This window comes from Streptomyces sp. NPDC094032 (assembly GCF_040303965.1).
Classification (GTDB): Bacteria; Actinomycetota; Actinomycetes; order Streptomycetales; family Streptomycetaceae; genus Streptomyces.
On sequence record NZ_JBEOUE010000006.1, the window covers coordinates 56,451 to 111,886 of the forward strand.

General features: G+C 72.2%; 54 protein-coding genes, 1 tRNA gene and 1 pseudogene (2 of these 56 cut by a window edge). 30 read left to right on the forward strand and 26 right to left on the reverse strand.

Annotated elements, in window-relative coordinates; all coding sequences use genetic code 11:
* On the forward strand, positions 1–1,759 hold the 3' portion of the coding sequence (locus ABTZ54_RS11325; protein WP_351660111.1) for a hypothetical protein. It extends 1,313 nt beyond the left edge of the window; the window shows 1,759 of its 3,072 coding nt (coding positions 1,314–3,072); its start codon lies off the left edge, out of view; it ends in the stop codon at positions 1,757–1,759.
* Between the two features lie 41 nt (positions 1,760–1,800).
* Here ABTZ54_RS11325 and ABTZ54_RS11330 read toward each other — a convergent pair whose 3' ends face one another.
* Entirely contained in the window at positions 1,801–2,451 is a 651-nt protein-coding gene (locus ABTZ54_RS11330) for a DedA family protein (RefSeq protein WP_351660114.1), read from the reverse strand.
* The gene (locus ABTZ54_RS11335; RefSeq protein WP_351660116.1) at positions 2,448–3,227 is read right to left on the reverse strand and encodes an MBL fold metallo-hydrolase; all 780 of its coding nucleotides are present in this window, start codon (positions 3,225–3,227) and stop codon (positions 2,448–2,450) included. The genes ABTZ54_RS11330 and ABTZ54_RS11335 overlap by 4 nt, the downstream gene beginning before the upstream one ends.
* A gap of 168 nt (positions 3,228–3,395) precedes the next feature.
* On the opposite strand from ABTZ54_RS11335, the gene ABTZ54_RS11340 reads away from it, so the two are divergent.
* The 5 genes from ABTZ54_RS11340 (at position 3,396) to ABTZ54_RS11360 (ending at position 8,274) form a co-directional block, all read left to right on the forward strand.
* Positions 3,396–3,800 carry a recombinase family protein gene (locus ABTZ54_RS11340; RefSeq protein ID WP_351660119.1) on the forward strand — a complete coding sequence of 135 codons (405 nt, stop codon included), beginning with the start codon at positions 3,396–3,398 and terminating at the stop codon, positions 3,798–3,800.
* 153 nt (positions 3,801–3,953) lie between these two features.
* Entirely contained in the window at positions 3,954–6,074 is a 2,121-nt protein-coding gene (locus ABTZ54_RS11345) for a phage holin family protein (protein ID WP_351660834.1), read from the forward strand.
* A gap of 66 nt (positions 6,075–6,140) precedes the next feature.
* Complete coding sequence (locus ABTZ54_RS11350) at positions 6,141–7,568, forward strand: amino acid permease (RefSeq protein ID WP_351660122.1); 1,428 nt, start codon at positions 6,141–6,143, stop codon at positions 7,566–7,568.
* A 161-nt stretch (positions 7,569–7,729) separates the two neighbouring features.
* Positions 7,730–8,062, forward strand: coding sequence for a hypothetical protein (locus ABTZ54_RS11355; RefSeq protein WP_351660124.1), 333 nt, complete (start codon positions 7,730–7,732; stop codon positions 8,060–8,062).
* A 50-nt stretch (positions 8,063–8,112) separates the two neighbouring features.
* Complete coding sequence (locus tag ABTZ54_RS11360; RefSeq protein ID WP_351660127.1) at positions 8,113–8,274, forward strand: hypothetical protein; 162 nt, start codon at positions 8,113–8,115, stop codon at positions 8,272–8,274.
* 53 nt (positions 8,275–8,327) lie between these two features.
* On the opposite strand, the gene ABTZ54_RS11365 is transcribed toward ABTZ54_RS11360, so the two are convergent.
* A complete protein-coding gene (locus tag ABTZ54_RS11365) occupies positions 8,328–9,140 on the reverse strand; it encodes an IclR family transcriptional regulator (RefSeq protein WP_351660130.1) in 813 nt (270 codons plus the stop codon).
* Positions 9,141–9,308: 168 nt separating this feature from the next.
* Positions 9,309–10,502, reverse strand: a complete 1,194-nt coding sequence (locus ABTZ54_RS11370; RefSeq protein WP_351660133.1) for a low temperature requirement protein A — start codon at positions 10,500–10,502, stop codon at positions 9,309–9,311.
* Between the two features lie 193 nt (positions 10,503–10,695).
* Between ABTZ54_RS11370 and ABTZ54_RS11375 the strand changes: the two genes are divergently transcribed.
* Positions 10,696–11,115 carry a hypothetical protein gene (locus ABTZ54_RS11375; protein WP_351660136.1) on the forward strand — a complete coding sequence of 140 codons (420 nt, stop codon included), beginning with the start codon at positions 10,696–10,698 and terminating at the stop codon, positions 11,113–11,115.
* On the opposite strand, the gene ABTZ54_RS11380 is transcribed toward ABTZ54_RS11375, so the two are convergent.
* A complete protein-coding gene (locus ABTZ54_RS11380) occupies positions 11,105–11,923 on the reverse strand; it encodes a helix-turn-helix domain-containing protein (RefSeq protein ID WP_351660138.1) in 819 nt (272 codons plus the stop codon). The two genes, ABTZ54_RS11375 and ABTZ54_RS11380, sit on opposite strands and share 11 nt — an antisense overlap.
* An 88-nt stretch (positions 11,924–12,011) precedes the next feature.
* Here ABTZ54_RS11380 and ABTZ54_RS11385 point away from each other — a divergent pair, with 88 nt between their 5' ends.
* Positions 12,012–12,314 (forward strand): 4a-hydroxytetrahydrobiopterin dehydratase, encoded by a 303-nt coding sequence (locus tag ABTZ54_RS11385; RefSeq protein ID WP_351660141.1) that lies wholly within the window; start codon positions 12,012–12,014, stop codon positions 12,312–12,314.
* A gap of 43 nt (positions 12,315–12,357) precedes the next feature.
* Positions 12,358–13,194 carry a class I SAM-dependent methyltransferase gene (locus ABTZ54_RS11390; RefSeq protein ID WP_351660837.1) on the forward strand — a complete coding sequence of 279 codons (837 nt, stop codon included), beginning with the start codon at positions 12,358–12,360 and terminating at the stop codon, positions 13,192–13,194.
* On the opposite strand, the gene ABTZ54_RS11395 is transcribed toward ABTZ54_RS11390, so the two are convergent.
* Positions 13,154–14,002, reverse strand: coding sequence for a Rossmann-fold NAD(P)-binding domain-containing protein (locus ABTZ54_RS11395; protein WP_351660144.1), 849 nt, complete (start codon positions 14,000–14,002; stop codon positions 13,154–13,156). The two genes, ABTZ54_RS11390 and ABTZ54_RS11395, sit on opposite strands and share 41 nt — an antisense overlap.
* Positions 14,003–14,083: 81 nt before the next feature.
* Here ABTZ54_RS11395 and ABTZ54_RS11400 point away from each other — a divergent pair, with 81 nt between their 5' ends.
* The gene (locus ABTZ54_RS11400; protein ID WP_351660147.1) at positions 14,084–15,019 is read left to right on the forward strand and encodes an AraC family transcriptional regulator; all 936 of its coding nucleotides are present in this window, start codon (positions 14,084–14,086) and stop codon (positions 15,017–15,019) included.
* Between the two features lie 77 nt (positions 15,020–15,096).
* Entirely contained in the window at positions 15,097–16,044 is a 948-nt protein-coding gene (locus ABTZ54_RS11405; protein WP_351660149.1) for a class I SAM-dependent methyltransferase, read from the forward strand.
* Positions 16,045–16,047: 3 nt separating this feature from the next.
* Here ABTZ54_RS11405 and ABTZ54_RS11410 read toward each other — a convergent pair whose 3' ends face one another.
* The 7 genes from ABTZ54_RS11410 to ABTZ54_RS11440 all read right to left on the reverse strand — a co-directional run bounded on the left by ABTZ54_RS11410 (position 16,048) and on the right by ABTZ54_RS11440 (position 25,451).
* Positions 16,048–16,500 (reverse strand): RICIN domain-containing protein, encoded by a 453-nt coding sequence (locus tag ABTZ54_RS11410; protein WP_351660152.1) that lies wholly within the window; start codon positions 16,498–16,500, stop codon positions 16,048–16,050.
* Between the two features lie 3 nt (positions 16,501–16,503).
* Positions 16,504–17,298 carry an aldo/keto reductase gene (locus ABTZ54_RS11415; RefSeq protein WP_351660840.1) on the reverse strand — a complete coding sequence of 265 codons (795 nt, stop codon included), beginning with the start codon at positions 17,296–17,298 and terminating at the stop codon, positions 16,504–16,506.
* Between the two features lie 151 nt (positions 17,299–17,449).
* Complete coding sequence (locus tag ABTZ54_RS11420; RefSeq protein ID WP_502997229.1) at positions 17,450–18,226, reverse strand: ABC transporter ATP-binding protein; 777 nt, start codon at positions 18,224–18,226, stop codon at positions 17,450–17,452.
* Positions 18,223–20,901 carry an ABC transporter permease subunit gene (locus ABTZ54_RS11425; RefSeq protein WP_351660155.1) on the reverse strand — a complete coding sequence of 893 codons (2,679 nt, stop codon included), beginning with the start codon at positions 20,899–20,901 and terminating at the stop codon, positions 18,223–18,225. The genes ABTZ54_RS11420 and ABTZ54_RS11425 overlap by 4 nt, the downstream gene beginning before the upstream one ends.
* 12 nt (positions 20,902–20,913) lie before the next feature.
* Entirely contained in the window at positions 20,914–22,182 is a 1,269-nt protein-coding gene (locus ABTZ54_RS11430) for an ABC transporter substrate-binding protein (protein ID WP_351660158.1), read from the reverse strand.
* Between the two features lie 138 nt (positions 22,183–22,320).
* Complete coding sequence (locus ABTZ54_RS11435) at positions 22,321–24,150, reverse strand: AMP-dependent synthetase/ligase (protein ID WP_351660160.1); 1,830 nt, start codon at positions 24,148–24,150, stop codon at positions 22,321–22,323.
* Positions 24,151–24,572: 422 nt separating this feature from the next.
* Positions 24,573–25,451, reverse strand: a complete 879-nt coding sequence (locus ABTZ54_RS11440; RefSeq protein ID WP_502997230.1) for a LysR substrate-binding domain-containing protein — start codon at positions 25,449–25,451, stop codon at positions 24,573–24,575.
* Positions 25,452–25,554: 103 nt separating this feature from the next.
* On the opposite strand from ABTZ54_RS11440, the gene ABTZ54_RS11445 reads away from it, so the two are divergent.
* The 3 genes from ABTZ54_RS11445 to ABTZ54_RS11455 are packed head-to-tail and all read left to right on the forward strand — an operon-like array spanning position 25,555 to position 27,690.
* On the forward strand, positions 25,555–26,763 hold the full coding sequence (locus tag ABTZ54_RS11445; RefSeq protein WP_351660162.1) for a bile acid:sodium symporter family protein: 1,209 nt from the start codon (positions 25,555–25,557) through the stop codon (positions 26,761–26,763).
* A gap of 25 nt (positions 26,764–26,788) precedes the next feature.
* Positions 26,789–27,310 (forward strand): isochorismatase family protein, encoded by a 522-nt coding sequence (locus ABTZ54_RS11450; RefSeq protein WP_351660165.1) that lies wholly within the window; start codon positions 26,789–26,791, stop codon positions 27,308–27,310.
* The gene (locus ABTZ54_RS11455; protein WP_351660168.1) at positions 27,307–27,690 is read left to right on the forward strand and encodes a (2Fe-2S) ferredoxin domain-containing protein; all 384 of its coding nucleotides are present in this window, start codon (positions 27,307–27,309) and stop codon (positions 27,688–27,690) included. The genes ABTZ54_RS11450 and ABTZ54_RS11455 overlap by 4 nt, the downstream gene beginning before the upstream one ends.
* Positions 27,691–27,764: 74 nt before the next feature.
* Here ABTZ54_RS11455 and fdhD read toward each other — a convergent pair whose 3' ends face one another.
* A complete protein-coding gene (gene fdhD, locus ABTZ54_RS11460) occupies positions 27,765–28,619 on the reverse strand; it encodes a formate dehydrogenase accessory sulfurtransferase FdhD (protein WP_351660171.1) in 855 nt (284 codons plus the stop codon).
* A 184-nt stretch (positions 28,620–28,803) separates the two neighbouring features.
* On the opposite strand from fdhD, the gene ABTZ54_RS11465 reads away from it, so the two are divergent.
* The 3 genes from ABTZ54_RS11465 to ABTZ54_RS11475 all read left to right on the forward strand — a co-directional run bounded on the left by ABTZ54_RS11465 (position 28,804) and on the right by ABTZ54_RS11475 (position 31,257).
* The gene (locus ABTZ54_RS11465; RefSeq protein ID WP_351660174.1) at positions 28,804–29,748 is read left to right on the forward strand and encodes a beta-ketoacyl-ACP synthase III; all 945 of its coding nucleotides are present in this window, start codon (positions 28,804–28,806) and stop codon (positions 29,746–29,748) included.
* A 150-nt stretch (positions 29,749–29,898) separates the two neighbouring features.
* On the forward strand, positions 29,899–30,504 hold the full coding sequence (locus ABTZ54_RS11470) for a hypothetical protein (RefSeq protein WP_351660177.1): 606 nt from the start codon (positions 29,899–29,901) through the stop codon (positions 30,502–30,504).
* 99 nt (positions 30,505–30,603) lie between these two features.
* Positions 30,604–31,257, forward strand: coding sequence for a class F sortase (locus ABTZ54_RS11475; RefSeq protein ID WP_351660183.1), 654 nt, complete (start codon positions 30,604–30,606; stop codon positions 31,255–31,257).
* A 150-nt stretch (positions 31,258–31,407) separates the two neighbouring features.
* On the opposite strand, the gene ABTZ54_RS11480 is transcribed toward ABTZ54_RS11475, so the two are convergent.
* Positions 31,408–32,727: a DUF2254 domain-containing protein gene (locus tag ABTZ54_RS11480; RefSeq protein ID WP_351660186.1), complete on the reverse strand. Its 1,320-nt coding sequence runs from the start codon at positions 32,725–32,727 to the stop codon at positions 31,408–31,410.
* Between the two features lie 123 nt (positions 32,728–32,850).
* Between ABTZ54_RS11480 and ABTZ54_RS11485 the strand changes: the two genes are divergently transcribed.
* On the forward strand, positions 32,851–33,321 hold the full coding sequence (locus ABTZ54_RS11485) for a hypothetical protein (protein ID WP_351660189.1): 471 nt from the start codon (positions 32,851–32,853) through the stop codon (positions 33,319–33,321).
* A gap of 89 nt (positions 33,322–33,410) precedes the next feature.
* Positions 33,411–33,498, forward strand: a tRNA-Leu gene (locus ABTZ54_RS11490).
* Between the two features lie 88 nt (positions 33,499–33,586).
* On the opposite strand, the gene ABTZ54_RS11495 is transcribed toward ABTZ54_RS11490, so the two are convergent.
* Together ABTZ54_RS11495 and ABTZ54_RS11500 are read right to left on the reverse strand one after the other, a co-directional pair.
* Positions 33,587–34,633 carry a tyrosine-type recombinase/integrase gene (locus ABTZ54_RS11495; protein WP_351660192.1) on the reverse strand — a complete coding sequence of 349 codons (1,047 nt, stop codon included), beginning with the start codon at positions 34,631–34,633 and terminating at the stop codon, positions 33,587–33,589.
* A 228-nt stretch (positions 34,634–34,861) separates the two neighbouring features.
* Complete coding sequence (locus tag ABTZ54_RS11500) at positions 34,862–35,464, reverse strand: hypothetical protein (protein ID WP_351660194.1); 603 nt, start codon at positions 35,462–35,464, stop codon at positions 34,862–34,864.
* Positions 35,465–35,619: 155 nt separating this feature from the next.
* Between ABTZ54_RS11500 and ABTZ54_RS11505 the strand changes: the two genes are divergently transcribed.
* From ABTZ54_RS11505 to ABTZ54_RS11515, 3 genes are all read left to right on the forward strand, one after another.
* Positions 35,620–35,784 (forward strand): helix-turn-helix domain-containing protein, encoded by a 165-nt coding sequence (locus tag ABTZ54_RS11505; protein ID WP_351660197.1) that lies wholly within the window; start codon positions 35,620–35,622, stop codon positions 35,782–35,784.
* Positions 35,785–35,894: 110 nt separating this feature from the next.
* The gene (locus ABTZ54_RS11510) at positions 35,895–36,269 is read left to right on the forward strand and encodes a hypothetical protein (RefSeq protein WP_351660199.1); all 375 of its coding nucleotides are present in this window, start codon (positions 35,895–35,897) and stop codon (positions 36,267–36,269) included.
* A 540-nt stretch (positions 36,270–36,809) separates the two neighbouring features.
* Entirely contained in the window at positions 36,810–37,511 is a 702-nt protein-coding gene (locus ABTZ54_RS11515; RefSeq protein WP_351660202.1) for an HNH endonuclease, read from the forward strand.
* Positions 37,512–37,831: 320 nt separating this feature from the next.
* Here ABTZ54_RS11515 and ABTZ54_RS11520 read toward each other — a convergent pair whose 3' ends face one another.
* Positions 37,832–38,770: a hypothetical protein gene (locus ABTZ54_RS11520; protein ID WP_351660204.1), complete on the reverse strand. Its 939-nt coding sequence runs from the start codon at positions 38,768–38,770 to the stop codon at positions 37,832–37,834.
* Between the two features lie 589 nt (positions 38,771–39,359).
* Positions 39,360–40,462, reverse strand: a pseudogene (locus ABTZ54_RS11525) (JmjC domain-containing protein); the annotation flags it as partial.
* A gap of 774 nt (positions 40,463–41,236) precedes the next feature.
* On the opposite strand from ABTZ54_RS11525, the gene ABTZ54_RS11530 reads away from it, so the two are divergent.
* The 3 genes from ABTZ54_RS11530 to ABTZ54_RS11540 all read left to right on the forward strand — a co-directional run bounded on the left by ABTZ54_RS11530 (position 41,237) and on the right by ABTZ54_RS11540 (position 42,911).
* On the forward strand, positions 41,237–41,431 hold the full coding sequence (locus ABTZ54_RS11530) for a helix-turn-helix transcriptional regulator (RefSeq protein WP_351660206.1): 195 nt from the start codon (positions 41,237–41,239) through the stop codon (positions 41,429–41,431).
* A 65-nt stretch (positions 41,432–41,496) separates the two neighbouring features.
* Positions 41,497–42,492 carry an NsdA family TPR-like regulatory protein gene (locus tag ABTZ54_RS11535; protein ID WP_351660208.1) on the forward strand — a complete coding sequence of 332 codons (996 nt, stop codon included), beginning with the start codon at positions 41,497–41,499 and terminating at the stop codon, positions 42,490–42,492.
* Between the two features lie 14 nt (positions 42,493–42,506).
* Positions 42,507–42,911: a hypothetical protein gene (locus ABTZ54_RS11540; protein WP_351660209.1), complete on the forward strand. Its 405-nt coding sequence runs from the start codon at positions 42,507–42,509 to the stop codon at positions 42,909–42,911.
* A gap of 207 nt (positions 42,912–43,118) precedes the next feature.
* Here the strand turns inward: ABTZ54_RS11540 and ABTZ54_RS11545 are convergent, their stop codons facing one another.
* Positions 43,119–44,051 carry a DUF4365 domain-containing protein gene (locus ABTZ54_RS11545; protein WP_351660210.1) on the reverse strand — a complete coding sequence of 311 codons (933 nt, stop codon included), beginning with the start codon at positions 44,049–44,051 and terminating at the stop codon, positions 43,119–43,121.
* A gap of 372 nt (positions 44,052–44,423) precedes the next feature.
* On the opposite strand from ABTZ54_RS11545, the gene ABTZ54_RS11550 reads away from it, so the two are divergent.
* Complete coding sequence (locus ABTZ54_RS11550; RefSeq protein ID WP_351660212.1) at positions 44,424–45,932, forward strand: hypothetical protein; 1,509 nt, start codon at positions 44,424–44,426, stop codon at positions 45,930–45,932.
* Positions 45,933–45,941: 9 nt separating this feature from the next.
* On the opposite strand, the gene ABTZ54_RS11555 is transcribed toward ABTZ54_RS11550, so the two are convergent.
* The 3 genes from ABTZ54_RS11555 to ABTZ54_RS11565 are packed head-to-tail and all read right to left on the reverse strand — an operon-like array spanning position 45,942 to position 47,545.
* On the reverse strand, positions 45,942–46,652 hold the full coding sequence (locus ABTZ54_RS11555) for a class I SAM-dependent DNA methyltransferase (protein WP_351660215.1): 711 nt from the start codon (positions 46,650–46,652) through the stop codon (positions 45,942–45,944).
* Positions 46,653–46,682: 30 nt separating this feature from the next.
* Positions 46,683–47,123 (reverse strand): hypothetical protein, encoded by a 441-nt coding sequence (locus tag ABTZ54_RS11560; protein ID WP_502997231.1) that lies wholly within the window; start codon positions 47,121–47,123, stop codon positions 46,683–46,685.
* Positions 47,117–47,545, reverse strand: coding sequence for an ATP-binding protein (locus tag ABTZ54_RS11565; RefSeq protein WP_351660217.1), 429 nt, complete (start codon positions 47,543–47,545; stop codon positions 47,117–47,119). Before ABTZ54_RS11565 ends, ABTZ54_RS11560 begins: the two co-directional genes overlap by 7 nt.
* A 254-nt stretch (positions 47,546–47,799) precedes the next feature.
* Here ABTZ54_RS11565 and ABTZ54_RS11570 point away from each other — a divergent pair, with 254 nt between their 5' ends.
* The 3 genes from ABTZ54_RS11570 (at position 47,800) to ABTZ54_RS11580 (ending at position 49,781) form a co-directional block, all read left to right on the forward strand.
* Positions 47,800–48,663 (forward strand): Sco1979 family transcriptional regulator, encoded by an 864-nt coding sequence (locus tag ABTZ54_RS11570; RefSeq protein ID WP_351660220.1) that lies wholly within the window; start codon positions 47,800–47,802, stop codon positions 48,661–48,663.
* The gene (locus ABTZ54_RS11575; protein WP_351660223.1) at positions 48,664–48,900 is read left to right on the forward strand and encodes a DUF397 domain-containing protein; all 237 of its coding nucleotides are present in this window, start codon (positions 48,664–48,666) and stop codon (positions 48,898–48,900) included.
* Positions 48,901–48,974: 74 nt separating this feature from the next.
* Entirely contained in the window at positions 48,975–49,781 is an 807-nt protein-coding gene (locus tag ABTZ54_RS11580; RefSeq protein WP_351660225.1) for an SAM-dependent methyltransferase, read from the forward strand.
* Positions 49,782–49,876: 95 nt separating this feature from the next.
* On the opposite strand, the gene ABTZ54_RS11585 is transcribed toward ABTZ54_RS11580, so the two are convergent.
* Complete coding sequence (locus tag ABTZ54_RS11585) at positions 49,877–51,787, reverse strand: M64 family metallopeptidase (protein WP_351660227.1); 1,911 nt, start codon at positions 51,785–51,787, stop codon at positions 49,877–49,879.
* A 58-nt stretch (positions 51,788–51,845) separates the two neighbouring features.
* Entirely contained in the window at positions 51,846–53,189 is a 1,344-nt protein-coding gene (locus ABTZ54_RS11590; RefSeq protein WP_351660230.1) for a 6-phospho-beta-glucosidase, read from the reverse strand.
* Positions 53,190–53,324: 135 nt separating this feature from the next.
* Between ABTZ54_RS11590 and ABTZ54_RS11595 the strand changes: the two genes are divergently transcribed.
* Positions 53,325–53,768, forward strand: a complete 444-nt coding sequence (locus ABTZ54_RS11595) for a YchJ family protein (RefSeq protein WP_351660233.1) — start codon at positions 53,325–53,327, stop codon at positions 53,766–53,768.
* A 33-nt stretch (positions 53,769–53,801) separates the two neighbouring features.
* On the opposite strand, the gene ABTZ54_RS11600 is transcribed toward ABTZ54_RS11595, so the two are convergent.
* Positions 53,802–55,436 carry the 3' portion of an MDR family MFS transporter gene (locus tag ABTZ54_RS11600; RefSeq protein WP_351660236.1) on the reverse strand. Its footprint extends 456 nt past the window's final position, so the window shows 1,635 of its 2,091 coding nt (coding positions 457–2,091); its start codon lies beyond the right edge, outside the window — the gene reads right to left on this strand; its stop codon occupies positions 53,802–53,804.

The window sequence follows — 55,436 nt, forward strand, 5'->3', positions numbered from 1 at the left end:
TGGCACGGGGCTGCGCATCACCTGCGGCGCGGACGACGCGGTCTACGTCGTCGGCAGCAACAGCGTGATCCACCAGCGCGTCGGGTTGGCGTGGGTGAGCCTGGGTGTCGTGGCCGACGATGTCGCCGCCGCCAGTAAGGACAAGGTCTGGTACTCCCGGCAGGGGACCCTGTACGAGCGCAGCGGCAGCGGCTGGGTGCAGCGGAACGGGCCGGGCGTGCAGCGCCTGTCCGCCACCCCCGACGGCGCGCTCTGGGCCGTCGTGCAGTCCTCGACCAGCACCGAGACCCTGCCCTACCTGGTGCAGCCCGGTGCGACGGCCTGGATCCGGCCCACCTCCGGCGGCCTCCAGAACGTCTCCGGCCTCGCCCAGGTGGCCTCGGCCACCGCGGGGGACTGCTGGGTGCTCATGAACAACGGCAAGCTGAGCCGGATCCTGGCACGTGAGACGCCGATACTCTTCGACGACCAGCCGAAGGAGGACTCCCCCTACGCGTCCAGGATCGACGTCTGGCACGACACGGCGGGCATCCGCGGCATCCAGGTGGTCTTCGCCACCCGCACCTTCCGCTGCGGCGACACCGGAGACACCGGCGGCTCCGACCTGCAGCAGGCGTCCTACACCTTCAGCGGCGCCGACAAGCTGATCTCCTTCGAAGCCTGGTCCGGCACGGCGGCCCGCGGCAGCCTCGCCGGGCTGCGCCTGAAGATGACCTCGGGCGTGGCGAACTTCGGGATCGCCGCGACCACCTCCGCCACACCCGACCTGTTCGAGGACGCCGGCGGCGCCTCCGCCATCTGCGGCCTCTTCGGCTCGACCGTGCGGTCCGGCAGCCGCACCTACATCGCGTCCCTCGGCTTCCACGTACGGGGCGGGAACGTGCCCCAGGCGGTCCTGGACCACCTGAACGACAACCGCCGCCACTACAGCCAGGCCGTCTGGGCCAACGCCGACGAGCTCACCCTCAGCCGCATCCTCGCCAACTACTCGTACACTCCGGCCGGTTCGAGCGCGGGACCCGTCCCGCTCGGCATGCTGCTCGACCCGACGCCGATCGCCACCACCGGCAACTACCTCGGCTTCCGCTGGAACTTCGGCAGCGAGCAGGAACGCGAGGAGTGGACCAAGTCCCGCCAGCCGGGCGACAACACGTTCGGCGCGCCGGTGGTCAACACGATCGCCATCGCCACCAACGGCGTCTTCGCCGAGGCCGTCCTCGGCCGCGCCAACTCGGCCGAGAAGATCGACATCACCCGCTTCTGGAACTGGAAGGACTCGCCCATCCAGATCACCCCGGCCGACATCGCCCCGGTGTCCACCGCCTCGCGCGCGCAGAACCTCGACACCACCGCGGCCGGCATGGGCGCCTCCCAGGCGAAGTTCGCGCCGATGGTGGCGATGCCGGACCCGGTCGGCCTCCAGACGGTGCAGGCCCTCGCCACCGCGAACCTGTTCCGCGACATGAGCGGCCTCGACAACATGAGCCAGGTGCTCGCCAAGGGCATCGAGGCCGCCGCCGCCAACGACAGCGCCGCGGGCGAACGCGGCCAGGCGGCCATGAAGACCGCCACCGAACACGCGCAGAAGATGGCCCAGATCGCCCTCGACGCCATCAGCAAGGTGCTGCCGCTCGCCACCGGCGGAGCCGGCGGCAGCATCAGCGCCATCGGCGGCATGCTGAACCAGGGCTCCAAGGCGGCCGCTCCGGAGAAGAAGGCCGACGCGCCGTCCGGCGACGCGCCCGCGGCGAAGGCCTGATCAAACACCGCGCGGGTCCGGGCCACCGCCCGGACCCGCCCTTACGACTTCCCCCCGGGCTGCGCCGCAGCCCCCCGCCCCCGCAGCCGCCGCCACAGCGTCGGCGCCGCGCCGAGCAGCACCGTGAGGCCGACCGCCGCGACCACGCCCTCCCACGGTTCGGGGAAGAGCGAGCCGCCCAGGATGCCGATGAGCTGGTACGTGGCCGCCCAGGCCAGGCACGCGGGCAGGTCGCCGCGGGCGAAGCGGCGCAGCGGCATCCCGGCGAGGAGGCAGGCCAGCATCACCGGGATCCGGCCCGCCGGGACCAGCCGGGAGAGCACCAGGACCGGCACCTGATGGGTCTCCAGACGTTCCTGCGCCTGGGCGAGCCGCTCCGGCGTGACCCGGCCGCGCAGCGCGGCCAGCCAGCGCGAGCCGTTGCGGGAGCGGACCCCGCGCCGGCCCAACCAATACAGGGCGAGGTCGCCGAGGAAGGCGGCGGCGGCCGACACCAGGAAGACGTAGAGCAGCGACAGCGGCGCCGTCTGGTGGAAGGCGACCACCGCGGCCGAGCTCACGATGGCCCCGGTCGGCACCACCGGCACCAGCGCGCCGAGCGCCACCAGCAGGAAGAGCGAGGGGTAGCCGACGGCCTGCTGCGTCGACTCCGGCGGCAGCTCCCGCACCGCCGTCACGATCCGGTCGATCACCGGGCGACCTCCGGCCGTACCCGCTCGCCGTGCCCCAGCAGGTGCACCGCCACCTTGGGGGCGAGCCGGGCCGCGTGCCGGACGAACTCGTCGCCCGGCGCGTGGAACTCGTGGGGCCGGATCGCGTCCATGCCGACCGGCCAGTACGTGCCGTAGTGCACCGGCACCGCCGCGGCCGGGGACAGTGCGGCCAGCGCCTGGGCGGCCCGGCCCGCGTCCAGGTGCCCGTGGCCGAGGTAAGGACCCCAGCCGCCGACCGGGAGCAGCGCCACGTCCACGGGGCCGACCGCCTCCGCCATGTCGTCGAACAGGCCGGTGTCACCGGCGAAGTAGGTCCGGGCCTCGCCCTCGACCACGTATCCGAGCGCGGGGGAGCGGTGCGGTCCGACCGGCAGCCGCCGCCCGTCGTGCAGGGCGGGGACGGCCCGTACGGTCACGCCCTCGACGTCCACCTCGTCGCCCGGCGCCACCTCGGTGACCCGCAGGCCGAGCGCGTCGAGCCGCCGCAGCGCGGGGACGGCCCGGGACGCTCCGGCGGGCACGACGACCCGGGTGCCGGGGGCGAGCCGGGCCAGCGAGGGCAGGTGGAGGTGGTCGGCGTGCAGGTGCGAGACGAGCACCGCCTCCGCGCGGGTCGCCTCCGGCGGGGGCAGCTCGCCGCGGCGGCGGCGCAGGTGTGCGAGCCGGCGCGCGAACAGCGGGTCCGTCAGGAAACGCACCCCGGAGTCCTCGACCGTGCATGTGGCATGACCCCACCAGGTGACCTCCACCGGCACGCCGCCCTTCCTCGTCCGTTCCCGCCCGTCGCCCCGGCCCCGCCGCGAGCCCTTCCGTAACGAGGGTAAATGTCCGGTGCCGTCCGTGTGGCCGGTCTTCGACGGACCACGCGGAGTTCGGTATACCGAAGGCTCCTCGGGGGTCCGGCGACGCAGTAGGGTCGCTCCATGGACGACGTTCGGGTGGCGGCGATCGCCAGCCTCACCCCGCTCGAAGAGCTCGACGAAGACCCTTTCCTCGTGGACACCCGCAGCCAGCACGCCATGTGCGTGCGCTGGGCCGTCGACAAGGGGTACGTGGTGGCGAGGCGGCTGCTGTTCTACGGCATTCGGCCGGACCACGAGGCGCTGTGGGAGGACGTCGACGCGGGGATCGTCGACCTGTTCGTCGCCCCGAACGAACGCGTCCTGGCCCGCGCGTTGACCGACGTGCCCGCGTTCCTCGCCGAGTGCGAGCGGCGCGGGGTGCGGCTGGAGACCGCGGGGCTCGACGAACCCGCGTACGACGCGCCGATGAAGGCCGGGGTGCACCGGCGGATGTCCATGCCCACCGCCGGGTACGACGGTTGTTGAAGCGGTCCTGACACACGCACCTTCTCCCGGCTGACCTGCCCGCGGTGGCCGTTGTGCCACGCTTGGGGCAGGAAACGGGTGAAAGGTGAACCAGGCGTGGGTGAACGGCGAGGGCATACCCCCGGCCGCTGGCGGAGCGCCGGCCGGGCCGCGATGCGGGTGATCACGGTCTGGGCGGTCTCCACGCTCACCATGCTGGTGCTCGCCGGGCTCCTCCCCGACTTCCAGCTCCAGTCCCGCGACGGCGACAGCCTCACCACGATCGCGTTCACCGCCGCCCTGGGCGCCGGGGCCTTCGGTCTGCTGAGCGCGCTGGTGTGGCCGCTGCTCGTGCGGGCCCTGCTGCTCGTACCGGCGCTGGTGCTCGGCCTGTTGGTGTTCTTCCTCAACGGCTCGCTGCTGCTCCTCGCGCTCTGGCTGACCCCCGACGGGCGCGGCAGCGCGGCCCCGCAGACCGCCGTCCTGGTGGCCGCCGTGATGTCCGCGGTGGCCTCGGCCACCTCCACCGGCCTCGCGGTGCGCGACGACGACGCCTACCGGCGGCGCCTCTACCGGCTCGCCGACCGCAAACGCCCCCGCCTCCCGCACGGCCCGGAGCCCGTCCCCGGCACGGTCTTCCTCCAGCTCGACGGCGTCGGGCACCGGGTGCTCGGCGAGGCCGTCGCCGACGGCCTGATGCCCACCGTCGCCGACTGGCTCGCCACCACCCACCGGCTCGCCCCCTGGCGCACCGACTGGTCCAGCCAGACCGGCGCCAGCCAGCTCGGCATCCTGCACGGCTCCAACGAGGACGTGCCGGCCTTCCGGTGGTACGAGAAGGACACCGGCCGGCTCATGGTCTCCAACCGGCCCGCGAGCGCCGTCGAACTCCAGCGCCGCGCGGTCGAGCGCACCGGCGACGGCGGACTGCTCACCTTCGACGGGGCCTCCCGGGGCAATCTGTTCAGCGGCGGCGCCGACGAGCTCGCCCTGGTCCTGTCGATGGCCGCCCGGCGGGGCCCCCGCAACCGCTCCCGGTCCGGCTACTTCGCGTACTTCTCCGACCCCGCCAACGCTGTCCGCACCGCGGGCTCCTTCGTCACCGAGGCGCTGCGCGAGATGGTCCAGTCGACCCGGGCGCTGCTGCGCCGCGAGACGCCCCGGGTCTCCCGGGGCGGCCTGTACCCCTTCGTCCGGGCCTTCGCCACGGTCATCGAGCGGGACGTGGTGGTCTCGGCGGTGATGGGCGACATGCTCGCCGGCCGGACCGCCGTCTACGCCGACCTGGTCGCCTACGACGAGGTCGCCCACCACTCCGGGCCGCAGGGCCGCGACACCGACCAGGTGCTGCGGCGGCTCGACCGCTCGATCGCCCTGATCGCCAAGGTCGCCGAGCACGCGCCCCGCCCGTACCGGATCGTGCTGCTCTCGGACCACGGCCAGAGCCCGGGGGAGACCTTCCAGGGCGCGTACGGGCTGACCCTGCGCGATCTCGTACGGGCCGGCTGCGGCCTTCCGGTGCCGCGCCGGGTGCGGCGGACCCGCTGGGGGCACCCCCAGACCGAGTCCGCGGGCGGCTCGGAGGCCAGGGACGTGGCCCGCGACGCGCTGCGCGGCGCCCTGCACCGCAAGGTCGACGAGGCGGACGAGCAGGGCGGGGAGGCGGCGGAGGCGGCCGCGGTGGCGGCGGCCCGGGCCCCCGAACCTGTGGTCCTCGCCTCCGGCAACCTGGGCCTGGTCTCCTTCCCGGGCGTGCCGCACCGGATGACCCGCGAGGAGATCGACCGCCTCCACCCCGCGCTCCTGCGCACCCTCGCCCACCACCCGGGCATCGGCTTCCTGCTGGTGGCGAGCGAGGAGCACGGCTCCGTGGTGCTCGCGCGGGGCGGGGTCGAGGTCCCGGTCGCGGAGCTGACCGACGACGGGCCGCTGGCCGTTTTTGGCCCCGGCGCGGCCGACGCCGTGCGGCGCACGGACGGCTTCCCGCACGTCGCCGACATCATGGTCAACTCGATGTACGACCCGGCGACGGGCACCGTGCACGCCTTCGAGGAGCAGATCGGCTCCCACGGCGGCCTCGGCGGCGAGCAGAGCCACCCCTTCCTGCTGTGGCCGCGCGACCTGGCCGAGCCGCCCGCCGGGATCGTGGGGGCCGAGCAGGTGCACCGGGTGCTGCGAGGGTGGCTGCGGGAGAGCGAGGGGCCCCAGGTGCCCCTGGAGATTTCGCCGTCCAGCGGCGATGCGGAAGCGTTTCTTCCGGTAGAGGACCAGGCCGTACAGGACAAAAGCGGGTGATTTGGAGCGCCGTCCCAGCAGGCGGACGATGAGGTGGTTTGCACGACGAGAGGCGCACCACCCCCCATGAGCACGGCCACCCCCGACACCCACCGCGGCAGCCCCGACGAGGCCCCGCGACCCGAGCACCGACCGGACGGGGCGGCACCCGACAAGCACACCCGCAGCTTCGGGCTCCCGGTCGCCACGGCGCTCGTGGTCGGAAACATCATCGGCGGCGGCATCTTCCTGCTCCCCGCCTCCGTCGCCCCCTTCGGCACCATCAGCCTGGTCGCCTTCGGGATCCTGACCGTCGGCGCGCTCTGCCTGGCGCTGGTCTTCGGCCGGCTCGCCCGCCGCCACCCGCAGACCGGCGGCCCCTACGTCTACGCCCGCGCCGCCTTCGGCGACTTCGCCGGGTTCCTCGCCGCCTGGTCGTACTGGATCACCACCTGGGTCTCCAACGCCGCGCTCGCCGTCGCCGCCGTCGGCTACCTCGACGTCCTCGTCCCCATCCACGAGTCCAAGGCCGCCACCATCGGCGCCGCCCTGCTCATCCAGTGGCTGCCCGCCCTCGCCAACCTGGCCGGCACCCGGTACGTCGGCGCCGTCCAGCTCGTCGCGACCGTGCTCAAGTTCGTCCCGCTGCTCCTTGTCGCCGTCGGCGGACTGTTCTTCTTCGACAGCGCCAACCTCGGCCCGTTCCGGGCCGGCGACGCGAGCGCGCTCGGCGCGGTCTCCGCCTCCGCCGCGATCCTGCTCTTCAGCTACCTGGGCGTCGAGTCCGCCGCCGTCAGCGCCGGAGAGGTCCGCGACCCGCGCCGCAACGTCGGCCGCGCCACCGTCCTCGGCACCCTCGGCGCCGCCGCGCTCTACCTGCTCGGCACTCTCGCCGTCTTCGGCACCGTCGCCCACGACAAGCTGGTCACCTCCACCGCGCCCTTCACCGACTCCGTGAACGCCATGTTCGGCGGCTCCTGGGGCGGTGTCGCCGTCGCCTGCATGGCCCTGGTCTCCATGATCGGCGCGCTCAACGGCTGGACCCTGCTGAGCGCCCAGGCGCCGTACGCCGCCGCCCGCGACGGCCTCTTCCCGAAGGTCTTCACCGTCAAGCGGCGCGGCGTCCCCACGGTCGGCGTCCTGGTCACCGTCGTCCTCGCCTCGCTCCTGACCGTCTACAACTACACGGCCGGCACCCAGGGCGTCTTCGAGATCCTGGTCCTCGTCACCACCTTCACCGCCACCGTCCCCTACCTGCTCTCCACGGCCGCCCAGATCTACTTCCTGCTCTCCGGCCAGGGCGAGAAGGTCTCGCCCGCCCGCCTCACCCGCGACGCCGTCCTCGCCGTCGCCGCCTTCGGCTTCTCCCTCTGGCTCGTCGCGGGCGCCGGCTACGCGGCGGTCTACCAGGGCGTGCTCTTCCTCTTCGCCGGTGTCCTCGTGTACGCGGCGATGGCGGCGCGCAGGACGCGGGCGGCGGGCGCGACGGCGGAGGCCGGGCGCGACGGCGAGTGACGTACGGCCGACCGCGGGCCGTCCGTCGGCGCGCGCCCCGGTGCGCTCCGGCGCGTGCGCCCGCCGGTGCGGTGAATTCCGGGTCCCGCGTGTAGGCCGACCGGGCGGTTGTGGCGTCCCGGGCGGCTCGGGGCCGCCCCTACGGGGCAGGACGGATCCCCATGAGGTCCCTCCCCGCGCGCCCCGGCGTCACCGCCGTGCGGGCCCGGCGGCTCGCCGTCGCGGTGCTGCTCGTGCTCGCCGCGCTGCTCGGCACCGGGGGAGCCCTGACCGGGACGGCCGGCGCGGAACCGCGCGTCGCCGGCGCGGCGGCCGATCCCGTGGCCGAGGTCCACGACCTCGCCGAGCACGAGGCGATCACCCCCGTACGCGGAGCACGCCGCCCGGCGCCGCCCCGCCACCTCCGCGCGGCGCGGCCCACCGCCGCTCCCGCGCCCGTACCCGTACCGCCCCCGTGCGACGACGCGCCCCGGTCGGCGGTGATGCGGTGCTGAGAGGCCCGGCCTCTCCAGCACCCGCTCACCCCACCGCAAGGAGCTCCGTCATGCCCATCGACCCCTTCGCCGTGCTCAACGCGCTGCTGCGCGCCGAGGCGGCCCGCCAGGAACGGTCCGGCCGCCCCACGGAAGCGGAACGCGAACCCGAACGGCCCTCCCTCCGCGCCGCCCCCGGGGCGGCCGCCGAACCGGAGCCGAAGGCGGACTGACCCCGCCTTCGGCGAGGCCCGGACCCCGATCCGGGCCTCCCCCGTGCCCGCGCTCACGGGACGATCGTGAAGGCCTGCGTGACCAGGGCGCGCTCCAGACGGTCCCGGAGCCGGGCCGCCGTGGGCCGCAGCCGGTCGAGTTCGGCCAGCGGCAGCGAGAAGCCCACCGCCGCCACCACCCCGCCGACCGTGACGGGCACCGCCGCGCACACCGTGCCCAGCACGTACTCCTCCACCTCGTGCACCGGCGCGCCGCGCCGCACCCGCGCCAGCCGCCGGATCAGCGCGTCCTCGTCGCGCACCGTGCGCGGGGTCAGCCGGGTCACCGGCCGCCGGGCCAGGTACTCCCGCAGGGCCGTCACGTCGAGCTGGGCGAGCAGGCACTGCCCGAGGGCGTGCGCGTGGGCGCTGGTGCGGAACTCGGTCCACTCCTCGGCGGACGGCCGCTCCGGGGTGTCCGCGACGGCCACCACCTCGATCTCGCCCTTCTCCAGGACACCGCAGTACACCGGCGCGTCCAGCTCGTCGCGCAGCAGCCGCAGCCACTCGGGCAGCCGCAGCCCGGGGCCGTCCCGCTGCCCCGACAGCCGGGGTGCGGCAGGCCCCAGCCGGAACGCGCCGTGCTCGTGGTGCAGATAGCCGTCGTGGACCAGGGTCCGCAGCAGGTGGTACGTGGTCGGGAGCGGCAGGTCCGTCATCCGGGACAGGCGTTTGGCGGTCAGCTCGCCGTGCTCGGCGACCGCCTGGAGCAGGCAGAGCGCACGGCGGACCGAGCCTATGAGCGTGGGAGCGGTGGGTTCAGTGGGTTCGGTGGGTCCAGTGGGGGTGGTGGGAGCGGTGTGACTGGTGGGGACTGTGGGTGACATGGGGTCAGTTTGCCGATGCCCGCTCGATCGCACCCGTGGGCTCGCTGCTCCTTGGGTGATCGCCCGTTCCGCACCCCGGGCACCGCCGCGATTCCTCCAAGACCGGACGCGGGCGCCGCCCGGCCGAAAAACGCCCCCGCCGCCGACCGGCCGCCGTCCCCGCCACCTCTACCCGGGGGTCGCCGCCCGCGCCCGGCGGTCGTGCGTCACCACCAGGCCCATGACCCCCGCCGCGAGCAGCGCCAGCGCGGCCAGTGCCGGGACCAGGGTCACCAGCGGGCCCGCCGCCAGGCAGCACACGCCGCCCACCAGGAGGACGGTCGGGCGCCGCCCCGAGGAGCGCAGGACGATCGCGGCCGCGCCGAGCAGGAAGAGCCCGACGCCGCCGGTCAGGGACCAGGCCACGGTGCCGTGCAGGGGCTCGGCCAGGCCGTAGTGGCCGGTGTCGGCGACCTGGGTCAGCACCTTCTTCATGCCGAGCGCCGTCAGCACCACGCCCGCGACCAGCGGCAGGTGCAGGAACGTGTACACGTCCCGGGCGAAGCGGGTGCGCTCGTCGCCGTCGAGCGCCGCGAGCCGGTGCTCGGCCGGCTCCCCGAAGCGCCGGAAGTACAGCGCCCACAGCCCCGACGCGAGCAGCAGCCCCGCCGCGCACGCCCCGATCACCGCCACCGTCAGCGGGAAATCGGCCACGCCCACGCCCATCGCCACGATGGACTCGCCGAGCGCGATGATCACGATGAGCCCGTGCCGCTCGGAGAAGTGCCCGGGGGAGTTGACCCGCCAGCCGGACGAGCCGGTGACATAGATCCCGCCGTAGTCCACGACGACCGCGCCCAGCCACAGCAGCAGCCGCGCGGGTCCTTCGTACGCGCAGCCCATGAGCAGCAGCACGAACGGCGGCGCCACCGACAGCAGGGCCGTTCGCCGCAGAGTGGCCCGCAGGGCCGTGTCGCCCGGGCTGGAGACCCAGTACGAGACGAGGTGCAGCACCCGCACCAGGCCGTACGAGACCACGAACACCACCGGCGCGGGCAGCCCGCCCGGCGCGTCCGCGAACACCTCGGGCACCGCGAGCGACACCACGAACACCACGGTCATCACGGTGACAAGGACCGCGAACAGGGCCCCGGAGTCCGCCCGTACGACATTGCCCAGCCAGGCGAAGCAGCACCAGCACCACCACAGCAGCGCGAGCACCGTCATCGCCCCGAGCACCCGCACCGGGGTCGGATGGGCCGCCATCAACGCGGTCACCTGCGTGATCGCGTAGACGAAGACCAGATCGAAGAAGAGCTCGGCGGGCGTCACCTTGTGATCGCCCCCGGCCGCGACCATCCGCGCCCGTTCCCTGCCAGCCACCGCATCCCCCTTGCGCAGCACACACTTTCGGCCATCCAGGCGCGCACCTTACAACGCCCCGCATTACCCCGGACGTAATCGACCCCCGCAGCCCGCCCCGGCATGCTCGTGAGCACCGGGTCCCGGGCGGCGCACTCCGCCCGGGCACCGGCCCCGATCCCGTAGAAACTGCCCTCCAGGAGCGTGATCCGCCATGTCCCAGGCCCTGCTCGCCGGTCTCTCCCGCACCACCAAGCCGCGGTCCATGGTGCGCCGGTTCCTCGCCCTCGACGCCGTCGTCACCGGCGGCAACGGGCTCGCCTACCTCGCCGCCTCCGGGCCCCTGGGCGAACTCCTCGGAGTGAGCCGCGGCCTGCTGCTCGGGCTCGGGGCCTTCCTCACCGTGTACGCGGCCGGCGTGGCCCTGCTGGCGAGCCGCCCGCAGCCGCCCGTCCTCGGCGTCAAGGCGGTCGTCGACGCCAACCTGCTGTGGGCGGCGCTCAGCGTCGTCGCCCTCGTCGGCTGGCTGGAGCCCAGCACCGCGGGCGCCGTCTGGACCCTGCTCCAGGCGGGCACCGTGGCCGGTTTCGCCGCCCTCCAGTGGGGCGCGCTGCGGGCCGCCGCTACTTCTTGAGGGACTGGAGGTAGGCGACCGTCTCCGGGTCGGCCGGGAGGAAGGTCTCGATGGCCAGCTCGGCGACGGTCACGTCCAGCGGCGTGTTGAACGTCGAGATCGACGACACGAACGACAGCACCCGCCCGTCGTGCTCGATCCGCAGCGGCAGCGCGAAGTACGGGTACGGCTCCAGGTCCTCCCCGTCCGCCCGGTCCGCCGGATCCCCGGACCCCTCCGGCAGCGGATAGGCCGCCACCTCCTCGTACAGCGCGCGCAGCGACTCCGAGCGGGCGAGGCCGATCTGACGCTCCATCTGGGCGAGCAGATGCCCCCGCCACTCCCGCAGATTGCGGATGCGCGGGGCGAGACCCTCCGGATGCAGGGTGATCCGCATGGCGTTCAGCGGCGGGGTCAGCAGATGCTCCGGCAGCCCCTCAAGGAGCATCCCGATGCCCTGGTTGGCCGCCACCACCGTGTACGAGCCGTCCACGACGAGCGCCGGATACGGCTCATAGCCCTGGAGCAGCTGCCCGATGCCCTCGCGCAGCGTCTCCAGGAGCGGCGCGTCCAGCGTCGACTCGGTGAACCGGGGCGCGTAACCGGCCGCCAGGAGGAGGGCGTTGCGGTCCCGCACCGGCACCTCCAGGTGCTCGGCGAGCCGCAGCACCATCTCCTCGCTCGGCCGTGAACGGCCCGTCTCGACGAAGGAGATGTGCCGCGCGGACGAGTCGGCCCGCAGCGCCAGCTCCAGCTGGCTCAGCCGCCGCCGCTCGCGCCAGCCGCGCAGCAGCGGACCCACACCCGTGTCGGTCGCGACAGTCGTCATGCTCAGACGGTATCCCAGAGGATGACCCGGGTACCTTCTCCCCGGTGGCCGCCCGGCCCACCGCAGGACCCGACCGGAGGGAGCACACGTGCCCACACAGCCGTTGTCGCAGAAGGAGATCGAGGACCGCCTGCGGGAGCTCCCCGGCTGGTCCCTCGACGGTGACCGCATCACCCGCACCTACCGGCTCGCCGACCACTTCGCCGCGACCGCCCTCGTCGTCCACGTGGCCTCGATCCAGCAGGAGCTCGACCACCACAGCGATCTGACGCTCGGTTACAACAGCGTCGCCCTGTCCGTGAACACCCACACCGTCGGCGGCGTCACCGACAAGGACTTCACGCTCGCCGACCGCGTCGAGGCCGTGGCACCCGGACACGGCGCGCGCTGACCCCGCGTCCCCCTCCCCGTACGATCACCGCATGGGGGAGACGATGCTCGACTACGAGGCCGAGGCCGCGCGCTACGACGAGACCCGCGGCGGGGTGCCCCGGGCGGAGGCCGCCGCGGCCGCCGTGCTGCGGCTGCTGCCGCCCGGCGCCCGCACCCTCGTCGACCTCGCCTGCGGCACCGGCCTCGTCACCGAACGCCTCACCCGGCCGGGCTCCGCCGGCCCCGCCGTGTACGGGATCGACGCCGCGCACGCGATGCTGCGCGCCGCCGCCGACCGCCTCCCGGGCCGCGTGGTGCGCGCCGACGCCCGCCGCCTCCCGCTGCCGGACGGCTCCGTCGACGCGGTCAGTGCCGTCTGGCTGCTGCACCTCGTGCCCTTCGCCCCGGAGATCGTCGCCGAGGCGGCCCGGGTGCTGCGCCCCGGCGGTGTCCTCCTCGTCACCGTCGACAAGGACCTCGCGCACGACGTCGGCAGCGACATCGACGCGCTGCTGCGCCCGCACCGCGCCCCCGACGCGGGCTCCGACCGCGCGGCCCTCGTCACCGCGTACGCCGCCGCCCACGGGCTGACCCCCGCGCCCGGCACGTCCTTCACCGGCCGCGGCCAGGGCGCCACCCCGCGCGGCACCGCCGAGAAGCTGCGGCGCGGCTACTACGCCTCCTGGTTCCGGGGCACCCCCGCGACCGTGGACCGGCTCACGAAGGACCTCGCCGCCCTGCCGTACCAGGACCGCCCCCGCGCCGAACCCGCCTACCGGCTGGCCCGGTTCGTGAAGGGCGCCGAGGGCGGGGCCTGGCGCGGAGCCGCCGCCCGCCCGTGCGTCACGCCCCCGTGCGTCACGCCTCCGCGCCGAACGCCCGCTCCGCGTACGCCGTGAAGTCCCTCGGCTCGCGGCCCAGGACCCGCTTCACCCCGTCCGTCACCGACGCGTTGTGCCCGTCGAGCAGCGTCGCGAACAGACCGGCCAGCCAGACCGCCTCCGGCTCCGGAAGGCCGAACCCGCCCAGCAGGCCCGCGAATTCGGCCTCGCTCATCGGCACGTACACGACCTCGTGCCCGGCCGCCCGGGAGAGCTCCCCGGCCACCTCGGCGAAGGTCAGCACCCGGGGGCCCGTCACCTCGTGCACCAGACCCGCGTGCCCGTCCTGGAGCAGGGTCGCCACGATCACCTCCGCGAGGTCGTCCGCGTCGATGAACGGCTCGCCCGTGTCGCCCGCAGGGAACGCGATAGTCCCGGCCGCGACGCCCTCCGCGAGCAGCCCCTCGTCGAAGTTCTGCGCGAAGAACGCGGCCCGGACCACGGTGAGTTCGACCCCCGTCGCCCGCAGCGCCTCCTCGGCCGCCACCGCCTCCGGCTCGCCCCGGCCGGACAGCAGCGTCACCCGCCGCACCCCGTGCGCGAGCGCCAGCTCACCGAAGCCCCGTACCGCCTCCACCGCGCCGGGCGCGGCGAGATCGGGGTAGTAGTTGACGTACGCGGCGTCCGCGCCGTCCAGGGCCGGACCCCACGTGGCCGGGTCCTCCCAGTCGAAACGGGTGGCGCCCGCCCGCGATCCCGCCCGCACCCGCGCGCCGTGCTCCGCGAGGACCCGCGCCACCCGGCGCCCGGTCTTCCCGGTCGCGCCCGTCACGAGGACCGTCGAGCTGTTCGTGTCATTCGTCGTCTGCTGCGTCGTGTTCGTCATGGCTCCACCCTCGCGGCCCGGCCGCCGCGATCCCATGCTCCACCGGCTCACGCGCATACGCGTCCGTCTACGCTGGCCGTCATGGACGCACTCGCCGGCCTTCTCGACGGGCCGCGGGCCCAGGGCGCCTTCATCCTGCGCATGGTCATGGACCCGCCCTGGTCCGTACGGATCGAGGACCGGGCCCCGCTCTGCCTGATGTGCGTCACCGCCGGCGAGGCCTGGATCGTGCCGGAGCACGGCGCGCCCGTCCTGCTGCGGCCCGGGGACATCGCCGTCGTCCGCGGCCCCGATCCGTACACCGTCGCCCACGCCCCCGACGCGCCGCCGACCGCCGTCGTCGGGCCCGGCGGCCAGTGCGCCACCCTGAGCGGCGAGCCGCTCGCCGAGGCGATGAGCCTGGGCGTACGCACCTGGGGCAACGCCCCCGACGGCGGCACCAGCGTGCTCGTGGGCACCTACCAACTGGCCGGGGAGGTCAGCCGACGGCTCATGGACGCGCTGCCCGCGCTGCTCCACCTGCCGGCCGAGGTGTGGGACTGCCCGCTCATGCCCTTCCTGGAGGACGAGATCTCCCGCGACGAGCCCGGCCAGAGCGTCGTCCTCGACCGGGTCCTCGACCTGCTCCTGATCGCCGCCGTCCGCGCCTGGTTCTCCCGGCCCGGCGCCGAGGCGCCCGCCTGGTACCGGGCGATGGGCGACCCCGTCGTCGGGCGCGCGCTGCGGCTGCTCCAGGGGGACCCGGCGCACCCCTGGACCGTCGCCGCGCTCGCCGAGAAGGCGGGGGTGTCGCGGGCCGCGCTCGCCCGGCGCTTCGCCGAACTGGTGGGGGAGCCGCCGATGGCGTACCTCACCGGCTGGCGGATCGCGCGCGCCGCCGACCTGCTGCGGCAGAGCGACGCCACCGTCGAGTCCGTCGCCCGCCAGGTCGGCTACAGCAGCGCCTTCGCGCTGAGCGCCGCCTTCAAGCGGGTGCGCGGGGTGAGCCCGCAGGAGCACCGCGGCGGACGGAGCTGACCGGCCCGACGGTCCCGCTCCTTGCCGAAACAGCAAGTTGTCTCGCGCTTCCGGCAGTGACGGCGCACGCTGTCCCCATGAGCGACAACGACCTCCACGACGGACACGGCCACGGTCACGGCACGGGCCACGGCAAGGGCGAAGGCCACGGCAAGGGCCACGGCCACCACCACGACCACACCCACCTCGACTGGGCCGAGCTCGCCCCGCTCCTCACCGTGCAGGCCGAGACCGCGAGCCCCCTCTACACCGAGGCCGCCGCCTGGCTGGCCGCCCTCGCCCCCGCCGCCCGGGTCCGCAGGGTGCTGGACTTCGGCAGCGGTCCCGGCGTCGTCACCGCGCTGCTCGCCGAGGCCTTCCCGGAGGCGGAGGTCGTCGCCGTCGACGCGACCCCCGAACTCCTCGCCCTCGCCCGGGAGCGCGCCGAGGCCCGCGGGCTCGGCGACCGGGTCACCACCCTGCGCGCCGAACTCCCCGAGGACTTCGACGCCCTGGGCACCGCCGACCTGATCTGGGCCAGCCACTCCCTGCACCACATAGGCGACCAGCAGGCCGCGCTCACCTCGTTCGCCAAGGTGCTGAACCCCGGCGGGATCATCGCCCTCGCCGAGGGCGGGCTGCCCGCCCGGCACCTGCCGTGGAACGCCGGCGTCGGGCGCCCGGGTCTGGAGGCCCGGATCGACGCGGCCGCCGCCGAGTGGTTCGGCGAGATGCGGGCCTCGCTGCCCGACGCCAAGGACGAGATCGACGACTGGAACGGGCTGCTCACCGGCGCCGGGCTCACCCCGAGCGGCACCCGCAGCTTCCTGTCCGACGTACCGGCGCCGCTGTCGGCGGAGGTACGGGGACAGATAGTCGCCCATTACGAGCGGCAGCGCGACGGCCTGGCCGGGAGCCTCGCGGCCGACGACCGCGCGGCCCTCGACCGGCTCCTCGACCCGGCCGACCCGCTCTCGCTGCACCGCCGCCCGGACCTGTTCCTGCTCACCGCCCGTACGGTCCACACGGCACGCAAGGCGGGCTGAGGCTCAGGAGGACACCGGCTCCAGGCGCCACCACTGCGCGGGGGAGTCGGTGTCCTCCCACTGCCGGACGTCCGCGCCGTCCTCCGTGGAGCCGTCCGCGACCTCCAGGAGCAGCCCGCTGACGAAGCTGACCAGCGCGACCGTGCCGGGCGACTGGAGGTCCTCCTCGATGGTCCACTCCTGGGCGCCGAAGTTGTTCGGCTTCCACTGCTGGATCCCGGCGCCGTTCTCGGTCGAGGCGCCCTTCACGTCGAGGCGCTTGCCGCCCGCCACGTTCACCAGGTGGTAGAGCCCGCCGCCGTTCGGGACCGGCGCGATGTGCCACTGCTGGCCGGGGGTGCCCCGGTCGACGGCCTGCCGCACCGGGGCCCCGCTGCGCGTCGACCCCTCGAACACCTCCAGAAGGAGCCCGCTGGCCACGTTCCGTACCCGGTAGACCCCCTCCGTGACCTGCATGGATCAGGCTCCGACGTGGAACTCGGCCGGGTCGGGGCCAAGGCGGCGGCCCTCGTCGAGCGCGGCGAGACCCGCCAGGTCCTCGGCGTCGAGCTCGAAGTCGAAGACGGCGATGTTCTCGCGGATACGGGACGGGGTCACCGACTTCGGGATGACCAGGTTGCCGATCTGGATGTGCCAGCGCAGCACGATCTGCGCCGGGGTGCGCGCGTGCTTGCGGGCGATGGCCACGATCGCCGGGACGTCGAGCAGCCCCCGGCCCGAGCCGAGCGGCGACCAGGCCTCGGTCGCGATGCCGTGCCGCTCGTGCACCTCGCGGGCGGCCGCCTGCTGGAGCTGCGGGTGCAGCTCGATCTGGTTGACCGCGGGCACCACCGAGGTCTCGCCGATCAGGCGCTCCAGGTGCTCGGGGTGGAAGTTCGACACGCCGATGGCCCGGGCGCGCCCGTCGGCCAGGATCTTCTCGAAGGCGCGGTACGTGTCGACGTACGCGCCCTTGTTCGGCACCGGCCAGTGGATGAGGTACAGGTCGACGAAGTCCAGGCCCAGCTTGGCGAGGGAGTCGTCGAAGGCGCGCAGGGTCGCGTCGTAGCCCTGCTCGCTGTTCCAGAGCTTCGTGGTGACGAAGAGCTCCTCGCGCGGGAGGCCCGAGGCGGCGACGGCCTTGCCGGTGCCGGTCTCGTTGCCGTAGATGGCGGCGGTGTCGATGGAGCGGTAGCCCGCCTCCAGGGCGGTGCCGACGGCCTGCTCGGCCTCCGCGTCCGGCACCTGCCACACGCCGAAGCCGAGCTGCGGCATCCGCACGCCGTTGTTGAGGGTGAGGAAGGGGACCTTGCTGTCCGTGCTCACGAGCGGTCGATCCTTACGTCGTCGTCCGGCCACTGCCGGTGTCGGCCATTGCTTGTCTCAGCCATTGCTGGTGTCAGCTTCAACGATCAGCGTGCCGATCTCATTCCGCCGTGCCGGGGGACCGGTCCTCCGCCGTCCCCAGATACGCCGCCCGCACCCTCGGGTCCGCCCGCACCCGCTCCGCCGGGCCCTCGGCCAGGACCCGGCCGAGGTCGAGCACCACGACCCGGGCGCACAGCTCCATCACGAAGGAGACATGGTGCTCGACCAGCAGCACCGCGCATCCCTCCTCCTCCGCCATGTACCGCACCACGGCGGCGAGCTGCCCGCGTTCCTCGGCCGACATGCCGGAGGCCGGCTCGTCCAGCAGGAGCAGCCGCGGCGGGTCGGCCAGCGCCCGGGCCAGCTCCACCATCCGGGCCTGGCCGACGGGCAGCGCGCCCGCGTACGTGCCCGCGAGCGCGTCGAGCCCGCAGGAGCGCAGCACCTGGGCGGCCCGCGACCGGCGGGCCGCGACGGGGCCCCGCCGCCACTCCTGGGCGACGACCAGGTTGTCCGTCACCGTCAGCTGGCCGAAGAGCTGCTGGCGCTGGAAGGTGCGCCGCACCCCGTGCCGGGCGCGCCACACGGGGGAGCGGCGCGAGACGTCCGTACCGTCCAGGAGGACCCGGCCGCGGTCCGGCCTGCGGATGCCCGACACCACGTCGAACAGGGTCGTCTTCCCCGCGCCGTTGGGCCCGATGAGGCCGCAGATCTCACCGGACCGTACGGAGACGTCGACGTCGTCGAGGGCCCGGACCCCGCCGAAGCGGACCCCGATGCCCCGGGCTTCGAGGAGGACGTCCCCGGTCATGTCCCGGGTCGTGTCCCCGGTCATGACCTGACCCCCGTTCCCAGGTAGGCGTCGGCGAGCCGGTCGGCGTCGGCCTCTTCGCGCGGCCCGCACCACACGATCCGGCCCTCCGCCAGGTAGGCCACGGTGTCCGCGAGGCCCAGCGCCTCGGCGGCCTTCTCCTCGACCAGCAGCAGCGCGGTGCCCCGCGCCCTGAGCTCGGCGAGCAGCTGGAACACCTCGTCGACGACCCGGGGCGCCAGCCCGAGGGACGGCTCGTCGGCGACGAGGACGGCGGGCGGGCGCTGGAGCAGCGGGGCGAGGGCGAGCAGTTGCTGTTCGCCGCCGGAGAGGGAGCCCGCCGGTACGCTGCGGCGTGCGGCGAGCGCGGGGAAGCGGGCGTAGACGGCCTCCCGGTCCCGGGCGTCGGGCAGCTGGAGCGCCAGGTTCTCCTCGATGGAGAGCCCCGCGAAGATGCCCCGCCCCTCGGGCGCGAGCCGCACCCCGCGCCGGGCCCGCGCGACCGCCGAGTCGCCGCGCGCCTCGGCCCCGTCGACCCGCACCGCGCCGTCCCGGGCCGTCAGGAGCCCGCCCGCGACCCGGCACAGGGTGGACTTGCCGGCGCCGTTGGCCCCGAGGACGGCGACGATCTCCCCGGGGCGTACGAGGAGGTCGACCCCGTGCAGCACGTCCGCGCCGCCGCCGTACCCGGCCCGTACCGAGGTGAGCTCCAGGGCCGCGGGACGGGGCGGCGCGAGGACGGCGGGCCCCGCCCCCGTGTCCGCCCGCGCGGCGGCCTTCGCCCGGCGGGCCGCCCAGCGGGCCGGGACGGCCGCCGCGTAGCCGTCCGGGTCGTTGGCGAGCGCCAGGCCCGCGAGGCCGAAGAGCACGACGGGCAGGTGGGCGGAGTCGGTCACGTACTGGGCGAGGAGCTGCGGGGCCACCGCGTAGACCAGGCCCGCGAGCACCGCGTACTGCGGTCGCCGCACGCCCGCGGCGACCACCACCGCGAGCCACACCAGACCCGTCATCGCCGGGAAGTCGGTCGCCGTGACACGCGTGTTGTACGAGGCGTAGAGCACCCCGCCGAAACCGGCGAGGCCCGCCGACACGGTGAACACCAGCAGCTTGGTGCGCACCACCGACACCCCCGAGGCCGCCGCCGCGGCGGGCGCCGAGCGGACCGCGAGCATCGCCCGGCCCCGCCGCGAGTTCCGCAGCCGGGTCAGCCCGGCCACGCCCGCCGCGCTCAGCAGGACGAGGACGACGCCCATCGCCCGGTCGTCGGACAGGTCGAGCGGCCCGAGGACGGGGCGGGGGATCTCCCAGCCGGTGTCGCCGTTGCGCAGCCACCCGAACTGGAAGAGGACCTGGTCGGCGAGGAAGGCCAGGGCCAGCGTCGCGAGCGCCAGCGAACGCCCGCCGAGGCGCAGCGCGGGCAGCGCCACGACCGCGCCGAGCAGCGCGGCCACCGCCGTGCCCGCGAGCGCCGCGGCGGCGAACGGCCAGCCGTGGCTCATCAGCAGCCCGGCCACGAGCGCCGCGCTCGTCACGAAGGTGGCCTGGGCGAGCGACACCATCGCGCCGAGCCCGGTCACCACCGCGAAGGACAGGAAGACCAGACCGATGGCCAGGCCCTGCGCGAGGATCCCGCTCCAGAACGGGGTGGTGACGGTGTAGAAGGCGGCGCACAGCAGCGCCCCGGCCAGCGCCCACGGCCCCCAGCGGCGCAGCGGCCCGAGCTCCGCGAGCCGGTCGTCGGGCGGCGGATCGGCGGCGGCGGTGCCCGCGGCCCGCTCCCGCCGGGCAAGGAGTACGAGCCCGGCGAACAGGATGAGGAACGGCACCGCCGTACGGAAGCCGGTCAGGCCCTCGGCGAAACTCGCGTACCCGGCGACCAGGTTCTGCACCACGCCCAGCGCGAGTCCGCCCGCGAAGGCGAGCGGCACGGAGGCGAAGCGGCCGAGGACCGCCGCCGTCGCCGAGACGAACAGGAAGAGGGTGTAGTCGTGCGCGGAGAGCCCGAGCAGCGGCGTCGCGAGCACCCCGGCGAGACCGGCGAGCCCCGACGACAGCATCCAGGCGACGGAGGAGAGCCGGTCGGCGTCGACGCCGCGCAGCTCGGCCAGGGAGCGGTTGTCGACGGCGGCCCGCAGCCGCAGCCCGAGCCGGGTGTGCCGCAGCAGCACCCACAGCCCGGCCGCCACCGCCGCCGTCACCACCCAGGTGATCAGCTGGTCGGAGTCCACGCCGACCCCGTCGATCCCGAGCCCCTCGAAGGGCTGCCAGGAGCCGGCCGGGCTGGGGCCGACGCCCGGAAGCCCGAACTGGTTCTCGGCGGGCCGGACCGGCGCCCCGGCCCGCTCCAGGAGCTCCACCGCCCACAGCCCGGCCGCCGGGAGCGCGACCAGCAGGCCGATCGTCGCCGTGATCTGCGCGGTCTCGCCGACCCGGGCCAGCTTGCGGAACATCAGCCGGTCCAGCGCCCAGCCGAGACCGGGCGCCACACCGAGGACCAGCAGCAGGGCCGTCGGCACGGCGGGCCAGCCGAGGCCGGAGTGGAGCTCGTAGAAGGCGAGCGCGCACAGGTACGCCGTCGCGCCGTGCGCGAAGTTGAAGAGACCGGAGGCGGCGGAGGAGAGCACGAGACCGGTCGCGAGAAGGGCGTACAGCGCCCCGGAGACCAGACCGCTCAGCACGAAGCCAAGGAGGTCGCCCACGTGACCGCGCCCCTACCGGAAGGGGATCGGCGGGTAGCAGCGGAACGGCACGGCCACCTCGTACCGTCCGTTCGTCAGCCGCACAAGGGCGCCGCAGCCGAAGCTCTCCTTCTGGCCCTTGGGCTCGGCCCGGTCGCCGACCAGCGTGCCGGTGTCGGAGAAACCGGCCGCGGCCTTCTGGAAGGACTCGACGCCGAGGTCCCGGCCGGCCTTGGCGGCGATGGCGAGGAAGAGGTCGGCGCTCATGTACCCGGTGAGCATGTGCATGTTGAGGGGCACGTCCTTGCCCCCGGCCGCCTTCCTGATGTCCGCCTTGAACTGGCGCATCGCCGGGCTGTCGGACTCGAAGGGCTGGAACTGGAGCAGCACGACCACCCCGTCGAGGGCCTGCCGGGTGGCGTCCTTGGCGAGCAGCCCGGGGTCGTAGTCGGTCGGGTCGGAGAGCACGCCCTTGTACCCGGCCCGCTTGAGCGCGGTGAACAGACCGATGTTGTACGGGGTCTGCATGACCGACACCACGGCGTCCGGGGCCTTGCCGCCGGGCCCGGACCGCAGGATCTCCTTGGTGTACGCGGACCAGTCGCTCGGCAGCGAGGTGGCGGGCACGGCGGCCTTGGCGTAGGCGAGCTCGAATCCGGCGGCCTTGAAGCCCTGGGTGAAGGTGCGGATGCCGAAGCGGCCGGCGTCGCTGTCACCGGCGATCAGCGCGACCGAGCGGCCCTTCGCGCCGCCGAGGACGGTGGCGAGGCCCTCGGGCCAGGTCTGGTTGAGGGTGCCGCCGGGGGTGGGGACGAGGCAGCCGTTGAAGCCGTAGATGTGCTTCGGGCCGCAGAAGGAGGGCAGGGTGCCCCAGCCGACGGTCGGGACGGCCTGGGAATCGAGGAAGTCGGCGCCGGTGAAGGTCACCGAGCTCATCGGCGCGACGGCGAAGACCTGCTCCTGCTGGACCAGCTTGCGCGCGGCGGCGAGGTTGCGCGCGGGGTCCTGGCCGTCGTCCTCGGCGCCCAGGTACTCGATCCGGCGCCCGTTGACGCCGCCCTCGGCGTTGGCGCGGGCGTAGCGGGCCCGGGCGCCGAGGTCGGTGTCCTTCTTGGAGTAGCCGCTGGCGCTGGTCATGGAGACGATGCCGCCGACCTTGACCGCGTCGGCGGTCACTCCGCGTACCGTGCCCTGGGGACCGCCGGACGTCGTCGGGCCGCCGCCGGTGGAGGCGGAGTTGCAGGCGGTGGCGAGGAGCAGGGCCGCCGCCGCGAGGGCGAGGGTGCGGATCGGTCTGGACACGGTCGGTCGTCCCTCCGTCGGGTGACCGCATTCTGTGAGCGACCTGATGAACCGTCAATAACTGATGCAGCGTCAATTGGTGAAGGGGTGACGGCTTTCGGGGGGTGCGAGCGACGGGTTCCTGGGGAAAGTGGCGCCTCAGCCGTACAGCGCGTCGACCTCCCTCGCGTACGCGTTCTCGATCGCCTTCCGCTTCAGCTTCAGGGACGGCGTGAGCAGCCCGTGCTCCTCGCTGAACGGATGGGCCAGGATGCGGAAGGTGCGGATCGACTCCGCCTGCGACACCGCGGTGTTCGCCGTCACCACCGCCCGCCGTATCTCCGCCTCCAGGGCCGGGTCCCGCACCAGCTCCGCGGGCGGCAGCGGAGCCCGGTTCTGCATCGAGAGCCAGTGGTCCACCGCCTCCTGGTCCAGCGTCACCAGGGCGGCGACGTACGGCCGGTCGTTGCCGACGACGATGCACTGGGCCACCAGCGGATGGTTCCGCACCCGCTCCTCCAGACCGGCCGGGGCGACGCTCTTGCCGCCGGAGGTCACCAGGATCTCCTTCTTCCGCCCGGTGATCGTCAGATAGCCGTCCGCGTCGAGCACGCCCAGGTCCCCGGTGGCCAGCCAGCCGTCGTTCAGCACGGCGGCCGTCGCCCGGGGGTCGTTGAGATAGCCGGAGAACACCTGCCCGCCGTGCAGCCACACCTCGCCGTCCTCCGCGATGTGCACCGTCGTCCCCGGCACCGGCTGCCCCACGGTCCCGTACTTGGTGCGCTCCGGGGGGTTCGCCGTCGCCGCCGCCGAGGACTCCGTCAGGCCGTACCCCTCGAAGACCGAGACCCCCGCGCCCTCGAAGAAGAGGCCGAGCCGCCGGTCCATGCCCGAGCCGCCCGACATCGCGTGCCGCAGCCGGCCGCCGAGCGCGTCGCGGACCTTCCCGTACACCGTCTTCTCGAAGAACTGGTGCTGCATCCGCAGCGCCGCCGAAGGACCCGGGCCGATCCCGAAGGCCTTGTGCTCCAGCGCCTCCGCGTAGCGGACCGCCACCTCCACGGCCTTGTCGAACGGGCCCCGCTTCCCCTCCGCGTCCGCCCGGCGCCGCGCGGCGTTGAAGACCTTCTCGAAGACGTACGGCACGGCCAGGACGAAGCTGGGCCGGAAGGCGGCCAGGTCGGGCAGGAGCTCGGCGGCGGCCATCACCGGCTGGTGGCCCAGCTTCACCGCGCCCCGGACCGCCGCCACCTCCACCATCCGCCCGAAGACGTGCGCGAGCGGCAGGAAGAGCAGCGTGGACGCGGCGTCCCCCGGGCGGGAGCCGAAGACCGGCTCCCAGCGGCCGATCAGCATGTCCGTCTCGAACATGAAGTTCGCGTGGGTGATCACGCAGCCCTTGGGGCGGCCGGTCGTCCCCGAGGTGTAGATGACCGTCGCCACCGAGTCCGGAGTCACCGCCCGCCGGTGCCGGTGCACCACGTCCTCGTCGATCTCGGCGCCCGCCTCGACCAGCTCGGCGACCGCGCCGCGGCCCGCGTCGAGCTGCCACAGGCGCTGGAGCCGGGGCAGCCGGTCGATCACCGAACCGATCGTCATCGCGTGGTCCTCGTGCTCCACCACGCACGCCGTGACCTCGGCGTCGTGCAGCATCCAGAAGACCTGCTCGGCGGAGGAGGTCGGATAGACCGGCACGGGCTGCGCGCCCAGCGTCCACAGCGCGAAGTCGAAGAGCGTCCACTCGTACCGGGTCCGCGACATGATCGCGACCCGGTCGCCGAAGCGCACCCCGTGCGCGATGAGCCCCTTGGCGAGGGCCAGCACCTCGTCGCGGAAGGCGGTGGCGGTGACATCCCGCCACAGCCCCTCGACGTCCTTGCGGCCGAGCGCGACCCTGTCCGGGTCCCGCGCGGCATGTTCGAACACGGCGTCCGCCAGACCGCCGACCTGAGGCGCCGCCTCGACGGGCGGCACGGTGAACTCGCGCACTGACCTGCTCCTCGCCCGCTCGATGTCGCGATCCGTACGGCGCCGGTGACGGTACCCCACGGCGCTCACGGGCGGGAGGGCCTTCACCAAGCCGCGACCTTGACCGTATCCACAGGTCAGGCCCGGGAAACCGGGCAAGTGGAAGCGACCGGGGCCCCGTTGGGTGACCGCCGGTAAGCCGCGCGGGGCGGAATCTCCACGGAATCTGTACGGAGCGCTCACCGGGCCACCCGGTGTGGACGGGGCGGGGGGAGCGCAAGGGGGGTGTCGGCCGTTCTGGGAGGGGGCGCGGGCGGGGTGCCGGCGGGGCTTCGAGGGGGCGGCCTCGGACCGCTCCCGGGTTCCTTTCCCGGGTTCCTTGCCACGTTTTTCGGACAGGCTCGGCCGCGAGCCGCCCCGTACGCCGTGCCCCCGGTCCGTCCTCAGCGCGGCCGGTGGAGCCGGTCGCCGCCCGCCAGGATCGCGGTGGCCAGGGCGTCCGCCGCGTCCTGGGTCGCGCCGCCCCGGCGGCCCTTGCGCAGCACGAAGTCGACCGCGCCGAGCTCGGGAAGTCCGGCCCGGGCCGGGACCTCGACCAGGCCCGGCGGGAGCAGGCCGCGGGTGTGCGCCATCACTCCGAGCCCGGCGCGGGCCGCTGCCACGTTCGCGCTCAGGCTCGTACTCGTGCACGCGATCCGCCACGGCCGCCCCTGCTCCCGCAGGGCCTCCAGGGCGCGGGCCCGGGTGATCCCGGGCGGCGGGAAGACGATCAGCGGCACCGGCCGCTCCGGATCGAGCCGCAGCCGCGGCGAACCGATCCACACCAGCACGTCCTGCCAGACCAGCTCCCCGCCGGTCTCGTCGCCCCGCCGCTTGGCCAGGATCAGATCGAGCCGCCCGGCCGCCAGCCGTGCCTGGAGCGTGCCGGAGAGCTCCACGGTGAGCTCCAGGTCGACCTCGGGGTGCTCGCGGCGGAAGGCCTCCAGGATCTCCGGCAGGCGGGTCGTCACGAAGTCCTCCGAGGCCCCGAAGCGCAGCCGCCCGCGCAGCCGGGTCCCGGTGAAGAAGGCCGCCGCCCGCTCGTGCGCCTCCAGGATCGCGCGGGCGAAACCGAGCATGGCCTCGCCGTCCTCGGTCAGCTCCACGCCGTGGGTGTCCCGGACGAAGAGCGGGCGGCCGGTCGCCTCCTCCAGGCGCCGCACGTGCTGGCTCACGGTCGACTGACGCAGCCCGAGCCGCCGGGCGGCCTGCGTGAAGCTCAGGGTCTGCGCGACCGCGAGGAAGGTGCGCAGCTGCGTGGGCTCGTACACGGTCACGGTCACCCGCCGACCGTACCGCGCGAGCCGTCGGTCATCACGTTTCGTGATGACAGTCAGTGTGCTGTACGGGATTCCCGATCGCGCGGCGGTCCACCAGGATGGACGCATGAGTTCCCACCCGCCCCGTACGTCCCGCAGGCCCCTGCTGCCCTCCTGGCTGCCGGTCGACCCGTACATACTGGCGCTGCTCGGCACCGTCGGCCTGGCCGCGCTGCTGCCCGCCTCCGGGACGGCGGCGACGGTGGCGGAGGGCGCCTCGAAGGCGGCGGTGGCGCTGCTGTTCTTCCTCTACGGGGCGCGCCTGTCGACCCGCGAGGCGCTGGAGGGGCTGAAGCACTGGCGGCTCCATGTCACCGTTCTGGCCTGCACCTTCGTCCTCTTCCCGCTGCTCGGGCTCGCGGCGCGCGGGCTCGTGCCGACGCTGCTGACGCCGTCGCTGTACGGCGGCCTCCTCTTCCTCTGCCTGGTGCCGTCCACCATCCAGTCCTCCATCGCGTTCACGTCGATCGCGCGCGGCAACGTGCCCGCCGCGATCTGCGCGGGCTCCTTCTCGTCCCTCGCCGGCATCGTCCTCACCCCCCTCCTCGCCGCGGCCCTGCTCGGCAACGGCGCGGGCGGCTTCTCCGCGGACGGGCTGGTGAAGATCGTGCTCCAGCTGCTCGTGCCCTTCCTGGCGGGACAGCTGCTGCGCCGCTGGGTGGGCGGCTTCCTGGTCCGGAACAAGAAGGTGCTCGGATACGTCGACCGGGGCTCGATCCTGCTCGTCGTCTATACGGCCTTCAGCGCGGGCATGACCCAGGGCGTCTGGCGCCTGGTCACCCCGGCCCGGCTCGGGGCGCTGGTGGCGGTGGAGGCGGTGCTGCTCGCCGTGATGCTCGCGGCGACCTGGTACGGGGCGAAGCGGCTCGGCTTCGGGCGGGAGGACCGGATCGCGATCCAGTTCGCGGGCTCCAAGAAGAGCCTGGCGGCGGGCCTCCCGATGGCGAGCGTGCTGTTCGGCGCCCAGGCCTCGCTCGCGGTGCTGCCGCTGATGCTCTTCCACCAGATGCAGCTGATGGTCTGCGCGGTGATCGCGAAGCGACGCTCGCGGGATCGGGATACGGAGGAGAGGGCCACGGGGCACGGGGTGGTCGGCGGCACGGGTCACGGGGCGGCGGCCACCGACCGCGCGGCGACCAGCCCGGGCCACGGAGCGGCCGCCACGGGCCACGCGGCAACCGTCACCGACCACGCGGCGACCGGCCCGGACCACGCCACCACCGCCACCCCCGCCGACCCCGTTGGCGGGATCACATCCCCGGCCGCCCCGCGATGATCATCGGGGCCGCTACGGTGCTCCCATGCCCGCACTCGATCCCGGCCGCACCGCGCTCGTTCTCGTCGACCTGATGGAACGCATCGTCGCGCTGCCCCTCGCCCCCCACACCGGCACCGACGTCCTGGCCGCGGCCGACCGCCTCGCCCACGGCTTCCGTGCCGCGGGCGCGCCCGTCGTCCACATCCGCGTCGAACGGCCGGGCGTCGAGAACCAGCCGCCCGGCAGCGGCCTCGTCGCCGAACTCGTCCACGCGGGCGACCCCGTGGTCGTCAAGCGCACCATCGGCGGGTTCCACGACACCGGCCTGCACGAGCTGCTCGCCGGACACGGCGTCTCCACCCTCGTGTTCGGCGGCATCGCCACCAACCTCGGCGTCGAGTCCACCGCCCGCGCCGCCGCCGACCTCGGCTACGACCTCGTCTTCGCCGAGGACGCCATGACCGCCCTCACCGCCGACGAGCACCGCGCCTCCGTCCAGCTCGACTTCCCCCGCCTCGGCACGGTCGCCCCCACCGCCGCGATCACCCTGGACGGCCCCGCGTGAGCCGGGTGCCGATACGGTACGGAGCCCGCCCCTGCTCGCTCGTCGTCTGCCGCGGCTGCTGCTGCGGCGACGCCCGCAAGAACCCCGGCATGGACCACGCCGGCCAGCTCACCCGCCTCCGCGAGGCCGCCGCGGCCTCCGGCGGCCGGCTGGTCGTCCGCACCAGCGACTGCCTCGGCCCCTGCGCCCAGGCCAACGTCCTCGTCGTCCAGCCCTCCACCGAGGGCCGCCGCCGCGGCGGCCGGGCCGCGTGGATCGGCTGGAGCGCCGACCAGGACTGCCTCGACGAGATACTCGCCTGGACCGAGGCCGGCGGCCCCGGCGTCGTACCGCCCCCGGACACCCTGCGACTCCAGATGATCGACCCGCCCAAGAACTGACCCAGAGTGATCGGTCAGGCTCCCTCCGCAACACGACGCGAAGGGCCACCGGGACCCCCTGAGCGTGCCCCGCCTCAGACCCCGCCCGAGGGCGCGGGCGCGTCCAGCGCGATCCGGTGCTCACCCGCGTACACGTTCATGTTCTCCCCGCGCAGGAAGCCCACCAGCGTCAGACCCGTCTCCGTCGCCAGGTCCACCGCGAGGGAGGACGGCGCCGAGACCGCCGCGAGGAACGGGATGCCCGCCATCACCGCCTTCTGCGCCAGCTCGAACGACGCCCGCCCCGACACCAGCAGGACCGCGCGCTCCAGCGGCAGCAGGCCCTCGCGGAGGGCGCGGCCGACCAGCTTGTCCACCGCGTTGTGCCGGCCCACGTCCTCCCGTACGTCCAGCAGCTCGCCGTCCTCCGAGAACAGCGCCGCCGCGTGCAGGCCGCCGGTCCGGTCGAAGACGCGCTGGGCCGCGCGCAGCCGGTCGGGGAGGGCGGCCAGGAGGGCCGGGGTCAGGCGCAGCGGGGGAGTGTCGGCGAGGGGGAAGCGGGCCGTGGTGCGCACCGCGTCCAGGCTGGCCTTGCCGCACAGGCCGCACGACGAGGTCGTGTAGACGTTCCGCTCCAGGGTGATGTCCGGGACCGGCACGCCGGGCGCGAGCTGCACGTCCACCACGTTGTACGTGTTGGAGCCGTCGTCCTTCGCCCCGGCGCAGTACACGATGTTCCGCACGTCCGACGCGGCGGCCAGCACCCCCTCGCTGACCAGGAAGCCCGCCGCGAGCGCGAAGTCGTCGCCCGGCGTGCGCATGGTGATGGCCAGCGGCCGGCCGTTCAGCCGGATCTCCAGCGGCTCCTCCGCCACCAGGGTGTCCGGCCGCTCGTTCACCGCCCCGCCCCGTATGCGCACGACACGCCGTCGCTCGGTGACCCGTCCCATCGCCTGCACCCGATTCCGTCCGTGCGGTGAGCCCCGTGGGGCCTGACCGGCCCATTCTCCTCTTGTCATGGTCGGACAGGCACTTCGGGTGAATCTTGGTGGTTTACGTGACCTGTTACCCATCAGTCGCTCACGAGACTGGGTGGTCCTGCCGGACGAACGAACCACCGAGGGGGTCCCGGGTATGACGGGCACTCGAATCGCCGCGCTCGGGCACTACCAGCCCGCCAAGGTGCTCACCAACGACGACCTGGCCGCTCTCGTCGACACCAGCGACGACTGGATCACGAGCCGGGTCGGTATCCGTACCCGGCACGTCGCCGGACCGGAGGAGCCGGTCGACGAGCTCGCCGCGCACGCCGGCGGCAAGGCGCTCGCCGCCGCCGGCCTCACCGCCGGCGACATCGACCTGGTCCTGGTCGCCACCTCCACCGCCATCGACCGCTCGCCGAACACCGCGGCCCGCGTGGCCGCCCGGCTCGGCATGGCCTCGCCCGCCACCATGGACCTCAACGTGGTCTGTGCCGGCTTCACCCACGCGCTGGCCACCGCCGACCACGCCGTACGGGCCGGGGCCGCCCGCCGCGCCCTGGTCATCGGCGCGGACAAGATGACCGACGTCACCGACTGGACCGACCGCACCACCTGCGTGCTGGTCGGCGACGGCGCGGGCGCGGCGGTCGTCGAGGCCACCGAGACGGACACCGGCGCCATCGGCCCCGTCCTGTGGGGCTCGGTCCCCGAGATGGGCCACGCCGTCCGCATCGAGGGCACCCCGCCGCGCTTCGCGCAGGAGGGCCAGTCCGTCTACCGCTGGGCCACCCAGCAGCTCCCCGCCCTCGCCCGCCAGGCCTGCGAGCGCTCCGGCGTCACCCCCGAGGAGCTCGCCGGCGTGGTGCTGCACCAGGCCAACCTGCGGATCGTCGAGCCGCTCGCCGCGAAGATCGGCGCCGTCAACGCCGTCGTCGCCCGCGATGTCGTCGACTCGGGCAACACCTCCGCCGCCTCCGTACCGCTGGCCCTGTCCAAGCTGGTCGAGCGCGGCGCGCTGGAGTCCGGCGCGCCGGTCCTGCTCTTCGGCTTCGGCGGCAATCTCTCGTACGCCGGGCAGGTCGTCCGCATCCCGTGACGCGGCGGTGCCCGCCCCGGTGCTCCGTTCGGCGGAGACCGGTGGCGGGGCACCGGGGGCGCGCCTAGCTTCGATCGCGGCGGGGGTCTTTCGACGGCCCGTCCGCGGAACCCTCCGCGGTCCGCCCCTCGCGTGATCTGGAGGACCGCCATGCGTGCGATACGCGTCGCTTCCGCAGCCCTGTGCGCCGCCCCGGCCCTCGCTCTGGCCGCGCCCGCGGCCCTGGCGGAGGACGGCGGCGTTCCCCACGACGGCACCGGGCACGGCATCACGTCCTTCGGCTTCTCCGTCACGCCCCGGACGGTCGCGCCCGGCGGCACCGTCACCCTCAAGGCCGACGGCTGCGAGGTGCCCTCGGTGACCGTCGAGTCCGGGATCTTCGACACGGTCACCCTCACCGAGGGGCGCCAGGGCACCGCCACCGTCGACTTCGACGCCAAGGCGGGCACCGAGTACGAGGTCACCTTCGTCTGCAAGGGCGAACGCGGCACCGTCAAGCTCACCGTCTCCGGCGCCGGGGGCCATGAGAGCGGCGGATACGAGAGCGGCGGTCGCGAGAACGCCGGTCACGACAGCGGCGGCACCACCGGGTCCCCGACCGGCGCCCACAAGGGCGTCAAGGCGGGCTTCGGCACCGCCGCGGGCGGCTCCGGCGGCATCGGCGCCGCCGAGGCGGTCACCGGCGGGGTGCTCGTCGTGGGCGCGCTCGGCGCCGCCGTCGTGCTGATGCGCCGCCGCGACGCCTCCGGCACGTGAGCCGGGCCTGAGGGGCACCCGAAACAGCCCCTCCGCCCCGGTGTGACGAGGTCCGGGGCGGAGGGGCGCCAGGTACGAGGAGAGGGCGAGGACGGGCCGGTGCAGGGGTCGAACGGGCCGGGACGGCGCGGCGCCTGGGGCGTCGTCGCCGTCGTCCTCCTGGTGGGCGTGCACCTCCTGCGCGGCGGCGCGGACGAGCTGCGCGCCGAGGGGCCCCCGCAGCCACGGGCGGCCGCCGCCCCCGAAGCCGCCGGGACCGTCCCCGTGGCCGCCCCCGGCCCGCTGCCCGCCTCGGCGCCGGTACGGGTCCGGGTGCCGTCCGTCCGTATCGACGCGCCGGTCGCGCGGGTGGGCCTGGACGCCGACGGCTGGATCGAGGCCCCGGCCCCGGACCGGCCCGCGCTGACCGGCTGGTTCACCGGCGCCGTCACCCCCGGCGAACGCGGCACGGCCGTCGTCGTCGGGCACGTCGACACCCCGGAGGGCCGAGGTGTCTTCTACGACCTCGGCGCCGTCGCCAAGGGCCGGAGCGTCGAGATCGCCCGCGCGGACGGGCGTACCGCCGTCTTCACGGTGTACGGGACCGAGGCCGTCCCCAGGGACGGCTTCCCCGCCGCCCGCGTCTACGGCTCCACGGGCCGGCCGGAGCTGCGTCTGATCACCTGCGGCGGGCCGTACGAGCGGGACGGCGGCTACACGGCCAACGTGGTCGTCTCGGCCCGGCTGACCGAGATCCGCGCCGCCGCCCGCTGAGGCCGACCCCGCCCGGCCGACCTGACGGACTTCCGGAACGGGCTGGACCCGCGCCGGGCGGTCGTCGATGTTGGCTCCACGGAGCCGGCGTCGGGGGGCGTCGGGCTCCCCCCTTGGCTCCCCCTGGCACCCGTGCGGGCGCGGGACCGCTCAGCCGATGCCCTGCCGGTCCGGCTCCAGGGCGAAGGCCCGGTCCGCCGCCTCCGGCACGGTGCGCTCCACCAGCTGGACCAGCAGCGTGCGGTGGCGCAGCAGGGGCTCCGCGCGCTCGGGAGGCACCCTCGCCAGCAGGTCGTCGATGCCCGCGAGCATCCGCCGGGAGACCTGCGGGCTGTCCGCCGAGCAGCCACGGATCTCGGCGAAGCCCAGGTCCACCAGGTCGGTCCACTCGGGCCCGTCCTGCACGAGCCGGACCGCCCCGCTGCCCTGCCGCCCCTCCCGGAACTCCACCGCGCCCAGCGGCCGGGCGGCCAGCGCGGACAGGAACTGGACGATCCGGTCCAGGCACTGCACGGCCGTCGTCGGGTCGTTGACGGCGGGGGACAGGGCTCGCAGCGCGATGTCCGAGAGCTGCCGCAGGCCGAAGCCGAGGTCCTGGTGGAAGGTCCGCTCGATGCCCACCGACACGGCGCCCGCCACCCGGCGCGGCACCGTCCCGCCGTACACGGCCAGGATCGGCGTGCCCGGCACCACGAAGTCCCCGATGCGCGGCAGCAGCTTCAGCACCACCCCGTGCCGCCGCGCCGCCGCCACCAGGAGCACCACGTTCACGTCCCGCAGCACACCGGCGCGGCCCCGGTGCAGCAGTTCGCCGGTCGGCTCCCCGAGCTCCAGGGCCTCCGCCGCGTACGCCGGGGTCTTCTCGATCACCCGGAACGCCTCCCAGGTGATCCGGTCGACCACGTGCCCCACTCGCATCAGCCGCAGCGTCGAGTTCACGTACGCCACGAAGAGCAGCAGGCTCAGGCCCACCATCACCAGCGTCAGGATCGACTGCACCAGGGGCACCGTCGTCATCAGCCGGGGGTCGGTCTCGCTCTCGTACGAGGTCAGCACCAGCAGCGACAGCAGGAAGGTGGAGAGGAAGACGGAGAAGGTCGCCTTGGTGATGCGGCTCCTGATGAAGATCCGCACGATCCGGGGGCTGAACTGGCCGCTCGCCATCTGCACCGCGACCAGGGAGATCGAGAAGACGACACCGATGAAGGTCATCATCGCCGAGCTGATCGTCGTCACGATCGTCTTCGCGTCGTCGGCGACCCCGGCGAGGTCCGCGACCACGTCGTACTCGCCGGCCTCCTGGAGCGTCCGGACGATCGTCGTGTCGAGCGAGGCGCAGCCCCACCACAGCAGGGAGATCAGGACCATCGACGCGACGGGCGCGAACCAGAAGGTGTCCCGCAGATGCTCGCGCAGCGGCGAGAGCATCCGGGGTCTGCGGTAGGGGACGGAGACAGTAGGTCGGCTCATCCGGGGCAGGGTAGGCGCCCGGATCCCCTAGGGAGCGGCGACGCCCCGTGCGCCCCCGGTCGTACCCGGAACGGTCCTCCGGACGTACGAGACCCGGCCGCGGCCGCCCCGACGATGGAACACATGAACCGCACCCCCCTCGCCCTCGCCCTCGCCACCGCCGGCACCCTCGCCGCCCTCGCCTTCACCGGAGCCGTCGCCGTCCCCGCCGTCGCCGACTGGTGGGACGGCCGCCACGAGGCGTACGACGCGTACCCGACCGGCGCCGCAGCCAAGGCCGACCGGGCCTCGGTCCCGCGCTGGCTACCGGACGACGCGGGCTCGGTGGAGTACGCGATGAAGACCACCGGCGGCGCCCGAGCCCTGAAGGCCGCCCTCCCGTCCCCCACGCCCCCCGCCCCCTGCACGCCCCTCCCCGCAGACACCACCCTCCCCGCCCCCGCCCTGACCCCCGACTGGTTCCCGGAGAACGCCCCCGAGAAGGCCACCACCCGCTGCGGCCTCTACTACGCGTACATGGACGGCCACACCCTGTACGCCTGGCAGGACGACCAGGACTGGATCAAGGACAACAAGGCCCCCGCACCCCACTGACCACGGAAAACACTGGTGAAAGCCACCCCGAACCCCTGGTAGAGTTGTCCATGTCGCCGCGGGGAACACCACCGAGCGACAAACACCCGGTCCGGGTGGCGGAATGGCAGACGCGCTAGCTTGAGGTGCTAGTGCCCTTTATCGGGCGTGGGGGTTCAAGTCCCCCCTCGGACACCAGCAGAGACCCCAGTCCATCTGGGGTTTTTTGCATTTCTGGGCTGTGGCGTGACCAACCACGCGACCAACGGCCCAGCGAATCCCCAGGTCAGACCAGCGACGACAGGCCGAGTCGGCCCGCACCGGAGGCGGCCAGTCGGCGCGCTCCGTCCTTACGTGAGTGCCCGTACCGGGCCATGGTGTAGCCCGGCGAGTGGTGCCGGACGTTGGCGGAGACCTCGACGGGGTTCTCCCCTGCCTCCAGGTCGTTCGTGACCTTGCTGTGCCGCCAGTCGTGAATCCGGAAGTCCTCGGGCAGGTGCAGCCGGTTCCGCAGAGTGCGCCACCGTGCCGAGACCTTCTCGGGGTCCTGTGGGCCCCCGGCCTCACCCCGGTACAGCTTGAAGCCGTCCCGTGCGAACACCAGGTCGTGATCGACCCACGCGGAGCCGAGTCGTTGCCGCTCGGCGTCCTGGCGCTGCTTCTGCCACTTGAGGACGTTCATCACGGACTGATCCACATAGATGACGGCGTTGTCGTCGCCGTCCTTGGTCAGCTTCCGCAGCCGGTAGGTGTTGCCCTCCTCGACCACGACCCAGCCCAGTTCGATGGCCCCCTCGTCCCAGCGGATAAGGGACCACTTCATGCCCAGGGCCTCACTGCGCCGGACGCCGGTGGCCGCGTACACGGTCCACAGGGGAGCGTCCCGGAGGCAGTGATGCGTCAGGCCCCCGTCACAGGCCCGGTTGTCGCACGGCTCCCACACCGCCCCCAGGAACCGGCCCGTCTGCCCGTCGTCCAGGGTCGGGTACTTCTGCTCCTGAGCGCGGATCTGGCGGGCCGTCGGCGGGTGCGCCGTCGCGGCCGGGTTGGCGGGTATCAACTTGGGCACCGCCGCACCGAGAGCGCCGGACAGGATGTTGTGGACGTGCCGGACCGACTTGGCCCCCAGGGGCTTGCCCTTGTTCGTGGGACACGGGGCTGTCTCTAGCAGCCGGTACAGATCGTCCAGGGTGTCATCCGTGACTTCGCACAGCTTCACGCCGCCGATGTGCGGCTTGATGTGCAGACGGATCTTCGTCTCGTATCCGGCCACGGTCGTCCCCTCCTTCCTGTGGTTCGCCAGCCACTTGTCCAGCCAGTCACCCAACTTCATGTCCGAGCGAGAAGCGACCTTGCCCGCCTCGTGGTCGTTGTGCTACTGCCGTAGGGCCTTCTCCGCTGCGGTCTTGTTCTTGAACTCCCGGCCTATCCAGTAGCGGTCCCGGTTCCCGGTTCCCGGTTGCCTTGTTGAAGTGCTCGGGCGTCCGCACGCCCCAGGTGTTCGGTCAGTCCTTGCGCGGGATCTCCACCGGAGTCCCGCCGAGCCCGTTGCCGCGCTTGGTCACTCAGCTATCTCCCCCTCGCTCTGCCCCAGCCGCGACGGCTGTCGCACCTCTTCGGTATCGATCCCCTTCAGCATTTCGATTGCCTTGTCCGTGAGCTGTCCGCCGGCCTTGCCTTCGACCTTGGTCAAGAAGCCGCGCTGACGCGCTGCTCGCAGGTGGCCCTTCAGCGTCGCCTGCTTGGTGTCGGTCAGCTCTTCCAGCAGTGGGACCGGAGCCCGGTGACCGAGGTCGACCGCTCTCACATAGAGCGACGAGAGAACGGCCAGGTATTCATCCGTGAGTCGGCCGGGCAGATCTTGCAGAACTCTCGCGAGTGCGTAGATCTCGGCTGCCGCGATCTTATCCCGATTGCTCTTCTTCGCCTTCTCGGAAGTGGGCGCAGCCGTGTTGATCTGCCGGAGCACCGTGCTGGTGATTCCACGCGCAATCTCCTGCGGATCACCGTCAGGCGCTGGCGTGATTTCGATTTCAAGAGGGCCGCCGGTATCGATGTGGCCAGCAGGCCGGTACATGGTCACGTCCCATGATCCGATCCGCTGAACAACAGCTAGGCCCAGGCGGAACGGATCGCCTTCAGGTCGGGTCTTTTCACTGGTCATGAGGGAGAAACTACGGGAGCGCACCAGGCCAGGCAAGTCCAGACATGACATAACCGGCTTTGACTGAACCAGACTGATGGCGCAGGATGGGTGACCCGAGGGGGACAGCTCCTCTGCTACAGCAGAGGAGCTGTCCATTGCCGAACGCCCGCCTGATGAGCGTCACCGACCTGGCCGAGTACCTGGGCGTGACGCCCGCGCGGGTCTACAACAATCACCGAGCGCTCAACATCCCCGCCTGCAAGATCGGCGGGCACCTTCGCTTCCGGCCGTCCGACGTGGACTGCTGGATCGAGCGAGAGTGCCCGGTGGTCGCCTGACCAGGACTCTCCAAGCCCTTACCTCCTACGCCCCCAGAAGGGAGCGCATGAACCCCGCTTCGACGGGGACATCCGGCGCACGCTGCGCCGCACAGGAAGGAGACGGCTCAATGCGCATCGATTTCGGGCCCGGCGTCGAGTGGGGCGGCCTCTCGCAGGCGCAGTGCGAACGCATGGCCAGGGACCACCGGCACCAACTGACCTACCGCGTCTACTTCGCCGCCCTGTGGAAGGCGAACCAGATCGGTCACGCAGAGTTCCGCATGGGTGAGCTCGCCAAGACCCTTGTCGGTGATGGTGGGATCGTCCCGTCCTGGCAGAGTGTGACCAACGCGATCAAGCGAGCGAAGGCCCTTGACCTCATCAGTCAGGGCTCAACCGCCCGATGCCTCACCCTGCCGCACTACCCTTTCCAGAAGGGCGGCCGAGGAGGTCGCAGGTGCAGTGTGCACGGCGACGCCATCCCGTGGGCGCATTACGGCTGAGCGCTGCCCCCATGGGCGTACATGCGGCAGGTGTAGGAACGCCTGATACGTACACCTCGGACGTGGCAAAGGGACACGCACCGCATGTCGTGGTACATGGCTTGACCTGCGGAAACGTTCGGCATCTCTTTATCTATCTCAGTAGGTTCCTAGCCTTGCGCGTCTTCGAGGGGCCCCTGCCGGGGCCGGCAGCCCGAAAAGACTTACGTACTTCTCTCGGCGGCGAACGGAAGCGGGGGCGCGGAAGCACCCCAACCTAGGAAGGGGCAGCGGTGAGGAGGTCAGTGGCAAGGGGAAGCCGGAAACCGTTTCGATAGGGGCGGCCCCGCCAGGGGCCGCTGTCGCTGAGTCCAAGAGGTCTAGCCACGTAGGGCGCTACCGCGCCCCCATAGAGCGAGGCCGCTTACGGCAAGCCTCGCAAGGCCTTTGTCCCTCGGTGGTTTCGGTTGTGCTCCCGCTCCCACGCCAGCTCGATGGCACGCGCATCGAATGTCAGTGCCTCCTCTTATGATCCTCGCGACTCAGTCAGAGAGTGGGTGCGTGGTGGACAAGATCCGTCGTGGCGAGCGAGGCAAGCAGAGGACCTGGCAATGGCTCATGGTCCTGACAGCGCAGCGTGGACTGTGTACCTACTGTGGCCGGTCGGCTGCTTCGACACTCGACCATGAGGAGCCCATCGCAGACGGAGGAGCGGACATCTGGTGGAACTTCGTTCCGGCCTGCGATGACTGCAATCGCTGGAAGAAGGGCCGTACTGCGAAGCACTGGGTGGCGAACCTGGATCTCCACCACAGGTATCCAAAGGCAGGCTTCGCAACACGGGCTATGCGGCCCGAAGTCTACGCCGGCATCACGAGGCGCGTAGAGCGCGTGCAGCGGGAGATAGCAGATACGGATCGCCGTGAGTGGTTCCGGCTGCACTACGGGAGCGAGCGGCATCGGAACAAGGCCGAGCTGTCCGAGATCCTCACACGCTGCAAGGAGGAGTTGCGGGGGTATCCGCACCATCCCTGGCGAACGCCGAAGCTCGGGACTTCTCGAAGAGTCTGTACCCGTCTGATGTGCTGTGGCTATCACCACCCGAAGGCGAAGTGGATGACAGCGTTTCTGGAGGGTGAGGAGTACGAATCCTTCCGGCGATCCGTCTTCAATGAACGTGCTCACGAAGGCGATGTTCTGGGACGACTCATCAGGGATTATCTCGCCGGCAAGGGGCGTGATCGAGATGACGGCGCGGCGTAGTTGTGCATGCTTCGGTGAGGGACAAGCCCCCCCAACGCCGCCGAGTTGATCGACGAGGTCGCGGAGGCGCTGGGTGAGGCTGCCCACTCGGAGCGGAGCCGAACCCGCGCCGCCAGCGGTTCCAGCGCGAGGCAGTTCCGCTCGCCATCGCGAAGGACACCATCGCCGCGATGAAGTTCCAAGGCGAGAAGGTCACCGGCCTGACGTTGGCGGAACGGCTCGGCCACTCGGAGCGTTCCGGATGCCGGTACTTCGGTGAAGCCTAAGCGGCGCAGCTAGCCAACGGCGGGGGTGGGTTTCGCTAGCCACCCCCGCCAGCATCATCCTCCGAGCAGGGCCATGCCGAACTGGACGATCGTCGCCAGGGCACTTCCTGCCTGCGCTCCCGAATTGAGTCGCGGGGCGAGGCGCTGCCAGACGTTCCGCCTCTCCTCTTCGTCCTCGGCATTCTCAAGCCGCACGATGTCCGCTTCGTACTCCGAGGCCTCCTCGGCCGAGAGGTCAAGCGTGGGGGCGGCGGCGCGAAGCTGGGCAATGAGTTGGACCAGTGCCGCCCCGTCTATGCCGCTGTTCACCGTGGCGTTGTTGCCGGCAATGACCTGCCCTCCGTGCACGGTGCTATTCACCGCCCCAACGGCGCCGAAGAAGTTCTGGGTGGGACCCGTGTTCTGCTGACCTTGCATGAACGCCTCCACAGTCGTACTTGCCTCAACACAGTCTTGACCCATCGGTGTCAGGGCCAGCTCTCGTCCGCCGTAGCGTTCCAGGAGCCCCTTCTCCCGCAAATACTGCACTGCTTCGTGGATCTCCTCCCAGGTAAGTTGCCGCCCACAGAACCAACTGGATGGCGAGAACGCGAAGAGCTGGATCTCGGCCGATCCGGAGGCTGGGGCAGTCTCATCGACCCAGCGCAACACGGAGATCCGGGTGTACGACCTTCGAGCAGCGCGTCGGGTCGACTCGACCTTGAGCCTGCGCGCCTCCGTGAGCCCGTTGGGCGTCAAGCGGACGAGAGCAACGAAGCCGTTGGCATAGGTCACCACTGGGGCTATCCAGCGTTTCGAGCGGAGCAGGGAGACCACGGCAGCGCCCTGTGCCTCTGAACCTGTCGCCTCCGCTATCGGGTTAGTGGAGAGGATCTCTTCGAGGTCGCCCCCGCCCGCCTCAAGGACGTGCAGCAGGAACTGGTCTGCGTACACCGGAAGGAACAGGTCTGAGGGCTGTAGAGCGAGCTGGTCCGGACGCATCGGGTCTGCCATGGCGGCAGCGTAGTTCAATCTTCCGGCGGCGGAGGGTAGTTCGGGAGGGGCAAAGTGGCTCATGCTGACACCACTGGGGTGTGGCCGCGGCACGCCGATGACCTGGCCAAACTCCACGTGACGGCCGCCACGGGCCGCCGGCCAACGGCCCTGGAACCGTGGCGGAATCCGAGCTGCTGAGACGTGGCGGTCGCCATTGAGGAGCGCAAGGGGTCATCCGCCACCCCCGAAGGTCGACTCGCTCAGGGGGCCGGCAATCAAGTGCCCAAAATTCGCTACGAGTCGGTTCGCCGTGCCAGCACACTGGGGTGCATGGATGGACTGTATGTAGTCAGGCATGAGCCGACCTGGCGCGAGGATTCGGATCCTGAGCCGGACGACGAATACGACAACGACACGGACCACAAGACCGTGTGCGCACTCTTCGGGCTGGCCATCTATAAGGCCAATGCCTTGAACACACGTTGGTCAACACTCTCGCGCTCACCAAGATCATCACGGCGAGGGAGCAGGGGGAGCAACTCATCCGCGACCCTTGGACTCAAGGCTTCAAGGACATGATGGGCAAGCTCATCAAGCCGTACACCACGGCGTCGGCCATCTCGCCGAGAGTGGTCGGCTGACCGGTCAGCAGCGCGCCGAGGACGGGCGCGGCCGACTCGGTGAAGTCCCAGGCGGTACCGGCCGCCGAGAACGTGACCGTGCTGTGGGCGGGGTTCGCCGTCAGACGGCCCCGAGGGGCGGTCAGCTTGACCGTGATCTCCGGCCGTGCGGGCAGCCCGTCCACGTAGGGCAGCGAGGGAATCGCGTGCCCCAGGTCGATCGTGTCGATGGACTCAGCTCACCGCTCCACCAACCGGGGATCGGCCAGTTCGTTCAGCACCTCACCACGTAGCGCGGCGATGAAGTCGGAGTGCTCGCTCAGTGAGGCGAACCGCGGGACGTCCCTGCGCAGTGCGAGGGACGAACGGAGCTGATCCACGACCCAGAGCATGAGGTCCGCGCCTGTGTGCGGGACCATGTCGAACGTGAGGTGAAGGGACTCCGTCCCCTGGTCAGCCGTGACCGCGTGCCACCAGCCTCGCGGCAGGTAGAGCACGTCACCGGGGACCAGAACGATGTCCGCCACCGGGTCACCCTCGGGCCTCTCCGGCGATTCCACGTCCCGGAAGGTCGGGGCCTCGCGTGTGGAGCCGTACAAGCGCCACCGCTTCGAGCCGTGCACCTGCACCACCACGACATCGTGGTCGTCCCAGTGCAGGCCGAAGCCCTCCCGGTCGGTCCAGGACGCGTACGCGTTGGCCTGCACGGACGTGCCGAGGAACCGTTCGAGACCTTCGGCAGCCGCACCCACCGTCGGGTGGATCTTCTCGACCGCGTCGAGGACCAGCGGCGCCCCGTCCTTGAGCTGGGCGTGGAAGTCGGCCGGCTGGATGCGGGACCAGGTGACCGCGCGGCGATTCGTGGTCGGGATCGCGTAGCGGTGAAGGGGGGACCATCTCCCCGTCGGCCGACAGGCGCAGCCGGGGCGGTTCCAGTCGCTGCGTGCCGATGATCCGGTTGAGGTCGTCCCAGGAGAACAGGCCCGCCGTGTCGGCAGTGCCGGGGAAGTGCGCGTAGGAGCGGGTGGTACGTCTGGGCGAGGAACGTGTTCCCGCCCAGACGCCCCGCCCACGAGGCTGCATCAAGCATCGTGGGCAGCCCCGCTAGTCGTTGCCGTCGGAACGGCCGCTACTGACTGCGGACTCCTGCTCGGCACGCGTCCGCGCAGCCGCGATCTTGCGCTTCGCGACGAGCAGGCCACCCCCCCTCGGGGGCCGCCGAACCGGTGTTCTCTTCCACCATCGGACTTACCTCTCTACTCGGGAACTCCCGCCAGGAATCTGGCGGGAAGAAGGGAGGGCAGCAGCCTGAGGCTGCTACCGAGTCGCAAACGTTCCGGCAGGGAACAGGGCCGTACCGCCGAGGACCATCGCCACGTAGAGGGGACCGGCGTACCGGCCGAAGCGGCGGAGCAGCCAGGCCGCTAAGCCGGACATCACGCCGTCCTCGGCTCGATGTCAGCCGGGCGGAGCGACGTGGCGGACAGCGACTGGCGGCCCGTACAGCGGGCGCACCCGCACGGGGGGTATCGGCCCGGATCGGAAAGAATGACGAACGGGTCGCCCTCCCGGACGCTCGTGCTCTGCTGCCAGGTACGACCCGAATCACGGGACACGCGAAGCGTCATGAGGACGCGGGGGCCAGCTCCGAGGTCCAGGGCCTGAGAAGAACTGAGACCATCACGCGCCATGCCGTTCTCCGTTGCGATGTCCGCACCCTCCGCAGGTTTGCCCCCGTGCCCGTTTGCGACAACACCAAGGAAAGCGCGGGGAGTCCGATCCCTCCACGGCATCAATGCCGCACTCTTGATGCACATCCGTGCACGGGAACGCCGTGGGTTCAGGTCACGGGAAGAGGGGCGTCATGGGACTGGCGGAACGGCGCAAGACCCTGGGTTACAGTCAGGAGAAATTGGCCGAGTTACTTGGCGTGGACCGCACAACGGTCGGACGCTGGGAGAGCGGCAAGATCGCACCGCAGCCGCGTCAGCGGCCAGGCTTGGCAGCCGCCCTCGAAGTGAGCCTTCAAGAGCTGGACGCCCTTCTGGCACAGCCGTAAGCCGCAGCCCGGACGACCAGATGCCACCAGCCCAGTGACCACCCGAGTGCGGGAGACCAGACGAAGTGATCCGCCGCGAATTCCTCCGCATCCTCACCGTCAGCGGGGCGCTGACCGCCGTGCCGTTGGACGAGGCGGAAGCCCTCTCCGATGGTGTCCTCAGGGGCGCACCCAGCGACTTCGCGCGGATGAACAGTCACCTCTGGCAGGTCTACCAACTGGCCCGGTCCAAGGGGTCTGTCTACCCCGTCGTCCGCGACCAACTGAGCATCCTGAACGAGGCCCTCGCGGCTGACACCCGAGGCAACTCCCGCCCGCTCCTGAGCGCGGCAGCCGACCTCTTCCAGTTGGCCGGGGAAGTTGCCTTCGACGCGAACCGGTACACCGACGCGGCAGCCTCCTACGCCCTCGCAGCATCTCTCAGCAGGGATGCCGGAGCCTACGACCTGGGGGCGTGTGCACTCGTCCGGCACGCCTACGTGGACATGTCGGAGCAGCGCTACCGGCAGGCGGCCCAGGTCCTGGGAGCCGCTGAGCGGCTGGCCGGGCGAGGTGACAGCAACCTCGCCACGCGGCACTGGGTCGCCGCCGTCCAGGCGGAGGCGTACGCCGGCCTGGGTGACCTCGCCGTATGCGAGCGCGCTTTGGACCAGGCGGAGCACGTCATGGACCTGAGCGCGGGCAGTACCAACGGCGGGTGGCTGCGGTTCGACGGAACGCGGCTGGCCGAGGAACGGGGAGCCCGCTACGTCCAGCTCGGACGGCTCGACCTGGCGGAGGAGGCGTTGCGGCGGGCACTGGAGCAGACCGCCCTTGCATCCAGGCAGTCCTACCGGCGGCGCGGCGCGGTCCTGACCGATCTCGCCGCCATCGGGGCCAAGCGGCGCGACCCCGAACACGTCGTCGCGTACGGCCGGGAAGCCCTGCTCCTCGCCCGAGTCTCTTTCTCCGGATACGTCGCCCGTAGACTCCAGACCCTGTGCGACGAGTTCGGCCCCCTGAGCAGGGACCACCGCGTAGCGGAGCTGGGGGCGGAGATCGCCGCGCTCAGCACGCCATGACGAGAGCGGTTGGCATGTCGCAGACCGAAGGTGCACGAGTGTTCCGGGAAGCCTGGATCGCCGGAGTGCACGAGCACTTCCCAGGGGAACCGAAGGCCGGGTACGTGACGCCTTGGGACGACACCCCGCAGTGGGAGCGCGAGGCCGCGGGTTCGGTCTACGAGCAGGTCCGGCAGTTCATCGAGATCAGCGGCGGGCACGCATCGAGGCTGTCGTGCGAACAGAAGAGCCGGTTCGTGGCGACGTGCTGGACGGCCCAGATGTTCAAGCGCTTCGAGGACCCGAAGCCGAGCTACGTGGCCGACTGGCCCGACCTCCCGACCTGGCAGCAGGAGACCGACGCCGACATCGTCGAGGCCATCGAAAAAGCCCTGACCCAGCGGGCGAGATCGCCCGTCCTGGCCAGGTTGGGCACGTGACCAACGGGTGACCAACAGCGACCCGAGACAGCCTGAAACAGCAGGAAGAGACAGGAAGAGCAGGACTGCCGAACCCCTGCCACGGCAGGCATTCCCGCAGGTCAGAACGCCTAGGGGCTGGTGCCCGAGTGGAGAGTTCAAGTCCCCCCTCGGACACCAGCACGGAAGGACCCCGGCAAGAGCTGGGGCCCTTCCGCGTTTCTCCCCTCAGCCTTGCACGCCACCACCAGCCAGCAACCTGCCGCCTTCCGTAGCGAACCTGTCCACCACCATGAACGCCTTGCCCAGCTCGTTGAGCGTCAGCTCCAGTCGGTAGAAATCGACCTCACCACCGCCGTTGCGGTACGGCCGGATACGCTCTGGAATCAGACGCTGTTTCCACTCCTCGAATGACACCGGCGCGGAGGGCTCGTATTCGTCGGCCCAGATACAGCAATCTGCTGTGTACTGGTCATACTCACTCTCGTTGTACGTCTCCGGGTGCACGTGAGCGTCAGCCCACGCGAACAGCTTCGGCACCACCTCGGCGTAACTGGCGAGACCAAGGAAAACGCTCCAGCTCGCCAGCTCCTCTGGCTTCTCGCCGTTCTCGTTGTCCACGCCCAGTGAGATTTCACCTCTCCCTGAGCTCTTGTTGACCCACTCCTCCATCTCGACAACCAGCCGCTTGCCGCCGGCCAGTAGCTCCATCCAGGGCTTGGCCAGCTGCAGTTCACGGATACGCAGCTCGTACGGGTCGCCTTCGGCAGCCTCCCGGAGAGTCTTTCGGGCGCTCGCATCCAGTAACTGGGCTTCCTGCACCAGGAGTTTCCAGCCGCCGGTGGACGTCTCCTGGAGCGTCCTCCGGTTGACCAGCTGCCAGTAGCAGCGTCGGCGCTCCGGGTGGTACAGCACTACGACCACGGGCAGGGAGTGGTTGAGCCAGTAGGCCACATGCTCCGCATCCGGCCGGAACCACCAACCTCCTGGCGCTGTCTCCCGGAACCAGCTCATCCCACTCTTGATCTGCAGGGCCAGCAGCCGCCCGCGCACGTCGTCGTTGTCCACTACCTCGGCCTGCGCGTCGATGCCGTAGTCCTCGGTCTGCTCGCGGAACAGCCACCCCAGCTCGCCTTCGACGGCGAGCTTGGTGTGGGTCACGCCGATAGTGGCGACCTCGGCGGATGGTTTACGGCGCATCACGACTCCACACTTCCCAAAGACCTAGAAGCGCTCCTGCTTCGCCTCGCTGACGAGCGCAGCAGGCTGGTACACGACGCGCTTGCCGCAGATTATCGGCAGCGCGCCCAAGCCACCGACGGCGAACACCAGTGTGGAGGCCCGCAGGAACTGCTCGACATCGAATCGGCGCTAGCCCAGCCGACGGCCGGCGGTCTGCGTAAAACAACGTCAAGCCGATTCCGGCTGCTCCGTTTTCGCCGATCGAAGGGATCCAGCTAGGCTGGGGCCTTTGCGCGTTCGGGGGAGGGCGTCATGCGGGGCGGTCCAAGGTTTGACCAGAGAGCCGCGGCATTGGTCGAGCTGAGGGGTACGGCCACCGACTGCGAGCTGCTGGAGCGAGCGTTCGACGAGCATGGGTGGCCGGTACTCGAGCGCCGGGGGCAGGTGTCCGTGGTCGCGGAGCGACCCATCTGGTACGTCGTGGAGGCGAGGTTTCCCGGCAGTAGCCGCAATGCGGCCCGTGGGGCCAGAGAGCGCATTGAGCTGCTCGGTGACGAGTTGCTGCTCGATCTTCAGGTCCAGGCGGTTGAGCTCGTCGTGCGCGACCCTGTGGATCTGCCGCATTGGTACGCCTACGAGCGTATCGGCGTCCAGCCCCGCACCTCAGGCCTTCCGCCGGGTCGTCGGTGGCGGGAGCGGATGGACTCGTGGCTGGCGGAGCACGTCGGTACGCGGGACACGGGCAGGCTGATCCTAGCGCGGCACCCACAAGAAGCGCGGTTCCTCGCCGCCCGCGCCCTGCCCGGCACTCCGCTGCGTGGTGACCGTGTCGCGGTACGTCGCCCGTCAGGGGCCGGCACCCGGCCGGTCCCCGCGCGCGTCGGGCGCCGGGCGTCCGCCTCTCGGATGGTCCGGCTGGCCGTGCTGTTGTGCATCGGTGCCTGGGCCGGGGCACGACTCGCGGACGGCCGTGCCAATGGCGTCGGCTCGTGGTGGTGGGTCCTCGCCGTTCTCTGTGTGGTGGTGGGGGGCGCGGGCGTGGTCTGGAGAGGGGTGGCTCCAGGTGCGACGCGTACCGGATCGTTGGTCTTCGGCGGCCTGTTCACTTCGACCGTGGCCACGCTCGGTGCCGTCGCGGCCGACAGGGCGCCGCATGTCGGGTACGGCTCGTCCGTCATCCTCATCTGCCTGATCGGCGCCATGGTCGTCAACGGGGTCAGACTCCTCGTTCGGCAGTGGAGTTGGCAGCGCACGGCGCCGTGGCTCATCCCCGTTCTCGTGCCGCTGTGCTTCGGCTTCCTGCCTGGGCTGGGGCTCGGTATTCACGCCGTGTATCTGGACGCCTTCGGCCTCGACCTGGAGGACGTCGAGATCCCCCGGACGCACCAGCTCCTCGCGATGCTCAAGCTGGCAGCGTGCACAAGTCTCTGGCTCATGGCGCCGAGCCTCCTCGGTTACATGAAGCACTTCCACCTCTATGTGAAAGACCGCTGGTTCGGCAACGTGGTGCTGCTGATCGTCAGCGCGATGTTGCTGATTCAAGGGGTGCTCGGAGTCGGTCTGCTCGGCGCTGGTCAGGCCGGGCTCGACGCGGTGGCGGACGCGGCCAAGGGGAGTACCCCGGCCGCCTACTACGGCATCGAGCCGGAGTGGGGCTGCGTCCTGCCTGTCGGCAGGGTCGACGGCGTGCCGGTAGACGGTGGTGTGCTCTCCGTGAGCAGTGCCTATCTCAAGATCGGAGACGCCGGCGGGACGGTTGTGCTGTGGGATCCGAAGTCCGGCTCGGCACTCAAAGCGCCGCTCGGACGGTTGCGCATCGCGCCGTACGAGGAGCGTCCGGCCTCCTGCCCTTCCCGTTGAGCGGAGACCTCACGCCTTCCGCGCCACCACCAGCCGGCAGCGCGGGCTGCCGTCCTCGCGGGTACCCAGGGAGGGCAGGGGGAGCAGCTCCACGTGGAAGCCCGCCGTTTCCAGGCGGTGGTGGACGTCCGCCAGGCGGAAGGTGCGGTAGTACATGACGAACGGGGGGTGCCACAGGGCGTTGCGGACGCGCATGGTCGTGTCGAAGGCCCAGAGGGTCCAGTAGGGGGCGGAGCCTACGCGGGGTGGGGCGGGCAGGGGGAAGGCGAGGGTGCCGCCGGGGCGCAGGGAGGCGTGGACGGCGCGGAAGAGGGTCTGCTGTTCGGCGGGGAGGAAGTGGCCGAAGGCGCCGAAGCTGACCGCGAGGTCGAAGGCCGGGGCGAAGGGGAGGGTGCGCGCGTCGGCGCGGACCAGGGTCGCCCCGGGGTGGGCCGCGCGGGCCCGGGCGAGCATGCCGGTGCTGAAGTCGACGCCGGTGACGGGCCCGGCGCACACCGAGCGCAGGACGGCGAGCCCCGCGCCCGTACCGCAGCAGACGTCGAGGCCGGAGCCGAAGGGGCCGAGCGGCTCCAGGGCGTCGGCGACCGCGCCGAGGAGACGGTCCGGGGTGCGGAAGGGGGTGGCGTCGAACCGGTCCGCGAGCAGGTCGTAGCCGTGCTCGACCGACGAGAGTGCCTGCACGGTCAGCTCACGGAGGGTGGGGCCCTCGGGGGAGAACATGGTCCGAGCCTACGAGCTGCCGCCCGCCGGTCACAGGGTGCTGCGCACCTGCGGCGGGACGCTCCAGGCCGGGGCGATCCCGGTCAGCTGGCAGATCAGCAGGTAGAGCGGGATGGGCGGGGTGTACGGGGATCCGTCGTCCGGGTGATGGATCAGGCGGGGGCGGCGGTCCGGGACCACGCCGCCGGGGGCGTAGCAGGAGGGCAGCGGCCAGGTCAGGTCGAGGTCGGAGCCGGCCGGGACCAGCCACCACCACCAGGCGCCGTCCGCGTACACGCAGCCCTTGGCGGGGAGCCGGGACAGGATGCGGAAGCCGTAGCGGGCGGGGACGCCGACCGCGTCGCAGCCGAGGGCGACGGGGAGGTCGGCGGGGACCGCGAGGCGGGTCACGCCGACGGGGGCTCGGGTGGGGGCGTTCTCGGGGCTCCTGCGGGCGCGGGGGACGAGCAGCGTCGCCATGGACCTCAGCACGGCTCCGCCATGCCGTGCGCGAGCTCCGCCCAGACGACCTGCGCGGTGCCGTGTCCGGTGCGGTCGGCGCCCCAGGCCGCGCAGAGCGCGTCGACGAGTATCAGGCCGCGGCCCCGTTCGTCCTCCCCGCACTCGCGTATGCACGGACCGGCGGGACCGCCCTCGTCGCGGACGGCTATCCGCAGCCGCTCCTCGCCCTCGCGCAGCTCGCAGACGACCCGGGCGCTCGCGGTGTGGACGACGGCGTTGGTGACGAGCTCGGAGACGACCAGGGCGACGGTGTCGCGGATCTCCGGGTCGCAGCCCCACAGGACGAGCCGCTCCTCGGCGAGGCGCCGGGCGCGGGCCACGGACTCGGTGCGCGCGGGCAGTTCGAAGGCGAACCTGCGGACGTCGGAGTGGGGGCGTGGACGCTGGTCCATGACGCGAGGGCTCATGAGACCTGAGGAGTGCGCGTTACCAGAAGCCACGACCGGGTCCTCACAACTGTGGGCAGGGTGCCGTACACACTCCTCCGCGGCGGCGCACGGCGGCAGTGCGTACTGGTTCACCGGAATACTGTGCTCCTGACTCCGACACTTGGCAAGAGGCACTCTGAAAAATGCAGAGTGCTGTGTTCTCTCTGGCGGTGTTCGTGGCACACTCGTCGAAACAGCGCGTCGGGGAGGTCTTGAGAGTGAGCGAGCCGCGGTCCGCCCCCACGGTGGGACAGGTCGTACTCGGCAGGCGTCTGCAGGATCTGCGGGAGCGGGCCGGCCTCAAGCGGGAAGAGGCCGCGAAGATCCTCCGGGTGGCCCCGGCCACGATCCGGCGCATGGAGACGGCCGAGGTCGCGCTGAAGATCCCGTACGTCCAGCTCCTGCTGAAGGCGTACGGCATCACGGACTCCGAGGCCGAGGGCTTCATCGCCCTCGCGGAGGAGGCCAACCTCCCCGGCTGGTGGCAGCGGTTCCACGACGTGCTGCCCGGCTGGTTCTCCATGTACGTCAGCCTGGAGGGCGCGGCGAGCCTCATCCGCGCCTACGAGCCCCAGTTCGTCCCCGGCCTGCTCCAGACCGCGGACTACGCCCGTGCCATCCTGCGCAGCGGGGCGGTCGGCGGCGGCAACGCCGAGGAGATCGACCGCCATGTAGCCCTCCGCATGGAGCGCCAGTCCCTGCTGACCAGGGAGGACGCGCCCAAGTTCTGGGTGATCATGGACGAGACGGTCTTCCGCCGACCGGTCGGTGACGGGCCCGAAGTGATGCGCGCCCAGCTCGACCGGCTGCTCGAAGCGTCCGAGCTGCCGAACGTCACCCTGCAGATCGCGGAGTTCGGCTCCGGCCATCACCCCGGCACCTACGGGCCGTTCGTCCTCTTCCGCTTCGCCATGCCCGAACTCCCGGACATGGTCTACAGCGAGTACCTGACCGGCGCCGTCTATCTCGACGCGCGCCCCGAGGTGGCCTCCCACCTCGAGGTCATGGACCGCATGGCGGCTCAGGCCGCGACTGCACAACGCACGAAGGAGGTTCTGCGGAACCTCCGCAAGGAGCTGTGAATGGATCGCATATACAACGGCATGCCCGCCGCTGAGCTCGGTGCCGAGGGATGGCACAAGCCGTGGAGCGGCGGGAACGGGGGCAACTGTGTCGAGGCCATGAAGCTGGCCGACGGCAGGGTCGCCGTGCGACAGTCCGCAGACCCTGAGGGACCCGCGCTCATCTACACCCACGGAGAGATCGAGGCCTTCATCCAGGGGGCCAAATCCGGTCAGGCTGACTTTCTGCTCACCTGACCCCTTCCGTCCCACCCCGCACGTCGCGTAACTCTTGCAGTGAGCACCACCGTTGGACCCGCCGAGGAGACCCGATGACCCAGGACCCCGGATCCGTCAGGATCGACACCAGCAAGCCGCACCCCGCGCGGATGTACGACTGGTTCCTGGGCGGCAAGGACAACTACCCGGTCGACGAGGAGATGGCCCGCCAGCTCCTCACCGTCGACGCCCGGGGCCGGGACATGGCCCGCGTCAACCGGGCCTTCATGCACCGCGCCATCCGCTGGCTCAGCGCCCATGGCGTACGCCAGTACCTGGACGTCGGCACCGGGATCCCGACCGAGCCCAACCTGCACCAGATCGCGCAGGGGGCCGCGCCGGAGTCCCGGATCGTCTACTGCGACAACGACCCCATCGTGCTCGCCCACGCGGCCGCGCTGCTGCGCTCGACCCCCGAAGGGGCCACCGAGTACATCCAGGCGGACGCCCGCGACCCCGAGCTGATCCTCGAAAGGGCCGGAAAGGTCCTTGACTTCGACCAGCCCATCGCCCTGTCGATGCTCGCCCTGCTGCACTTCGTCGGCGACGAGGACGGCGCGTACGAGCTGGTCGGCAAGATCGTCGAGAAGCTGGCCCCGGGCAGCTACCTCGTCCTCTCGCACGTCACCGGGGACTTCGACCCCGAGGGCGCCGCGAAGGCCGCCGCCATGTACAAGGCGCGCGGACTGACCCTGCGGCCGCGCTCCCGCGACGAGCTGGCCGCCTTCTTCGACGGCCTCGACCTGGTCGAGCCGGGCGTCTCGCTCACCGCCGAGTGGCACCCGGAGCTGGGCGAGCCCGTCCAGGTCCAGGGCGACGACCCCATCCCGGGCTGGGCCGCCGTCGGCCGCAAGCGCTGACCGGGGACCCGTAAGGGGACCCGTAACCCGTACGACGTACGAAGGCCCGCCGGCGCGGAAGCACCGGCGGGCCCTCGGCGTGCGCCCCGTGCGCCCTACCGCTTCACCAGCGTCACCAGGAAGCTGCGCGCCGGGCCGACGTTCCCCGCCGCGTCGATCGTGCGGTACTCCACCGTGTGCGTGCCGTAGTCCGGCGTGGCGTCGTCCCACGGCACCGCGCGGCTGCGGCCCAGCTTGCCGTAGACGAGGTCGTCGATCACCGTGCCCGAGGGCGAGAAGCGGAACGGCGCCGAGGCGTCCGTCGGCCAGCCGTAGTACGTGTACCACCCGTCGCCGTCCACCCGGAACTGGCTCACCACGGCCCCGTCCCGGTCGTCCCGCGCGGTCAGCCGCATGGTGAACGCGTCGTCGTAGACGTACTCGACGGGCCGGCCCGGCCGCTCCACGGTACGCAGCGGCGCCGACAGCTCGTACGCGGCGGAGGCGGCGACCGCGTCGACCGTCCAGGTCAGCTCCTCGGCCGTGCCCGGGATCCGGGCCGTCACCGTGTGCGTACCGGGGGACAGGCGCAGCGCGCCCAGGTCCAGATCACGGTCGTTGCCCGGGTTCGGGACCGTCCGGCCGTCGACGGTCCAGCGCACGGCGGGGATCCGGCGCGCCGGGTGGGTGGTGTCCGCGTACACGACGGACCGCGCGCCCACCGGGGTGCCGGTCGCCGTGTGCCCGGTGAAGGCCGCCCGCGTGCCGTCCTTCGGCGTGCTCAGCGCCGGGTCCACGGTCCAGCTCACCGTCCGGGTCAGCGCGGCCGAGGCGCGCACCGCGGGATCCCGGACGAACGGGGTCGGATCGGTGACCGTCGCGGTCAGCGCGTACGTACGCCCGGGGGCCAGGTCCAGGCCGCGCAGGTCCACCGCGCGGGCCCCGCCGGTCCGCAGCGGCCGGCCGTCGAGCCGCCACTCGACGGCCAGCTCACCGCCGACCGGGTGCAGCGTGTCCACCCACAGCGTGCGGTCGGCCCCGACCGGCGCCGCGTCCGGGGTGTGGTCCTGGACCAGGTCGACCTTCGCGGAGATCGCCCGCACCATCACCTCGCGCTCCACCTGGTCGAAGGCGTAGCCGAGGGTCTTCATCATCGAGTGACGGCTGGGCCGCCAGACACCCTTGGTGCTGTAGAGCCCGCCCTCGTGGCGGCCGATGACCCCGCCCGACTCGCTCTCCTCGCCCAGCCAGCGCCACCACTTGGCCCGCTGGTCCCGCATCTGCCGCTCCGTCAGGAGGGTGTGGTGCAGGGAGGACGGCTCGCCGTCGGTGTACGTGCCGCCCGGCACCCCGCGCCCGTAGTAGTCGTACTCGTCCTGGAGCCCGCCCAGCGAATGCCCGATCTCGTGCGGGGTGATGAGCGCCGACAGCGCGTTCCCGCCGGACGCGGTGGCGTAACTCCCGCCCGCACCGCCGTAGGTGGAGCTGTTGGCCAGCGCCACGATCTGCCGGTTGGACCGGCTCGTCCCCGGGACGAGATCGGCGAGCCCGGCCGCCTTCGCGCTGTCCACGGTGAGCAGCCGCTGCACGCTGCCGGGGTTGCAGCCGCCCCAGAAGCCCATGTCGAGCACCGTGTCACGGGCGGGCGCGTCGAGCCCCGGGTCGCAGTCCACGCCCGAGTCCTTCGACGGCGCCTCCACCGCCCACACGTTGATGTACGAGCGGTACGAGGCGAACGGCTCGACGCTCCACAGCGTGCTCAGGTGCCTCTCCAGGTCCGCCCGGAACTTCGGCAGCTCGGCGGCCGTGTACCCGTCGCCCATGACCACCAGGTTGAACCGCTTGTCGGCGGGCCCGGTGGACTGGACCGGCACGACCGTCGCCCCGCCGGCCGGGGCCGCCTCGGCCGCCGCCGGACTGCCGCCGCCGGCCACGGACCCGGTGCCCACCAGGCCCGCGGCCAGCAGACAGCCCGCGGTGAGCCGGGCCACTCCTCTTCGAACACCCCTGCGTCGCTGTGAAGTCATGGGGCGCGAGCCTAGGCCGCGCCCCCGACCGCGTAAAGATGTTCGTCGGCCGTCCGCCTCAATGACGCAGATACGCAAGCCCCGCGTGCTCGGCCGTGTAGCCCTCGACCAGACGCCGGGCCACCGTCACCGAGTCGACCAGCGGATGCAGCGCGAAGGCCTTCACCGCCGTCGCCCGGTCCCCGCTCTCCGCCGCCGCGAGCACCTCCCGCTCGACCGCCTTGACCGCCGTCACCAGTCCCACCGCGTGGTACGGCAGCGGCTCCACGGACACCGGATGGGCGCCGGCCGCGTCGACGAAGCAGGGCACCTCGATCACCGCGTCCGCGTCCAGGACCGACAGGGTGTGCCGGTTGCGCACGTTGAGGATCAGCGTGGCCCGCTCGTTACGGGCGATGGCCCGCATCAGCGCGAGCGCCACCTTCTCGTAGCCGCCCGACTCCAGGTCCTCCTCGTCCCGATCGCCGACCCCGGCCGCCTCCCGGTTGTGCGCCATGTAGGTCGCCTCGCGCTCGGCGAGGGTGCGGTGCCAGGCGGACAGGGCGGGCGCGTCCGGCCGGCCCATCTCGTCGTAGAAGCCCGACTGCTGGTCCAGGAGATAGGCGCCCCGGGTCCGCTCGGCCTCCCGGTAGGCGCGGACCGCCTCCCGGTTGAAGTAGTAGTAGTGCAGATACTCGTTGGGCACCGCGCCCAGCGACCGCAGCCACTCGGTCCCGAAGAGCTTGCCCTCCTCGAACGAGCCGAGCAGCTCGTCGTCCTCGAACAGGCGCGGCAGCAGATCCTCCCCGCCGACCCGCAACCCCCGCAGCCAGCCCAGGTGGTTGAGCCCCACGTAGTCGATCCAGGCCTCGCCCGGATTCGCCCCGAGCACCCGCGCCACCCGGCGGCCCAGGCCCACGGGGGAGTCGCAGATGCCGATCACCCGGTCGCCGAGGATCCGCGACATCGCCTCGGTGACCATGCCGGCCGGGTTGGTGAAGTTGATGACCCAGGCGTCCGGGGCGAGTTCGGCGACCCGGCGCGCGATGTGCGTCACCACCGGCAGCGTCCGCAGCCCGTACGCGATGCCGCCGGCGCCCACCGTCTCCTGGCCGAGCACACCCTCGGCCAGCGCGATCCGCTCGTCGGCGGCCCGGCCCGCGAGCCCGCCCACCCGGATCGCCGAGAAGACGAAGTCCGCTCCGCGCAGCGCCTCGTCGAGCTCCGTCGTCGCGGTCACCACCGGCGCGTCCGGCACGCCCTCGCCCTGCTCGGCGAGGACCCGCGCGATGGCCGACAGGCGCCCGGCGTCCAGGTCGTACAGGGTCACCTGGGTGACCCGGCCCTCGGCGTGGTCGCCGAGCAGGGCGCCGTACACGAGCGGCACCCGGAATCCGCCGCCTCCGAGAATCGTCAGTTTCATGCGCGTACGCTACTCGGGCCGGTCTCCCGGCAGCGGGATCCGGCTCCGCCTGTCCGTTTCCGTGACCAGCAGGTGGACGCCCCCCCCCACGACCGGGTGCGCTCCCGGGTCCGTCGCGCGCGAGACAATGAGCGCATGTCCCGACGCAACGCCCGCACCGCCAAGCCCGCCGGCCCCCGCCGCCCCGCCCTCACCCCGGACGCCCCCTGCCCCTGCGGCCTCGACGCCTCCTACGGCGCGTGCTGCGGCCGCTTCCACGCCGGACCGGCCACCGCGCCCACCGCCGAACTGCTCATGCGCTCCCGCTACAGCGCCTTCGTCGCCCGCGACGAGCCGTATCTGCTGCGCACCTGGGCGCCGCGCACCCGGCCCGCGGACGTCGACTTCGACCCGGCGCTGCGCTGGACCGGCCTGGACATCGAGGAGACCGGCGACGGCACCGCCTTCCACCAGCACGGCACCGTCACCTTCCGGGCCCGCTACAGCCAGGGCGGAGAGGCCGGCGAGCTCCACGAACGGAGCCGCTTCGAGCGGTACGAGGGGGCGTGGGTGTACGTGGACGGGGACTTCCTCGACTGACCGGGCCTCGCTTCTCGTCGGGGGAGCACCACGTCACCGCGCCGTGACGCCCGCCGGCTCCCGCTCCCGGCGCGGCAGCCCCTGCGCCAGGTCCTCCGCGATCAGCTTCTTCGCGATGGCGTCCGTCGCGGCCCGCAGCTCCGGTCCGCTGGGGCGGCCGCGCTCCTGCTCGACCCGGTCGCTGAGCCAGTCGCCCCAGGCCCGGGTGATGACCTCCGCCTCCCGCTTCCCGGCGGAGGTGTGCGAGAGCAGGTTGCCGTCCCGGGTGAGGAAGCCCTCGTCGACCATGCGCTCGAAGACCGGCAGCAGCACCTCCGGCGGGACCCGGCGGCCCGCCGAGATCAGGCCGAGGCTCGCGTGTCCGACCAGCCGGGTGAAGAGCTCCACCTGCATGACCGCCCACGCGCCGGCCGTGTCGAGCCGGGTGTCGGAGCCGGTGACGACCCGCCGGGCGGTGTCGAGATCGGTCCTGCGGATGATCCGGCCCACGGACAGTTCGAGCAGCTTGGCCGAGTCGCCGGTACCGGTGGGGGAGGCGAAACCCTCGCCCATGTCGGGGGCCGAGGCACGGGCCGTGTCGCGCAGCGCCACCTGCTTGAGGAAGAGCGCCACGACGAATCCGGCCAGCGCCACCGGCACCGTCCACAGGAAGACGGTGTGCAGCGTGTCCGCGTACGCCCGCACGATCGGCTCCGCCACCCGCTCCGGCAGCCCGTGCACCCCCGCCGGGCTCTGCGAGGCCTTGGCGACGGCCGCCGGGTCGAGCCCGAGACTCGCAGCGAGCGCCGAGGCCTCGGCGGCGCCCTCGGTGAGGTTGGGCTTGAGGGAGTTGGTGTAGATGGTGCCGAAGACGGCGGTGCCGAAGCAGCTGCCCAGGGTACGGAAGAAGGTGACGCCCGAGGTGGCCGTGCCCAGGTCCGCGTAGTCGACGGTGTTCTGCACGGCGATGGTGAGCACCTGCATGCACAGGCCGATGCCGGTGCCGAGGACGAACATGTACAGCGACTCCAGCCAGGTGCCGGTGTCGGGGCCCATCCGGGACAGCAGGTACAGGCCCACGGCCATCACGAGGGAGCCCACGATGGGGAACGTCCGGTAGTGGCCGGTCTTGCTGACGACGTTGCCGCTGAAGATCGAGGCGATGAGCAGCCCGACCACCATCGGCAGGGTGCGGAAGCCCGAGACCGTCGCCGAGTCCCCGTCGACGTACTGGAGGTAGGTCGGCAGGAAGGTCATCGCGCCGAGCATCGCGAAGCCCACGATGAAGCTGAGGATCGAGCAGACGGTGAAGACCGGATTGCGGAAGAGCCGCATGGGCAGCATGGGTTCGGCCGCGCGGGTCTCCACCCAGCAGAACAGGCCGAGGGCGAGCAGACCTCCGGCGAAGAGGCCGATGATGACGCCCGAGCTCCACGCGTACTCGTTCCCGCCCCAGCTGGTGGCCAGGATCAGGGCGCTGGATCCGGCGGCGACGAGCGCGATGCCCGCGTAGTCGATGACCGGGCGGCTCACGGAGCGCACGGAGGGGATGGTGCGGGCGGCGGCGATGACGACCAGGATCGCGATCGGGACGTTGACGTAGAACGCCCAGCGCCAGCTGAGGTGGTCGGTGAACAGGCCGCCGAGGAGCGGCCCGACGACCGTCGACACGCCGAACACCGCGCCGAT

Coding starts and splice junctions, on each gene's coding strand:
- ABTZ54_RS11340 (WP_351660119.1), top strand. CDS start 3,396: ATGGACGACGTTCGGGTGGCGGCGATCGCCAGCCTCACCCCGCTCGAA.
- ABTZ54_RS11345 (WP_351660834.1), top strand. CDS start 3,954: ATGCGGGTGATCACGGTCTGGGCGGTCTCCACGCTCACCATGCTGGTG.
- ABTZ54_RS11350 (WP_351660122.1), top strand. CDS start 6,141: ATGAGCACGGCCACCCCCGACACCCACCGCGGCAGCCCCGACGAGGCC.
- ABTZ54_RS11355 (WP_351660124.1), top strand. CDS start 7,730: ATGAGGTCCCTCCCCGCGCGCCCCGGCGTCACCGCCGTGCGGGCCCGG.
- ABTZ54_RS11360 (WP_351660127.1), top strand. CDS start 8,113: ATGCCCATCGACCCCTTCGCCGTGCTCAACGCGCTGCTGCGCGCCGAG.
- ABTZ54_RS11365 (WP_351660130.1), bottom strand. CDS start 9,140: ATGTCACCCACAGTCCCCACCAGTCACACCGCTCCCACCACCCCCACT.
- ABTZ54_RS11375 (WP_351660136.1), top strand. CDS start 10,696: ATGTCCCAGGCCCTGCTCGCCGGTCTCTCCCGCACCACCAAGCCGCGG.
- ABTZ54_RS11380 (WP_351660138.1), bottom strand. CDS start 11,923: ATGACGACTGTCGCGACCGACACGGGTGTGGGTCCGCTGCTGCGCGGC.
- ABTZ54_RS11390 (WP_351660837.1), top strand. CDS start 12,358: ATGCTCGACTACGAGGCCGAGGCCGCGCGCTACGACGAGACCCGCGGC.
- ABTZ54_RS11395 (WP_351660144.1), bottom strand. CDS start 14,002: ATGACGAACACGACGCAGCAGACGACGAATGACACGAACAGCTCGACG.
- ABTZ54_RS11400 (WP_351660147.1), top strand. CDS start 14,084: ATGGACGCACTCGCCGGCCTTCTCGACGGGCCGCGGGCCCAGGGCGCC.
- ABTZ54_RS11405 (WP_351660149.1), top strand. CDS start 15,097: ATGAGCGACAACGACCTCCACGACGGACACGGCCACGGTCACGGCACG.
- ABTZ54_RS11410 (WP_351660152.1), bottom strand. CDS start 16,500: ATGCAGGTCACGGAGGGGGTCTACCGGGTACGGAACGTGGCCAGCGGG.
- ABTZ54_RS11415 (WP_351660840.1), bottom strand. CDS start 17,298: ATGCCGCAGCTCGGCTTCGGCGTGTGGCAGGTGCCGGACGCGGAGGCC.
- ABTZ54_RS11420 (WP_502997229.1), bottom strand. CDS start 18,226: ATGACCGGGGACACGACCCGGGACATGACCGGGGACGTCCTCCTCGAA.
- ABTZ54_RS11445 (WP_351660162.1), top strand. CDS start 25,555: ATGAGTTCCCACCCGCCCCGTACGTCCCGCAGGCCCCTGCTGCCCTCC.
- ABTZ54_RS11450 (WP_351660165.1), top strand. CDS start 26,789: ATGCCCGCACTCGATCCCGGCCGCACCGCGCTCGTTCTCGTCGACCTG.
- fdhD (WP_351660171.1), bottom strand. CDS start 28,619: ATGGGACGGGTCACCGAGCGACGGCGTGTCGTGCGCATACGGGGCGGG.
- ABTZ54_RS11465 (WP_351660174.1), top strand. CDS start 28,804: ATGACGGGCACTCGAATCGCCGCGCTCGGGCACTACCAGCCCGCCAAG.
- ABTZ54_RS11470 (WP_351660177.1), top strand. CDS start 29,899: ATGCGTGCGATACGCGTCGCTTCCGCAGCCCTGTGCGCCGCCCCGGCC.
- ABTZ54_RS11480 (WP_351660186.1), bottom strand. CDS start 32,727: ATGAGCCGACCTACTGTCTCCGTCCCCTACCGCAGACCCCGGATGCTC.
- ABTZ54_RS11485 (WP_351660189.1), top strand. CDS start 32,851: ATGAACCGCACCCCCCTCGCCCTCGCCCTCGCCACCGCCGGCACCCTC.
- ABTZ54_RS11495 (WP_351660192.1), bottom strand. CDS start 34,633: ATGAAGTTGGGTGACTGGCTGGACAAGTGGCTGGCGAACCACAGGAAG.
- ABTZ54_RS11500 (WP_351660194.1), bottom strand. CDS start 35,464: ATGACCAGTGAAAAGACCCGACCTGAAGGCGATCCGTTCCGCCTGGGC.
- ABTZ54_RS11505 (WP_351660197.1), top strand. CDS start 35,620: ATGAGCGTCACCGACCTGGCCGAGTACCTGGGCGTGACGCCCGCGCGG.
- ABTZ54_RS11510 (WP_351660199.1), top strand. CDS start 35,895: ATGCGCATCGATTTCGGGCCCGGCGTCGAGTGGGGCGGCCTCTCGCAG.
- ABTZ54_RS11520 (WP_351660204.1), bottom strand. CDS start 38,770: ATGGCAGACCCGATGCGTCCGGACCAGCTCGCTCTACAGCCCTCAGAC.
- ABTZ54_RS11530 (WP_351660206.1), top strand. CDS start 41,237: ATGGGACTGGCGGAACGGCGCAAGACCCTGGGTTACAGTCAGGAGAAA.
- ABTZ54_RS11540 (WP_351660209.1), top strand. CDS start 42,507: ATGTCGCAGACCGAAGGTGCACGAGTGTTCCGGGAAGCCTGGATCGCC.
- ABTZ54_RS11555 (WP_351660215.1), bottom strand. CDS start 46,652: ATGTTCTCCCCCGAGGGCCCCACCCTCCGTGAGCTGACCGTGCAGGCA.
- ABTZ54_RS11565 (WP_351660217.1), bottom strand. CDS start 47,545: ATGGACCAGCGTCCACGCCCCCACTCCGACGTCCGCAGGTTCGCCTTC.
- ABTZ54_RS11575 (WP_351660223.1), top strand. CDS start 48,664: ATGGATCGCATATACAACGGCATGCCCGCCGCTGAGCTCGGTGCCGAG.
- ABTZ54_RS11580 (WP_351660225.1), top strand. CDS start 48,975: ATGACCCAGGACCCCGGATCCGTCAGGATCGACACCAGCAAGCCGCAC.
- ABTZ54_RS11585 (WP_351660227.1), bottom strand. CDS start 51,787: ATGACTTCACAGCGACGCAGGGGTGTTCGAAGAGGAGTGGCCCGGCTC.
- ABTZ54_RS11590 (WP_351660230.1), bottom strand. CDS start 53,189: ATGAAACTGACGATTCTCGGAGGCGGCGGATTCCGGGTGCCGCTCGTG.
- ABTZ54_RS11595 (WP_351660233.1), top strand. CDS start 53,325: ATGTCCCGACGCAACGCCCGCACCGCCAAGCCCGCCGGCCCCCGCCGC.